This window comes from Mogibacterium timidum ATCC 33093, from assembly GCF_000525775.1.
GTDB classification, from domain to species: Bacteria; Bacillota; Clostridia; order Peptostreptococcales; family Anaerovoracaceae; genus Mogibacterium; species Mogibacterium timidum.
This window is the reverse complement of sequence record NZ_JALU01000004.1, coordinates 115,344-173,014: the sequence shown is the minus strand read 5'-3', so window position 1 is coordinate 173,014 and position 57,671 is coordinate 115,344. Positions and strand designations below refer to the sequence as shown.

54 protein-coding genes and 1 pseudogene (2 of these 55 cut by a window edge) are annotated in these 57,671 nt (G+C 46.3%); 4 read left to right on the top strand and 51 right to left on the bottom strand.

Features of this window, described 5'->3' with window-relative positions; translation table 11 throughout:
• From HMPREF0581_RS01740 to HMPREF0581_RS01685, 13 genes and pseudogenes are all read right to left on the bottom strand, one after another.
• Positions 1-289, bottom strand: the 5' portion of a protein-coding gene (locus HMPREF0581_RS01740; protein WP_242835182.1) for a dihydrofolate reductase. 203 nt of this gene lie to the left of the window's left edge; only the first 289 of its 492 coding nucleotides appear in the window; it begins with the start codon at positions 287-289; its stop codon lies off the left edge, out of view.
• Positions 290-457: 168 nt separating this feature from the next.
• On the bottom strand, positions 458-1,288 hold the full coding sequence (gene thyA / locus HMPREF0581_RS01735) for a thymidylate synthase (RefSeq protein WP_036379766.1): 831 nt from the start codon (positions 1,286-1,288) through the stop codon (positions 458-460).
• Between the two features lies 1 nt (position 1,289).
• Positions 1,290-1,679: a Mini-ribonuclease 3 gene (locus HMPREF0581_RS01730; protein WP_036379763.1), complete on the bottom strand. Its 390-nt coding sequence runs from the start codon at positions 1,677-1,679 to the stop codon at positions 1,290-1,292.
• Positions 1,672-3,075, bottom strand: coding sequence for a cysteine--tRNA ligase (gene cysS, locus HMPREF0581_RS01725; protein WP_036379761.1), 1,404 nt, complete (start codon positions 3,073-3,075; stop codon positions 1,672-1,674). The genes HMPREF0581_RS01730 and cysS overlap by 8 nt, the downstream gene beginning before the upstream one ends.
• A 67-nt stretch (positions 3,076-3,142) precedes the next feature.
• A complete protein-coding gene (locus HMPREF0581_RS01720; RefSeq protein ID WP_009643589.1) occupies positions 3,143-3,733 on the bottom strand; it encodes a chromate transporter in 591 nt (196 codons plus the stop codon).
• A complete protein-coding gene (locus HMPREF0581_RS01715; protein ID WP_051426886.1) occupies positions 3,733-4,299 on the bottom strand; it encodes a chromate transporter in 567 nt (188 codons plus the stop codon). Before HMPREF0581_RS01715 ends, HMPREF0581_RS01720 begins: the two co-directional genes overlap by 1 nt.
• Positions 4,300-4,358: 59 nt before the next feature.
• Positions 4,359-6,095 carry a proline--tRNA ligase gene (locus HMPREF0581_RS01710; RefSeq protein WP_036379757.1) on the bottom strand — a complete coding sequence of 579 codons (1,737 nt, stop codon included), beginning with the start codon at positions 6,093-6,095 and terminating at the stop codon, positions 4,359-4,361.
• 2 nt (positions 6,096-6,097) lie between these two features.
• Entirely contained in the window at positions 6,098-6,568 is a 471-nt protein-coding gene (ispF, locus tag HMPREF0581_RS09040) for a 2-C-methyl-D-erythritol 2,4-cyclodiphosphate synthase (RefSeq protein ID WP_334290775.1), read from the bottom strand.
• Positions 6,569-6,589: 21 nt separating this feature from the next.
• Positions 6,590-7,354 (bottom strand): annotated as a pseudogene (locus tag HMPREF0581_RS09035) (IspD/TarI family cytidylyltransferase); the annotation flags it as partial.
• A 74-nt stretch (positions 7,355-7,428) separates the two neighbouring features.
• Positions 7,429-8,529: a PIN/TRAM domain-containing protein gene (locus HMPREF0581_RS01700; protein ID WP_009643578.1), complete on the bottom strand. Its 1,101-nt coding sequence runs from the start codon at positions 8,527-8,529 to the stop codon at positions 7,429-7,431.
• A 94-nt stretch (positions 8,530-8,623) separates the two neighbouring features.
• A complete protein-coding gene (locus HMPREF0581_RS01695; RefSeq protein ID WP_009643581.1) occupies positions 8,624-9,097 on the bottom strand; it encodes a CarD family transcriptional regulator in 474 nt (157 codons plus the stop codon).
• A gap of 201 nt (positions 9,098-9,298) precedes the next feature.
• Positions 9,299-10,450 carry an AfsR/SARP family transcriptional regulator gene (locus HMPREF0581_RS01690; RefSeq protein WP_084645306.1) on the bottom strand — a complete coding sequence of 384 codons (1,152 nt, stop codon included), beginning with the start codon at positions 10,448-10,450 and terminating at the stop codon, positions 9,299-9,301.
• Positions 10,451-10,826: 376 nt separating this feature from the next.
• Positions 10,827-12,062 carry a prealbumin-like fold domain-containing protein gene (locus HMPREF0581_RS01685; protein ID WP_036379752.1) on the bottom strand — a complete coding sequence of 412 codons (1,236 nt, stop codon included), beginning with the start codon at positions 12,060-12,062 and terminating at the stop codon, positions 10,827-10,829.
• 327 nt (positions 12,063-12,389) lie between these two features.
• On the opposite strand from HMPREF0581_RS01685, the gene HMPREF0581_RS01680 reads away from it, so the two are divergent.
• Entirely contained in the window at positions 12,390-13,424 is a 1,035-nt protein-coding gene (locus HMPREF0581_RS01680) for an SPFH domain-containing protein (RefSeq protein ID WP_009643588.1), read from the top strand.
• A 302-nt stretch (positions 13,425-13,726) separates the two neighbouring features.
• On the opposite strand, the gene HMPREF0581_RS01675 is transcribed toward HMPREF0581_RS01680, so the two are convergent.
• The 20 genes from HMPREF0581_RS01675 to allE all read right to left on the bottom strand — a co-directional run bounded on the left by HMPREF0581_RS01675 (position 13,727) and on the right by allE (position 37,378).
• Positions 13,727-14,659: a hypothetical protein gene (locus HMPREF0581_RS01675; protein WP_036379749.1), complete on the bottom strand. Its 933-nt coding sequence runs from the start codon at positions 14,657-14,659 to the stop codon at positions 13,727-13,729.
• Positions 14,656-15,744, bottom strand: coding sequence for a hypothetical protein (locus tag HMPREF0581_RS01670; RefSeq protein WP_169731138.1), 1,089 nt, complete (start codon positions 15,742-15,744; stop codon positions 14,656-14,658). The genes HMPREF0581_RS01675 and HMPREF0581_RS01670 overlap by 4 nt, the downstream gene beginning before the upstream one ends.
• A gap of 682 nt (positions 15,745-16,426) precedes the next feature.
• Positions 16,427-19,294 (bottom strand): Cna B-type domain-containing protein, encoded by a 2,868-nt coding sequence (locus HMPREF0581_RS08225; RefSeq protein ID WP_051426884.1) that lies wholly within the window; start codon positions 19,292-19,294, stop codon positions 16,427-16,429.
• Between the two features lie 232 nt (positions 19,295-19,526).
• On the bottom strand, positions 19,527-19,778 hold the full coding sequence (locus HMPREF0581_RS08880; RefSeq protein WP_242835181.1) for a hypothetical protein: 252 nt from the start codon (positions 19,776-19,778) through the stop codon (positions 19,527-19,529).
• Between the two features lie 74 nt (positions 19,779-19,852).
• Positions 19,853-20,119: an EamA family transporter gene (locus HMPREF0581_RS09075; protein ID WP_242822279.1), complete on the bottom strand. Its 267-nt coding sequence runs from the start codon at positions 20,117-20,119 to the stop codon at positions 19,853-19,855.
• Positions 20,113-20,355, bottom strand: a complete 243-nt coding sequence (locus HMPREF0581_RS08210; RefSeq protein WP_009644052.1) for a hypothetical protein — start codon at positions 20,353-20,355, stop codon at positions 20,113-20,115. The genes HMPREF0581_RS09075 and HMPREF0581_RS08210 overlap by 7 nt, the downstream gene beginning before the upstream one ends.
• The gene (locus HMPREF0581_RS01655; protein ID WP_051426882.1) at positions 20,345-20,608 is read right to left on the bottom strand and encodes a DUF5348 domain-containing protein; all 264 of its coding nucleotides are present in this window, start codon (positions 20,606-20,608) and stop codon (positions 20,345-20,347) included. Before HMPREF0581_RS01655 ends, HMPREF0581_RS08210 begins: the two co-directional genes overlap by 11 nt.
• A gap of 12 nt (positions 20,609-20,620) precedes the next feature.
• Positions 20,621-21,472 carry a DUF6017 domain-containing protein gene (locus HMPREF0581_RS01650; RefSeq protein ID WP_036379743.1) on the bottom strand — a complete coding sequence of 284 codons (852 nt, stop codon included), beginning with the start codon at positions 21,470-21,472 and terminating at the stop codon, positions 20,621-20,623.
• 463 nt (positions 21,473-21,935) lie between these two features.
• Positions 21,936-22,739, bottom strand: a complete 804-nt coding sequence (gene proC / locus HMPREF0581_RS01645) for a pyrroline-5-carboxylate reductase (protein WP_036379741.1) — start codon at positions 22,737-22,739, stop codon at positions 21,936-21,938.
• Between the two features lie 188 nt (positions 22,740-22,927).
• The gene (locus HMPREF0581_RS01640; RefSeq protein ID WP_036379739.1) at positions 22,928-24,115 is read right to left on the bottom strand and encodes a coenzyme F420-0:L-glutamate ligase; all 1,188 of its coding nucleotides are present in this window, start codon (positions 24,113-24,115) and stop codon (positions 22,928-22,930) included.
• A gap of 355 nt (positions 24,116-24,470) precedes the next feature.
• Complete coding sequence (gene gltA / locus HMPREF0581_RS01635) at positions 24,471-25,871, bottom strand: NADPH-dependent glutamate synthase (protein ID WP_036379737.1); 1,401 nt, start codon at positions 25,869-25,871, stop codon at positions 24,471-24,473.
• Between the two features lie 2 nt (positions 25,872-25,873).
• Positions 25,874-26,710: a sulfide/dihydroorotate dehydrogenase-like FAD/NAD-binding protein gene (locus HMPREF0581_RS01630; protein WP_036379735.1), complete on the bottom strand. Its 837-nt coding sequence runs from the start codon at positions 26,708-26,710 to the stop codon at positions 25,874-25,876.
• 456 nt (positions 26,711-27,166) lie between these two features.
• Complete coding sequence (locus tag HMPREF0581_RS01625) at positions 27,167-28,192, bottom strand: FadR/GntR family transcriptional regulator (RefSeq protein ID WP_036379733.1); 1,026 nt, start codon at positions 28,190-28,192, stop codon at positions 27,167-27,169.
• Positions 28,193-28,229: 37 nt separating this feature from the next.
• On the bottom strand, positions 28,230-29,471 hold the full coding sequence (locus tag HMPREF0581_RS01620) for a M20 family metallo-hydrolase (RefSeq protein ID WP_036379731.1): 1,242 nt from the start codon (positions 29,469-29,471) through the stop codon (positions 28,230-28,232).
• Between the two features lie 11 nt (positions 29,472-29,482).
• The gene (locus HMPREF0581_RS01615; protein WP_036379729.1) at positions 29,483-29,683 is read right to left on the bottom strand and encodes a hypothetical protein; all 201 of its coding nucleotides are present in this window, start codon (positions 29,681-29,683) and stop codon (positions 29,483-29,485) included.
• Positions 29,684-29,715: 32 nt separating this feature from the next.
• Complete coding sequence (locus tag HMPREF0581_RS01610) at positions 29,716-31,329, bottom strand: L-lactate permease (protein ID WP_036379727.1); 1,614 nt, start codon at positions 31,327-31,329, stop codon at positions 29,716-29,718.
• 51 nt (positions 31,330-31,380) lie between these two features.
• Complete coding sequence (gene arcC / locus HMPREF0581_RS01605; protein WP_009644069.1) at positions 31,381-32,313, bottom strand: carbamate kinase; 933 nt, start codon at positions 32,311-32,313, stop codon at positions 31,381-31,383.
• Positions 32,314-32,402: 89 nt separating this feature from the next.
• Positions 32,403-35,414, bottom strand: a complete 3,012-nt coding sequence (fdrA, locus tag HMPREF0581_RS08450; protein WP_009644082.1) for a bifunctional FdrA/YlbE family protein — start codon at positions 35,412-35,414, stop codon at positions 32,403-32,405.
• Between the two features lie 21 nt (positions 35,415-35,435).
• On the bottom strand, positions 35,436-36,488 hold the full coding sequence (gene allD / locus HMPREF0581_RS01590) for an ureidoglycolate dehydrogenase (protein ID WP_036379725.1): 1,053 nt from the start codon (positions 36,486-36,488) through the stop codon (positions 35,436-35,438).
• A 104-nt stretch (positions 36,489-36,592) separates the two neighbouring features.
• A complete protein-coding gene (allE, locus tag HMPREF0581_RS01585; RefSeq protein WP_009644137.1) occupies positions 36,593-37,378 on the bottom strand; it encodes a (S)-ureidoglycine aminohydrolase in 786 nt (261 codons plus the stop codon).
• Positions 37,379-37,764: 386 nt separating this feature from the next.
• Here allE and HMPREF0581_RS01580 point away from each other — a divergent pair, with 386 nt between their 5' ends.
• A complete protein-coding gene (locus tag HMPREF0581_RS01580) occupies positions 37,765-38,628 on the top strand; it encodes an alpha/beta hydrolase (protein ID WP_009644083.1) in 864 nt (287 codons plus the stop codon).
• Positions 38,629-38,794: 166 nt separating this feature from the next.
• On the opposite strand, the gene HMPREF0581_RS01575 is transcribed toward HMPREF0581_RS01580, so the two are convergent.
• From HMPREF0581_RS01575 to allB (HMPREF0581_RS01555), 5 genes are all read right to left on the bottom strand, one after another.
• Positions 38,795-39,607: a protein-ADP-ribose hydrolase gene (locus HMPREF0581_RS01575; protein WP_207637005.1), complete on the bottom strand. Its 813-nt coding sequence runs from the start codon at positions 39,605-39,607 to the stop codon at positions 38,795-38,797.
• Positions 39,608-39,775: 168 nt separating this feature from the next.
• Entirely contained in the window at positions 39,776-41,149 is a 1,374-nt protein-coding gene (locus tag HMPREF0581_RS01570; RefSeq protein WP_036379724.1) for an NCS1 family transporter, read from the bottom strand.
• Positions 41,150-41,181: 32 nt separating this feature from the next.
• Positions 41,182-42,585: an allantoinase AllB gene (gene allB / locus HMPREF0581_RS01565; protein WP_036379721.1), complete on the bottom strand. Its 1,404-nt coding sequence runs from the start codon at positions 42,583-42,585 to the stop codon at positions 41,182-41,184.
• Between the two features lie 84 nt (positions 42,586-42,669).
• The gene (locus HMPREF0581_RS01560) at positions 42,670-44,031 is read right to left on the bottom strand and encodes an NCS1 family transporter (protein WP_084645303.1); all 1,362 of its coding nucleotides are present in this window, start codon (positions 44,029-44,031) and stop codon (positions 42,670-42,672) included.
• A gap of 30 nt (positions 44,032-44,061) precedes the next feature.
• Positions 44,062-45,435 (bottom strand): allantoinase AllB, encoded by a 1,374-nt coding sequence (gene allB, locus HMPREF0581_RS01555; RefSeq protein WP_036379718.1) that lies wholly within the window; start codon positions 45,433-45,435, stop codon positions 44,062-44,064.
• 290 nt (positions 45,436-45,725) lie between these two features.
• On the opposite strand from allB (HMPREF0581_RS01555), the gene HMPREF0581_RS01550 reads away from it, so the two are divergent.
• Positions 45,726-46,613, top strand: a complete 888-nt coding sequence (locus HMPREF0581_RS01550) for a DUF2877 domain-containing protein (protein ID WP_009644104.1) — start codon at positions 45,726-45,728, stop codon at positions 46,611-46,613.
• A 110-nt stretch (positions 46,614-46,723) separates the two neighbouring features.
• Complete coding sequence (locus HMPREF0581_RS01545) at positions 46,724-47,251, top strand: nitroreductase family protein (RefSeq protein ID WP_009644066.1); 528 nt, start codon at positions 46,724-46,726, stop codon at positions 47,249-47,251.
• Between the two features lie 195 nt (positions 47,252-47,446).
• On the opposite strand, the gene HMPREF0581_RS01540 is transcribed toward HMPREF0581_RS01545, so the two are convergent.
• The 13 genes from HMPREF0581_RS01540 to HMPREF0581_RS01480 all read right to left on the bottom strand — a co-directional run.
• A complete protein-coding gene (locus HMPREF0581_RS01540) occupies positions 47,447-48,238 on the bottom strand; it encodes a DUF4352 domain-containing protein (RefSeq protein WP_009644058.1) in 792 nt (263 codons plus the stop codon).
• Between the two features lie 54 nt (positions 48,239-48,292).
• Complete coding sequence (locus HMPREF0581_RS01535; RefSeq protein WP_009644053.1) at positions 48,293-49,246, bottom strand: 2-hydroxyacid dehydrogenase; 954 nt, start codon at positions 49,244-49,246, stop codon at positions 48,293-48,295.
• Positions 49,247-49,357: 111 nt separating this feature from the next.
• Entirely contained in the window at positions 49,358-49,789 is a 432-nt protein-coding gene (locus HMPREF0581_RS01530) for an aspartate carbamoyltransferase regulatory subunit (protein WP_009644073.1), read from the bottom strand.
• Positions 49,789-50,718, bottom strand: coding sequence for an aspartate carbamoyltransferase (gene pyrB, locus HMPREF0581_RS01525; RefSeq protein ID WP_036379712.1), 930 nt, complete (start codon positions 50,716-50,718; stop codon positions 49,789-49,791). The genes HMPREF0581_RS01530 and pyrB overlap by 1 nt, the downstream gene beginning before the upstream one ends.
• Positions 50,700-51,326 (bottom strand): orotate phosphoribosyltransferase, encoded by a 627-nt coding sequence (gene pyrE, locus HMPREF0581_RS01520; protein ID WP_009644107.1) that lies wholly within the window; start codon positions 51,324-51,326, stop codon positions 50,700-50,702. The genes pyrB and pyrE overlap by 19 nt, the downstream gene beginning before the upstream one ends.
• Positions 51,319-52,026, bottom strand: a complete 708-nt coding sequence (gene pyrF / locus HMPREF0581_RS01515; protein ID WP_009644118.1) for an orotidine-5'-phosphate decarboxylase — start codon at positions 52,024-52,026, stop codon at positions 51,319-51,321. The genes pyrE and pyrF overlap by 8 nt, the downstream gene beginning before the upstream one ends.
• Positions 52,027-52,941, bottom strand: coding sequence for a dihydroorotate dehydrogenase (locus HMPREF0581_RS01510; protein WP_036379710.1), 915 nt, complete (start codon positions 52,939-52,941; stop codon positions 52,027-52,029).
• Positions 52,926-53,657: a dihydroorotate dehydrogenase electron transfer subunit gene (locus HMPREF0581_RS01505; protein WP_009644081.1), complete on the bottom strand. Its 732-nt coding sequence runs from the start codon at positions 53,655-53,657 to the stop codon at positions 52,926-52,928. The genes HMPREF0581_RS01510 and HMPREF0581_RS01505 overlap by 16 nt, the downstream gene beginning before the upstream one ends.
• A 1-nt stretch (position 53,658) precedes the next feature.
• On the bottom strand, positions 53,659-54,897 hold the full coding sequence (locus tag HMPREF0581_RS01500) for a dihydroorotase (protein ID WP_009644116.1): 1,239 nt from the start codon (positions 54,895-54,897) through the stop codon (positions 53,659-53,661).
• Positions 54,898-55,054: 157 nt separating this feature from the next.
• On the bottom strand, positions 55,055-55,471 hold the full coding sequence (gene nifU / locus HMPREF0581_RS01495) for a Fe-S cluster assembly scaffold protein NifU (protein ID WP_009644096.1): 417 nt from the start codon (positions 55,469-55,471) through the stop codon (positions 55,055-55,057).
• On the bottom strand, positions 55,458-56,651 hold the full coding sequence (locus HMPREF0581_RS01490; RefSeq protein WP_009644135.1) for a cysteine desulfurase family protein: 1,194 nt from the start codon (positions 56,649-56,651) through the stop codon (positions 55,458-55,460). Before HMPREF0581_RS01490 ends, nifU begins: the two co-directional genes overlap by 14 nt.
• A 122-nt stretch (positions 56,652-56,773) precedes the next feature.
• Complete coding sequence (locus tag HMPREF0581_RS01485) at positions 56,774-57,196, bottom strand: RrF2 family transcriptional regulator (RefSeq protein ID WP_009644144.1); 423 nt, start codon at positions 57,194-57,196, stop codon at positions 56,774-56,776.
• 191 nt (positions 57,197-57,387) lie between these two features.
• Positions 57,388-57,671, bottom strand: partial view of an ABC transporter ATP-binding protein gene (locus HMPREF0581_RS01480; protein WP_036379826.1) — the 3' portion only. It continues 1,453 nt past the right edge of the window; only the last 284 of its 1,737 coding nucleotides appear in the window; its start codon lies beyond the right edge, outside the window; its stop codon occupies positions 57,388-57,390.

The window sequence follows — 57,671 nt, the reverse complement described above, 5'->3', positions numbered from 1 at the left end:
ATATATGCTCCCGGTCGTATCGCTCAAGCTCCTTAAACAGCTCCTCCTCGCTGTGCACCGCAATGCATCTCTCAGCCGAAAATTCTCTATTGGAAGTAAGCACATAGTTGACACGTTTCGCCAGCCCTCTCTGCTTAGGAAGACTCTCGAGCGTCCTACGACCCATCACCACGACTCCGTCAGTCGTCTTTTCCTTAAAATACTGCATGTCGCCCGGAATAGATGCGAGCAAGCCGTTGTTGCAACCGATACCCCATTTTTCATCAACAGCTACTATTAGATTCATCATTCATTTCAGTTTATTATCGTTTAGTTTGACCATCACTATTATCTCAAGTCGAACAAGTCGAAAAACGGCGCTCCTTATCACCGCTCAATTCGGGCATTGCCGATGCCTCAAGTTATGTGGTTAATTTGTTTATCGCCGTTTAATCGGCTTCCGAATAGATTTACACGCTTAAATTGCCACAGGAATATTCTTCACCTGTGGATTTTTCCGGTAATCCTCGATGATCAGGTCATCTACTGTGAAATCATAGAAGTTCTTCACATCAGGATTTAGCGTCACCTTAGGCGCCGGATACTGCGGACGAGTAATCAGATCTTTTATGATATCGACATGTCTATCATAGATGTGCGCATCTGAAATCACGTGCACCAGCTCTCCGGCCTTGAGTTCGCTGACATTAGCGAACATCATCAGAAGCAGAGAGTACTGGACTACATTCCAGTTATTTGCAGTCAAAATATCCTGCGAGCGCTGGTTCAGAATGGCGTTCAGCGTATCGCCCTTTACGTTAAAGGTCATGCTGTATGCGCAAGGCTCGAGGTTCATCTCCGAGAGATCCGCAAAATTATACATGTTGGCCATGATCCTTCTAGAATAGCGGTCGTTTTTCAGCAGCCAGAGTATATTGTCAACCTGATCCATCTCGCCTTGCTTGAATTTGTACTTTACCCCAAGCTGATAGCCGTATGCCTTGCCTATAGTTCCGTCCTCGCCTGCCCACTCATCCCAGATGCGGCTGCCGAGATCCGAAATCCTGTTCGACTTCTTCTGCCATATCCAGAGCAGCTCGTCAAAAGCGAGCTTAATTGCCGTAGGTCTCACGGTAAGCGCCGGAAATTCATCCTGCAAATTATACCTATTCACCACGCCAAAATTCTTGATTGTGTGCGCAGGTGTTCCGTCCGGCCAGTGAGGCCTAACCTTCTGACCTTCTGTGCTGAAACCATGTGCAATTATATCCTCGCACATCTTAACAAACAGCTTATCCGCCTTACTCACTCTAATCCTCCTCAATAATTCGGACAGCCTCATGTATAACCTTTTCGAGTCTATCCTTATCTCCAACCAGATACAGCGCCCCAATGAGTGCTTCGAATCCTGTGGCCAGCTTGTATCTTCTAGGATCCGCATTCCTGGGTCTCGAAGTCGCCCTCTTGTTTCTGGCTCTCTTAACCAGCTTGCGCTCTTCTTCAGTCAAAAAATCCTTCATCATCGACTTGAGGGCCTTCGACTGCCCGTCTGACGACACGTAGGCAATTGCCCGCTTGTGAACCTTGCCAACATCACCCTTATTGCGCCCGATTAACAGCTCTCTTATCTGTAGCTCATAAACTGCGTCACCCATATAGGCGAGCGTCGTCGTATTCATACTCTTTATATCGTTATGCATCTGCTTTTATTATCTGAACCCCCTGAGGTGTGTCCTTAAGAATATATCCCATAGAGGAAAGCTGATCCCTGATTTCATCAGCTCTTGCCCAATCTTTCTCCTTGCGAGCCTGCTGTCTCTCATCAACAAGTCTCCGGATGTCATCTCCGATGGTATCATCTTGGCTTCTCTGCAGCACGCCGAGCACATCTGCCAGTTCTTGAATCATGGACAAAGCCTTATCCGCAAACTCTTTGGATGCTCCACCATCAATCTCGACGTTGATAGCCGAAACCAGTTCAAAGATAGCTCCGATTGCGCCTGCCGTGTTGAGGTCATCGCTCATGCACTCAATGAATTTATCCTTGTAGTCTTCAAATGACTTTGCTGTCTGCTCCTCCTTCTTCGTCATGCCGTCGTAACCGTTGCTCACGAGAAACTCGAGGGTCTCCTCGGCATTGACCAGCCTGTCGTATCCCTGCTTGACCTGCTTCATCCCCTCATCGCTGAAGTTAATCGGGCCTCTGTACTGAACGCTGAGCAGGAAGAATCTGATAAAGTCTCCGTCGTACTCCTTGCGGATATCTCTAACAGTAAAGAAGTTGTTGAGTGACTTGGACATCTTCTCTCCGTCTACCATGATGTAGCCGTTGTGCATCCAGTATTTTGCGAATGGTGCGCAGTTGCAAGCCTCGGACTGAGCTATCTCATTCTCGTGATGCGGGAACTTGAGATCCTGACCGCCTCCGTGAATATCGATTGTCGTACCGAGGTGCTTTTTGGACATTGTAGAACACTCGATATGCCACCCCGGTCTTCCCTTGCCCCAAGGAGACTCCCAGGCAATCTCGCCGTCAGCCTTCTGCGCTTTCCAGAGGGCAAAATCCAATGGATCCTTCTTGACCTCGCCTATTGCAATTCTAGCTCCGGACTCGAGGTCATCGATATTCTGACCCGAGAGCTTGCCGTACTCAGGGAATTTGCGAGTACTGTAATACACGTCGCCATCCGCCTCATAAGCGTAGCCCTTGTCAATCAGCGTGCCGATGAACTCGATGATATCCTCGATATGCTCGGAAACCTTAGGGTGCACGTCAGCCTTTATTACATTGAGAGCCTGCGCATCGTTGAAATATTCTTTGATGTACTTTTCCGATACCTCAAGCGCCGGCAGCTGCTCCTCCTTCGCCTTGTTGATAATCTTGTCATCTACATCCGTAAAGTTCTGCACGAACTTCACCTCGTAACCGATGTATTTAAAAAACCTGCGCAGCGTATCGAACACTACGAACGGTCTGGCATTACCTATATGAAAATAGTTGTAAACCGTAGGACCGCAAACGTAGATATTAACCTTGCCCTCATGGACAGGCATGAACTCCTCCTTGCGCCTGGTCATAGAGTTATAAATCTTCATTTCTTTCCTCCAATGAATCATGTCTCGACTTAATTCATCATTTCCCATTTGGGTATAATCGTTTAAATTATACACCAATGACAGCGCCTATGCACCCGATAATAACCAGCACAAGCATCGGGTTTACCTTGAATTTCTGAATCAGCAGAATTGTCAGTCCGACAAGGATTACAGCTATCGTGTCAATACGGATTCCGCAAACTGTGATGCTTAGGTCACTCAATACCGCGAAATTACCGCCAAGCGAATGTGTTGGCATCACTGCCGCTTCGCCTATCGTAAAGACTGAGCCGGCTATCAGTCCTACAGTTGCCGGTCTGATACCCTCCAGTGCACCTTTGACTGCCAGGCTTTCCTTATAGCGATTGACAGCGCCGGCTACGATTGCGATTATGATAAATGCCGGAGTTGCCACTCCCAGAGTAGCGAGGACAGCACCAAAATATCCGCCGACCTCATATCCTACATATGTCGCTGAATTGACTGCAATTGGTCCCGGTGTAACCTGAGCGATGGCCACGATGTTCGCAAACTGTTCCTGCGACATATTTGCAAACTCTCTGATGCTATCGTATATGAGCCGTATGATTGCCAGCCCGCCACCAAATCCGAATAGCCCTATCTTGAAGAAGGCATAGTAAAGCTTAACAAGCAGCATTATCTATCACCTCCTCTGTGATCTGAATTATCCAAGCTTCCCGGATTAGATGTGTACACACGGATTACTCCGAGAACCAGGAACAATACGATAATGTAGACTACATTTATCTTAAACACGGCTATGAGCACAAAGCTGCTTACAGCACCGACTGCGCTGAACCAATCCTTAACAACACCTTTAGCCACCTGATAGACGGCTATCAGGATCAATCCGAGAGCTGCTGCTCTCAACCCTCCGAGTGCACCCTGCACATATGAATTGCCATCGATAAAATTCATCACCTTGGCGATAATAACGATTATTACAAACGAAGGCAAAATCACACCTAATGTAGCAACAAAGGATCCAAGCAGCTTGCGCTTCTTGAATCCCACATAAGTTGCCATATTGATGGCAATGACACCGGGTAAGCCCTGACATATGGCGATGATATCAATCATCTCATCTTCAGTAAACCACTTCTTGTCCTTGACCATAATATCAGAGAGGATGGGAATCATAGCGACCCCACCCCCTATCGTGAATAAACCCAGTTTGAAAAATGTAACGAACAGTTCCAGCATTTTTCTTCCCCAATACTTGTGTTTATTTCTCAAAATGCACTCGTGATCCCCTGACTTGATTACATTCCGAAGATTTCATCATCCACGAGCTTAGCAGCTGCTGCAATTGCATCAGCTGCAGACATAACCTCGTTGTCCTCTTCACGTCTCAGCTTATACTCAACTTTTCCGTCCTTGGCGAGCTTTCCGACTGTAATTCTGATTGGAATACCAAGCAAGTCAGCGTCGTTAAACTTAACGCCGACTCTCTCGTCCCTATCATCGACGATTACTTCAACGCGTTTAGTCTCGAGTTCAGCTTCAATCTTATTTGCAATCTCCATCTGAGTCTCATCCTTAGGATTGATTACAGTAACAATGACGTGGTATGGAGCTACGGATACAGGCCAGATGATACCCTTATCATCGTGACTCTGCTCTACGACAGCCTGCATGGTCCTCGTGACGCCGACTCCGTAGCATCCCATCCAGTAGATCTGATCCTCTCCGTTCTCGTCCTTGTATGTTGCGTTCATAGACTCGGAATACTTGGTTCCGAGCTTGAATATCTGACCAACCTCAATGCCTCTCGTGTGCTTGATTGGAGCTCCGCAGTGAGGGCATGGGTCCCCTTCCTTGAGAGTCTTGATATCTGTAACGATGTCACCGGTGAAATCTCTACCGTAACATACGCCCGTCATGTGGTGGTCTTCCTTGTTGGCTCCTGCAACCATATTCTTGGTACCGACCAGCTCGCTGTCAACGACAATCTTGCAGTTGTGAATTCCAACAGGTCCTGTAAATCCACCTACGATACCTGTAATCGGCCCCATATCATCCTCGTCTGCAAACTCGATATAGTGCTCGGGAATTCCGAGGGCATTGACCAGCTTAATCATATTGACGTCTCTATCGCCTCGGATAAACACGCAAACATAATCCGCCGGATTGAGATCCTTATCGAAGGTAGTGAACATCAGAGCCTTGATAGTCTTCTTTTCGTCTACCCCGAGATAATCGCATACATCTTTAATGGTCTTGGTTCCGGGTGTGTAAACATCCTTGAGCGGCTGCTCCGGTTCGTCAACCGGCTTGTCATCCACACACTCCGCCCTTTCTATTGTAGCTGCCATATCACATTTCTCGCAATATGCAATCTCACTCTCACCGACATTAGACAGAGCTGAAAATTCGTGGGAGTTGCTGCCGCCGATAGGGCCGTTATCAGCCTCAACTGTTCTGAAATCCAGACCGCATCTGGTAAAGGTCCTTACGTAAGCATCGTACTGAAGCCTGTATGCAGCTTCAAGGTCTTCGGGTGTCCTGTCAAACGAGTAAGCATCCTTCATGATGAACTCACGCGATCTCATCAACCCATATCTAGGACGGGCTTCATCACGATACTTGAATTGGATATGGTACAGCTGAAGGGGCAGCTCTCTATACGAGGAGATCTCCTGCCTAACTATATTTGTACACAATTCCTCACATGTAGGAACGAGACAGAAATCTCTACCATTCCTATCTTTGATTCTCCACAGCTCCGGTCCGTATGCGTACCACCTGCCGGACTCCTTCCAGAGCTCGGAAGGATTTACGTGAGGCATATGGAGTTCCTGACAGCCGATCCTGTCCTGCTCCTGCCTGACGATCTCCTCGATTTTTCTGATTGTTCTCCATCCAAATGGCATGAAGGTGTATATGCCGGCAGCTTCCTTCTTGATGAGATTAGCCCTGATCATCAGCTTGTGACTGACTAACTCTGCTTCGTTTGGTGCTTCGCGGAGTGTCTTGAGGTGTAGTCTCGATAATTTCATTGTTAAAATCTCCCTTCTATTGTGCAAACAGCCTGCGCTGCAATGCCTTCTTCTCTTCCTGTAAATCCAAGCTTCTCTGTAGTTGTAGCTTTTACGTTTACGGCGCTCGGCGGCATCTCGAGTGCCTCGGCTATAGTCTCCCGCATCTTGTCAATATATGGTGCCAGCTTAGGTCTCTCAGCAATAATCGTGATATCGACATTACCAATGCTGATATCCCCGACCTTGCTTTTAACCTCACGCAGCAATCCAATGCTGTCTGCCCCCTTATATCTGTCGTCTGTATCCGGAAAATGCTGTCCTATATCGCCTAGGCCTGCCGCTCCTAATATCGCGTCCATCAGTGCATGTGTTGCCACATCTGCATCAGAATGGCCGACGAGCCCCTTATTGCTCGGGAGAGGGACCCCGCATAGTATAAGTCTATGCCCTTCAGCGAGTCTATGCACATCATATCCAGTGCCCACTCGTATTCCCATAGGGATGTCCTTTCCGGTAGTAATCTTGGCATTGGCATAATCACCTTCAACAAGCGCTATGCTCATGCCAAAATACTCCGCAATAGAGGCATCATCAGTTCCGACGTAGCCGTCACCCCTTGCCTTATCATAAGCAGCAATCAAACTGCCTAAACGGAATGTCTGCGGCGTCTGAACCATGACCACTCTATCTCTTTCAATAGATTTACTGTTAATTATAGGATAATCGGTTATTGATGACAAGCCGTCAAAAAATTCACTTGCAGGCTTTTCCGTCATCCTGAGTGAGTCTATTGCAGGTACAACAGTGCATACAGCATCATTGCTCAGCATAGCCGCAATATTACGATCGATAACCTCTCCGGTGATATCCGCGCGCGCCGCATCGTGGATGAGCACTATGGCGTCCTGCCCGCTCTCGTGCACATATCTCGAGATGTTCTTCAAGCCGTTATACACCGACTCTCCTCTGGAATTTCCGCCATACGAGCAGCGAACAGGTGTGCCATACGCGTGCTCCAGCCTGTACGCTATCTTAAGGAATATCGTATCGTATTCTCTATCCTGTGGTATGAGGATAAAAACAGCGTCTATTCCCTCATGCTCTGCAAATACAGAGGCGGTGCGCTCCAGAACTGTTGTACCCCCGTAACTGAGCAACTGCTTGGGAAGCCTGCTGCTCATCCTGGTGCCCTTACCGGCAGCGGCAATAAGCGCTATATGCAGCTCTCTATCCCCTGTATCTGCGCTGCCGTTATAGGTGTTAATCCGTGAATGCATTTCTTTCATACGTATAGTTATTTATTATCGAAGCGACATAAGGCTCCTCTTTACCCGGTTGACTACATTTATCTCTAATTATCGCATTCCGAGTTGATGCGTGCAAATATCATTTTACCTGCCGCTGTCTGTATCACGCTTGTAACCGTCGCTGCCACGTTTTGCGCAATATGGTCGGCCCCGTCCTCTACGACAATCATAGTTCCGTCATCCAGATAGCCAATACCTTGCTCGCGATCCTTGCCTCGCTTAACTACGTCGACAAGCATCTTTTCACCGGGTATGACGATAGGCTTAATAGCATTTGCAAGCTCATTAATATTGAGCACCTTAATGTCGTTGATGGTTGCAACCTTGTTGAGGTTGAAGTCAGTCGTAATGAGATTCGCTCCCAGCTCCCCGGCCAGCTTGATCAGCTTAACATCCACCTCCGGAATGTCTTCAAGATATCTGAGCTTTGGCGAGTTGTTATATACCTCTACATTGAACTCGTCTCGAATCTGATTGAGAATGTCGAGTCCGCGTCTGCCACGCACTCGCTTAAGCGCATCGCCTGAATCGGCGATATGTCTGAGTTCATCCAGTACAAAGTTGGGAATTATAATTTTACCCTCGATAAATCCGGCTCTCATTATATCGAGAATCCTGCCATCGATGATGACGCTGGTATCGATGACCTTAGGGGTACCGACATGCGTCCTGTCATGCCCGCGCCAAGTGAGATTCTCAAAGAGCTTGTGGTTTCCCTTAACCTTGGCAGCAGCAACTGCATACCCTAAATATCCGAGTATAAAGTATAGTATAACTGTTACCACTGAATACCACAGCGGCGGCAATAGCGACCTGTAGCTCATGGATATTATCAGCGCTATGACGAGTCCGATTATCACGCCTAACGCTCCGACGAGAATACTCTCGATCGATACATCCTTGAGATCACGTTCAATATTGGATGATGTCTTCTTCAATCGTTTCATAAGTGCCGGTGTAAAAATTCTGAAAATAAGTCCAAATATAATTACAAAAAGTACGAAGATACTACAATCAGCAGTATTTGACACCCTGACCTCATTGAATGATATGTCTTCAAGCCGCATCTGCACCACGCAGTAGAACAATCCGCCTATAATTCCGCCTACTACGAATAGCAGAACTGCATAAATCTTTTTAAACAATCCAACCCTCCTTTCTGCCAAAAAATAAACAATGTGGAATAATAATAAAGGGTACTCGCGGTCACACGGCTAGACACACAAGCACCCTAATCGGCTAAATGTTAGCTTCTACCAGCTTATCGGCCTCATCCAGCGTCAGTCCTCCGGCAAGTACCAGTTCGCTTTCGAGAATCTGCTTTGCATTGCCGAGAAGCTTCTTCTCTCCCGTCGACAGTTTTTTGACCCTGTCGCTGCGAACGAGATTTCTAACAACTCCAGCTACTTCGTATATATCGCCGGTTCTGAGTCTCTCAGTGTTCTCTCTGAACCTTCTGTTCCAGTTGTTCGACATCTTATCCGACTCGCCGCCCAGAACATTGAGCACCTCATCGATGTCGTCCTCGCAAATAATAGCGCGCACCCCGACCTTATCCGAATTCTCGACGGGTACCATCACATGCATCTTGCTGTATGGAAGGCTTACATGATAATAGCTGCAGCACTCACCGAGAACTTCTTTTTCCTCAATCTCTGTAATAACACCTGCTCCGTGCATTGGATAAGCGATGCTGTCCCCGATATTGAACACGATTAGCCTCCTTCCTTCACTATTACATACTAAGATTATAATATAATTGCATTTTTTAAGCAACAGATAAATTATTAAGGTTAGCATGTTCAATTCCGGATGTCAATGATATTTATATAATTAGTTAATAATCAGCGGCCTAGGTTATCCTGCAGCTTGCTTGGCGTACTGAGGTACCTATTAATCAGCCTTTTGCCTCCCTCAACTTATATGAATTTCAATTACCTTTGAAGTGAATTCAATCATCTGCTTATGCTCCAAGGTCAATTCCCTGTCAAGTTCAAGCTTCAATATGCTAAGCAGACTCTCAGCTCCGTTTTCGTCACAATGCTTGAGCACTATGATATATTCGTAATTCGTATTTTTTATTACTACATCATTCATTCTGACGTTATTTAGCAGAAGCTTTTCAAAGGTTTCCGCACAACGGTTCATTCCGCAGGCAGGCATGGAAGCCAAACAAGTTTTGTTACACAAATTTATACTGATAACCGCCGCCAATTTTTCTTTTTTCTTCTCAAGGATATACGCGTCCTTAGATAAATTCAGTATTTCATACACAAGATTGTCGTACTCTGTTTCCACAGTTCTACCGCTTGATTCAATCAGGCTTTTCAAATACCTCATTTGACCGGAAATTTCTGTCTCTTCATCATTGTACAGATAACGAAGTGCTTCTTCGTACATCTGAGAAGCATGTGTGAATTTTTTCTGTTTTATCAGAGCGTATATTAGCCAATAGTGGAACTCTTCCTCCATCGTATCGATTTTGAGAAAATTCCGAGTGATATCTACAATTTCTGTATAATCATTCCGCTGTTTAAGAATGTTGCAATACGAAGTCACAAAGCGGACAAATTTGTTATGATAGTACACCCTCATGTACATAACCCAATAGAAGTCGTCACACTCTGTCATGAATTTACCTTTATACGCATCCAGCAGACACTCAAGCCTACCTGAATCGAGCTGTATATCCGTTCCGGCGTTACCCTTTTCCAGTATGTCGGTATCCAGTAATACATCTATATCAGGATTCCAGTGATAGCCTTCAAAATCGGTGATAAGGAATTCATCATGAGGCCAGTACTTTCGCAGCAACACACGCAAACGATATACGAGGCTCTTTAAGCTCCCCTTGTGATTCTCAAGTTCTTCCATCCCCCAGATATTCTGGATTATTTCCCATGATGTTGTTTTCCGATTATGGTGGTACAGAACATATGACATCAGCTTAAGCAGCATGGGTGATGAAATATCGCTTGATGTAATCGTTATTCCCTTATAATCAATTTGAAAGGAACCCAGCATTAGCACCTTCATTATTCCGTCTTCTATTCGATCTGTCATCATACATCGCCTTGTTTGCTTATTCTATCTTTGTAATATCAGCATTCTACAAACGTTGCGTACGTGCCTACGCTTGCAAATGATTAAACATTGTTCAAATGTTCAATGCAGCTCTTGGATCTCAAATATCGAATGTCGTGTTGCTCAGGCAACAGCTGTATCCTAAATATCAACTGTCATGTCGTGCAGATAACAACTTTATCCGACATACTCAAAAAAGGGGATCAGAGCTTCAACCTCTACCCCCTTTGACAGTATACCATATACGAGCGGTGAAAAGTCATCAACACAGACATTGCACACGCTATGTAATATTCTTACTTATGCACCTGTTGTTACCGCGTGTATAGTCTACCGAAACACACGTTATGTAATATTCTTATTTCTGCACTCGTCTGCGCATATATACTGCAGCAAGCACCGAAGCAACTGATGCGGTCAGAACCGTGATAGGTACGGACAATGAATTATCATCCCCGGTCTTTGGCGACTTAGGCTTTTTCTCGGGAGTGTTGAACATCACCACGTGATCCTTCTGTCCTGCAACAAACTCTATTTGTTCACGACTGATTCGGAAGCCCTTAGGCGCTACAAGCTCGCTGAGGATATACTTTCTTCCGTTTACCAGATTGCTGATAATATGAGGAGTATCTGTAGATGTCCATTCATCCACAAGGATTCCGCTCTCAGCATCAATAACTCTCATCTTCGCTCCCGGAAGCTCCTTTTTATTAGTTATATCCTGCTTGCTTATCCTCACCCCGTTAAATCTGAGCCAGGTCGCCTGAAACTGCGTTACAGCTGTCTTGTCCTCTACTATCTTCAGGGTTCCTATATCCTGCTTATTTCTGACTGTCTTTACTACAATTGGTTGATATTTAAAGTTTTTGCCAATTTCTCCGGTGTTATATATTCCGGTTACACCAGGTTCTGCCTCAAGATGGAAGATCTCACCTGCAGACAGCGTCACCTTGCCTGTAAGAACGTTTCCATCTTTCTTAACAGCTTTGACACCCTTCGGCAAATTAAAGGAAAGCTTTTGACCTTCAGATCCCTTGATTTCATTATCCTCGGTTACCTGCACCTTTCTCTTTGCATCCCATGTTGTTTTAAGGGATTTCTTTGTAAACCGGGTAATCTCGCTTGGCGGCATCGGCTTGCTTTCAAGGAATGCCTTGAACTCCTTGACTCCGGGAACCGTATCATAATTCTTGGCATTGCCATAAAGGTCACTCAGTGTAAGAGAGGTAATAACTACACCCTTAGCTTCATCACCGCCAAAGCCATCCCACGGCTCTGCGCCATATTGTCCATAATAAAGAGCTTTTGCAATATTTGAGTTGTTGTAGATTTCCTCACCTAACGGATCGGTACCGGACGGATCACCGTTATGGGCTTCTAAGCAGAAGCACTTATATTGACCTTTATAGATGAATATACTTGCACGGTATCCACTATAGCTTCCGATGTTCTTGGAAACAATATCATTAGCATCCGCATTGACATGCCCCGGCATCATAGCCGCAGAAACTGTCAGAAGCAATGCCATAATCGCAAGAACGACAAGAAAATGCTTCCCGTTCTTTGTGTCTGCACCAAACTTGGATCGAGTCATATAAACCTCCTATTTGTGTTAATAAAGTGTGTTTATGTCTATTGTCGGATAAACTTAACACATCGAGGTCACATGACGGTCACATGAAGCCGAACAGCAGAGATTTATTTATAGAAGTTTCATTATCCTGACCACAGGGAATTCATCGGATAGCTTTGGTAATTTATAGCAGCTGTTCTGCTGCAAATGATACCTCTTCGAAAAAGTTAAATCCGATCGACCGTATCAATCATTCATAACTCTCTGACTTATTGACATTTAAAAGCTATATTACTATGATACAAGAGAATTATCTTTTACACTTTCATCGAACAAAGGAGAATGAATATGGCTTTACTAATTATTCTTGCACTGCTAATCCTTATTCTGATCTCATGCATCAGAATAGTTCCTCAGGAACACGCATATGTCGTCGAACGACTAGGTAAATATCTATGCACATGGCATGCCGGTCTCCACCTCAAAATGCCTGTTATCGATCATATTATCAACAGGATCTCTCTAAAGGAGCAGGTGCTTGATTTCCCTCCACAGCCTGTAATAACGAAGGACAATGTGTCTGTTCGAGTTGATTCGGTAGTATTTGCAAAAGTATTTGATCCCAAGCTGTATACTTACGGAGTAGAAGATCCTATCGCAGGTTTGCAGAACTTATCTGCGACTTCGTTAAGAAGCATCATCGGAGGTATGGAGCTTGATACCACTCTCTCATCCAGGGAACAGATCAATGAAGATATGGAAGTAATCCTCGATAAAGCAACAGATGCGTGGGGACTTAAAGTCAATAGAGTCGAGCTGAAGAATATTATCCCTCCGGAGGAAATTGAAGAGGTTATGACTAAGCAGATGAGAGCTGAACGAGAACGACGTCAAACAGTGCTTGAAGCTCAGGCGCACAAGGAATCTGTAGTATCACGTGCTGAAGGCGATAAAGAGGCTAAGGTTCTTGCCGCAGAGGCTGAAAAAGAAGCTCGTATTGCGCTGGCACTGGGAGAATCCGAATCCATAAGACTGGTATATGAAGCTCAGGCGCAAGGTCTCGAGAAACTCAAGGAAGCAAATGTCAATGAAAGTGTATTGAAGCTGAAAGGACTTGAAGCGCTGAGGGATATAGCAGACGGACGTTCAACTAAGATATTTATGCCTACCGATTTAGCCGGAATCGTATCGTCACTTGGTGTAGCGGCCGAATCACTGGGTATAGGTGATCATATTGAGATCGACAAATCCGAGAAACCCGGAAAAGGCAGCTACGAAGATCATTCCATACGACCAACCTCTTCGAAGGTTACCAAGGAAGTATCCGGTACTAATGCCAATATTGAGGTAGATCTTGAAAACAGAAGAAAGGATATAATATAATATTCAATTCCATTCATTGTTGTCATGTCGTGCCATATCACTTGTTGGCACTCAATATCCTTAAATGAAACAATGAATCAATCATCCAATATCCCTTAATACGCAAACTATATGAGGGCAAGTCAAGACCATTGGATAAGAATGTTTGATTAATCGTTCCTATCATCCCGTCTGTTTTTATTGCTAATTCTGCATGTCATAAATTAGTAAATACGGCACTAGCAAACACTGCTCTCCATTTTCCGAAGGGCTGTGTATGATGGATTCCCGTTATTTCGTTTCCGTGTCTGCTTCTTTTTTGATCAAAAAGAGATTGCCACGCGCCGCTGATCCGAATCGTCGTTGTCCCTCTGTATTACGGTAATGGCATCGCTTAAGCTTCTGAGTGAATCGTCCGTTTCATTCTCAGGCAGAGAGGCCAGCAGCGTTCTGCGTATTGCCGTTAAGCCCTCACCCATCGTGTCATGCCATTTTGTTTTGAAGAAGAGGAGCTCTTCCTCTTTGGCAAGCTGACCGACATTCTCTCTGAGACGCCTGTTTTGGACAGACATTATCCTCAGCTCTTCATTTTGAGCATCCAGTTCCTTCTTTCGGCGAACAAGTTTGGTGACATCGTAGAAGTACGCAACCCGAAACCGCTCGCCTGCTGCTGTAACGAGTTCATCCTCGACATAGCGGCAGGCAGATCCGTCCGGCAAGCGGTAAACATCCTCCGTTTCCTTCCAATCCGATCTCCCCTCGAGCATGTCCGAAAGCTCTTCAAAGGTCATCAGCACCTTGCCGCACACGATCTCGGAGATCTCCGCCATCCGGCGATTGATCAGCATAGATACGCCATTTTGCCGGAAGTAGCCCAACCCCATCGGAATCTCATCAATCGCTTCCTTGATACTGCTTTCCGTCACCTTCCTTTTATCCCTCGTGTGGCAAAGCAGAATAGCGTATGCACCCCCGAGAAAGATGACGGCGGTGATGAGCCAGAGCCCAGCGATCGGCAGCGGAGCCTTGTGGCCCTGCCAGTTTATGGCATCCTGCGGAACGATATGGTCGTCCAAAAGCACCGAATATACGCCAAGCGTAAGCATCAAACCGGCAGCGCAGGCGATGACGCCACTTTTGCTGTGTTTTCCGAGAATAAGCTTCCACATCAGAACTACCAACATCAGTATCGTAACCATTAGAAATAGCATATAAGAAAAGCGCATCGGATAATCGCATTCGTAAAACAGCGTCATAGCCTTCCGCCTCCCTTCGGGACAGACAGGGAAACGATCCATGTATCGTCGTCCCTTGCAACGTTTACCTCTTTCGGGAAAACGGCGGCTGACAGGTCCCGCGATGAAACGATGCTGTAAATCGCGCGGATATTTTCGCCGTCCTCTCTGATGCGCAAAAATACAAAGCTAATATCCGGCAGGGCGGCTTCTATGGCGGATTCATAGCTGTCATAAAGGCACATAGCGGATTGGGTGGGCAGCGCCGTTTCGTCCGAAAGCGCATAATCCATGCAGCAGTCGGCTTTTAAAAGCTCCGCGTTTCCGAGAGATTCATTAAAACAAAGCTTAAGCTCCTGCGCCGTCACTCTGTCGCCGTCTCCTACGAAGATAAGATTTCCTTTTCTCTTGATATACGCGCACAGCACGGCAGCTGTGGCAAGCAGCTCCTTCTTTCTGCTCTTCTCCGACTCACTAAAATATGCGTCAAGCGTTTCATGCAGTAGCTTATTCTGCTTTGCCGTAGCCTGCCAAGACGCATCGTAAAGGCGGTTTTTCTCCTGCGCCTTGGACATGGCAAGCTCCGTTTTGCGGGTTTCCATCTCCGGTTCGTTTTTGTAGGACAGCTCATCTCTGTTTTGTTCAAGCTCAGCAAGAACCGATGCAAGGGCAGAAATATCCTCCATCCAGACCACATGACCGGGATGGAGACGGCATCCCTTCAAGAGCGTATGCCCGTCTGTTTGGAGAACGCCATCTTCCGTCTTTTTGAGAAGCTCGGTGCCCGGCGGCATCGCGCCGCCCGAAGAATAGCGGATGTTCCAGTCGTCATCCATAATGAATATTTCCTTGTCGGTAGCTTCAAATATTTTTGCGTACCCCGTGTTGGTGGGTATCATCCCCGATGCGATACACGCCTGCATCAACCCTACAGAAGCCATGCAGAAAAAGCTTGTGTAGTCGCTGGAGACAAGCTTCCACGTTTTCGGAAAGAAAAAGATTAAGACAATGTATATGGCAATGACAAGCAGCATAAGAAGCGGCAGAAGCGAAACCTGCGGCTTTTTCGGGACCTTTGCACGAGACGAGACGGTGAACATTGCCATAAGCGTCAGCAGCGCAATCCACGCCATCACGACAAAGTATCCGGGACCATGGGAATACGGCTCGCCGATGCTTGTCCAAAACAGCCTGTGCAGCGGACTGATTGATGCGGCGCTCTGATATACCCTATTTGTAGGAAGTTTCCAGTATGGAGAGATAACCTTTCATGCGCTCTCCATCACACCATCGGACTAATCTACACAACAATATAGAATATGTTATATGCTAATATCCGCGGTTTTTCAAGAATCCGGCGTGAATTGTTCTTGAACATTTTCTTATAGGCTTGGAGAATGCAGGGTGTTCACAGTAAGGTAGTACCAAACAAGATGCCTCTATACTCTTAATAAAGGTTCTTAAATGAAATTTAAATGGTTAAAAAAATAATTAAGTTAAACTAATGAAATAATTCTTGATTCCATGTAAAATTGGAGGTTAATGTCTTCTCAGCTACGAGAAATCATTACTCTCCGGTTTCATTTAGACTCCAATCTATGGAACAGCTTTTAAGACCACACCTCAAAAAACGTTATGGACCCGAAGAAAATTATGCACCCGAAAAGGCGATCAAATCTACTTCGATCGCCTTTTCGTCTGCTGTTCTTGTGCCGTTCTTGTTTGGTCGGTTCAGGATGTCAGATTCCGCTCTGATATTTCAGGTCTTTAATCTGTCACCGCCTGCGGCTAATTCCTTATGCGTCTCCTTGAAACTAGCAGTCCTATAACCGCCGCTGCAGAGATAAGCATCACTGCCAGATAAGCGATGAATCTGTTCGCATCTCCTGTCTTAGGTCTCGTAATCTCCTTAGGTGTATGGCTGTTGGTGATGATGATGTTACCATGATCCTTATCATCCACGCTCACCGTATAACCCGAAGGACTTCCTTCCTCCTTAACGGTATACTTTATATCCTTTCCCTTAGCCTTCTTAGGAAGCCTGTTCCATGTATAGCTCCAATTGCTTCCTGCCTTAAGCTCAACAGCTTCTCCCTTCTTCTCTCCGTTCGCATAGAGCTGTACTTTGATACGTTCAGGTCTTATTCTATCCTTATCGTTGCTGTCGTTCCATCTCTTGGTTACTGTTACAGAGGTTTCCTCAGGAGTATAGCTATTTTTGATATCATAGCCTTCTATCTCGGTATTGTAGTCATCTACGGTATTTTCCGTTACAGTGTACTTAATCACCCTTCCGTTTTCATACTTCGGAAGATCGGTAAAGCTGTATTTCCAGTCGGTAGCTGCTGTAGCCTTAACCTCCTTCACCTTCCTGCCGTCAGCCAGAAGATTTACCGTAATTGACTCCGGACGTTTTCCATCTTGATTATCATTATCACTCCATGTCTTCTGTCCTTCCACTTTGGTCTTCTCAGGTACATGCTTGTTAGTGATGATTATATTGCCCTGGCTGTCTTCACCATACGATGTGGTGTAATTATCTACTTCCCCTACTTCTTTTACCGTATACTTTATAGGTATTCCTGCTGCGTTCTTTGGAAGCTTTGCCCATGTATGAGTCCAACTATTTCCTTCGTTGAGCGTTACTTCTTCTCCTACTTTTTTATCATTTCCATACAGCTGCACCTTGATGCTGCTTGGACGCTTTCCGTCCTGGTTATCTGCATCTTCCCAGCTCTTAGTTACGGTTACACTTGTTTTTCCGGGCGTGTAGCTATTGGTGATCTTATAACCTTCGATTTTAGTGGTATAGTCTTTTACCTCATTCTCTGTTACGGTGTACGTTATCTCCTGACCGTCCTTGTACTTGTCAAGGTCGGTAAAGCTGTATTTCCAGTTAGTATCTTTAGTAACCTTAGCTTCCTTTACTTTCTTTCCGTTTGCAAGAAGATTTACCGTTATTTCATTTGGTCTCTTTCCGTCCTGATCATTTGCGTCATCCCAGGTTTTCTCACCTTCTACTTTAGTCTTTTCAGGTTCTCTTGTATTTGTTACCTTGAATCCGTTTTCTGCCGAACCTGTGGTAACGCTGGTGTAACCGTTTTCAACTTTAACTTCCTTTATCGTGTAATTTATCTTCTTGTCACCTTTATATTCGTCAAGGTTCTTGAAGCTATCTGTCCAGTTATTATCTTTTGTCAAAGTTAGCGTCTTCCCTGCTACTTCCTGTCCGTCTGCCAGAAGCTGAATTTTTATACTATCCGGGCGTTTTCCGTCCTGGTTATCTCCATCTTTCCATATCTTGGTTACAGGAATATTTACCTTGCTTCTCTTATTTTTTCCTGTCCAGAACAGTGCTTCTCCCGCCACTACAGTCACTTCATGCTCTGTAGGGTCGAGGACATATCCAACAGGGGCCTTTGTTTCTTTGATTTTATACTTTCCGGGTTTTAATTTATTTGAGACAGCCTCTCCCTGAGCATTTGTTGTCAGAGTAAAGTGTGAACCATCTGCAACATTAGTAATCTTGAATTCAGCGTTAGGCAGTCTTATTTCATTATTTTCTTCGTCAATCTTAATGATTTTGATCTTCTGAATTAGGTCGCCCTGTCCACTACCGCCTGCTTGGGAGTTCACCCAATAACTGTCCGATTCGTAGTTATTCCCCTTACTTTGAAAATAAGATTTGTTTTTTAACATAAGCTGAGGAATATATGTGGATTTATATCCCATTCTAAACTGCTTGCCTTTTGTATTGCCAAGCAGTTTGCTGAATTCAAATTCAAATTTTGTCTTACCGTTAGAAAACGTTAAATATTTCTTTAAATCGTTATAGGTATATGTCTTAACAACCTTTGTTACACAACCATAGGCATCCATCTCCACTTCCTTCAACTCAAAACTTTCAGGAAGATAATGGATTCCCGGTGGAAGATTTCCGGAACTGACAAAGAGTTCGTCTCTTATTACCACATTGGAGAAATCTCCTTTTTTGTGGTTGATACGAAGTACCCACTGTGCCTGATTTTCGTTACCGTTTACTTTTTCTCCCCACTTAGTGAATACTTCATCGTTAAGCGTCGGTTTTGGTCCTATGTTAATATCAACTTGTGTAGAAACTCCTCCGATGCTTACAACTATGGTGTTTTGTCCGCCGGCATTAATATTATGATGTGCAAAGGTCGCTTCTAAAAATAAGTTCCCTCTTATATTATCCTTCCCCTCTACATACTTCGTAAAGGTGACCTTTACCGTACCGCCGCCTGCTTCGCCTTTAGAGTCCACATGCGCATTGGCTATTACGGTATTTGTACCCGGTACATAGAGTGGAAAATTCACATATGGACCATCTTTCGGAAATATAAATTGCTTAGGCAACGTAATAGTAAAATAGTCGTTTTCCTTTAATTCAGCTCCGTACATGCTGGCATCCCAATCCATGTCCAAACGGAACTTATTCCAGTATCCAAGTGGCTGTCCCGGAGGTATAGTGCCACCATTATGGTCTTTGATTTCAAACCTGGTAATCTTTGTTTTTACACGGTCAACTCCGGTTCCCCCAAACACTTCGTTTCCGGTAAAAAATCCTGAAAAACCGCTAATTAGAAGCATTAGCGACAGAAACAGGGTACTTACCTTCTTTGCTCTTATTCTCATTTCCTTCTTTTCCTTTCCTAAAATTTCATGTCAACTAAACTGAAACTTTGCCGACACATATTAAGTAATATAAGATTATCTTACTCCTCTATTCACATCAATATACCACACTAAAAGAACATAAGTCCACATTTATTTATTTTTTTATAATTCAGACTTCCGTCTTGTTTGCAATAATTTATTTTGCAATTCACCATTTCATAATTCACATTGCTAAATTACTTCAAAAAAGCTAATTACTGACCCTCTTATTGTTATATATAAACATGATGCCGGATGCACCTATAATTATTCCATATCCGATGAAGCTCAAATGATCAGGAATCTGTCCCCGTACGAAGAACGACAGCACCGTTGCAAAAATTATCTGTGAATAATCGTATATTGAAATCTCCTTTGCCGGGGCATGGGAGTAAGCCATGGTAATGAAAAACTGTCCCCCTTCAGCTGCCACACCTGCCATAATCAAAATAACCGTCTGCATGATTGTCATCGGTGCAAAGTTCATCACAATAAAGGGCAGAGATATCAAGCATGAAAAACCTGAAAAGAAAAGAACTATAAACGATCCGCTGATGCCCTACAGTCCCAGTTTTCTAACGCATGTATATGCAATCCCCGCACACAGTCCGCGAAAAGTCCCACAAGAGAAGGAATCAGAGGCATGCCGGAGGCACCGGGTTTTATTACGAAAAGGGTTCCCACAAAAGCCATGAACACGCAAAAGACCTGAAAAGGCTTCATCTTCTCCTTGAGCAGAATATAGGAAAACAGTATCACAAAAAATGGCGAAAGTTTATTTAATATTGACGCATCACTTACCACAAGGTTGTCAACGGCATAAAAGTTTGCAAATATACCTGCCGTCCAAAAAAAGGCCTTGCCATAAGGTCAATCCAACCTCTGCCCTTTGGAAAAACAATTTTTTCACGATTTTTCATTAAAATCCCACAGGCAACGAAAAAAGCAATTAAGTTTCTAAAAAACGCCTTTTGTATAACAGGAAGGTCTCCGCCCTTGATATACAAGGCGATTACTTTTTCGTTTGTTTCATCCTGCAAATCTCGTCCTCCTTTCTTCGCTTCTTGCGGCTATATCAATATAAATCCGTACCAAAAGCCCGTTTAAGTCATCGGTACGGATGCCTGTAAGGTGCCAGTTATCGCTGTATTCCATTCGTGTGGGCTTCCATTTGCCACGGGTAAATACCGCCAGACAGTCCCCGCAGGGGAACCCACCGTAATAATCGGCGATGTCAAAACGGATGTCATAGCGGTCGCGATATTCATCAAAGATAAGGGTTCCCTGTTTCATAAGTTTTCTCCTTTAGAAGTCATTTCTTCCGTACATATCGTGATTAACAAGAGCGGTGTAATAGTTTCCGATTGTGTACGGAGCGTTAAAAAGCACCGCCTTTAGATACTGCTTGATGTTTCTTACCTTTGTGGTGTTTTCCTGCATACAGTCAAGGACAAATTCAATATGGCTGCTGTCAAGCTTCATGAATTTTGCCTTTACATGCTCCGCAGAGTATTCATCACCTGCAATCAGGATTTTCTTTCTTTTGCTGCATACAGTTTCAAGAATAAGGTCAAGGATTGCATCGATGCGATCACGGTCAAGGCGTTTTGTGCTTATGAGGTGTTCATACTCGATATTGTCCTTGATAATTTCCTCATAGATTTTGTATGCGTCTTTCTGTTCCGTTCCGTTCTTTTCGGGTAATGGATCCCACTCACTCAAAGGAGAGGGGTCAGGTGAAAGGATGGGAATGGAATCGGTATTTAATATATCTTTATTTATTTCTTCTTTTTTTGATAGATCAGTTTTTTGTATATCTTTATTTAATTGCGTTGGATTTTCCAATGTAGGTAGATCCGATGCAGGTGGCTGCTCATAGATCACGTAGTCTGCGCCTCGCAGCCGGCCTTTTTCGTCCCTTGTCTGGGAACGGACAATATATCCTACCTGTTCCAGCTCTTTTACCACTTCGCGTATCGCGTCGATCTTCTCCCGTTTGATATGAGACAGTCCCGCAAGGGTATAGTCCCAGTTTTCCGGAAGCGACAGCATTTGAGAAAGTAAGCCTTTCGCCTTTAGGGTCAGTTCCTTATTTCGCAGGTGGTGATTGCTCATGACGGTGTATCCCTTGTTTTTCTCTACTCTGAAAACTGCCATGATCTTAACTCCTTTCATTTTTTATTTGTTACGCAGTTAAAAGGCGATTTTGAGGAAAAAGGTATATTCCCTTTACTTTGTCAAAATCGTTCTCTGAAAGCCTTGTATTTCACCCTGATTTGCTTCTACTTCGTAACATGGGCATGAAAAAAGCGGTGTTCTTATGCTTCCTTTATAGAAGCGAAAGATCACCGCTTTTACGATTTCCTATTTAATTTTGATCCTTGCAACATGCCTTATGGCATCTGTGGTAAAACACCTTTGTTCGCAAGAGTTTTTACAGTACATCAAGGCTTTTTCCTCAAAAGTAGTAAATTGGTAGTAAATTCAATCCGTTCTCTTGCAAATATCCTTGTATTTCAAGGGGTTTGAGGGCTAATTATTACAGTTTATAAAAAATTCTTTAAGATAATTTTTTTCATTTATATGCCTCAATACATGACACAATATTAAGTTTAATAATTTATCCCCTCATCTCCGCAGATCTCTCCGTTGCCGCATTTGCTCCCTCCAGCACTGCGCTTCTGAAGTTATTAGCCTCTAGAGCACGTACTGCTGCGATAGTAGTTCCTGAAGGCGAGCACACCATATCCTTGAGCTCTCCCGGGTGCTTGCCGGTTTCCATGACCATCTTGGCTGATCCATATACTGTCTGAGCTGCAAATTCATACGCCTGTCTTCTAGGCATTCCACCAACAACTGCTGCGTCAGCTAGCGCCTCTATGAACAGGAACACATATGCCGGACCGCTGCCGCTGATACCCGTCACTACATCAAACAGACTCTCCTGCACTACCTCAGTCTTGCCGAACGCAGAAAGTATGCTAACTGCCAGCTTCGCTTCATCTTCAGTTACGTATTCATTAGGGCACGCAGCGGACATACCCGCACCTACCTGAGACGGAGTATTCGGCATAACGCGCACAATCTTGACAGCCTTGTCATCAAAAGCCTTCTTGAGATAATCCAAGGTTATGCCTGCGCCTATCGAGATGAATAGCTGATCAGCCTTGACATGCTCCTTGATCTCAGCAATTACAGGGGCGTAGTGCTGTGGCTTGACCGAAAGGAAGACCACGTCGCACTTGTCTATTACCTCCAGGTTATCGGCTGTAACCTCTATACCATTCTGCTCTTTAGTTCTGTTTCTTCCGCATTCAGTAGGAGCTGCACCGATAATATCATCCGCCTGACATAAACCGGACTTGATGATACCACCTATCATTGCATTAGCCATAACTCCTGATCCGATAAACCCTATTTTCATCTTTCCTCCTCGCTTATACCGACATACAGATTGACGCGATCTCATTTATAGCCTTACAGTCGCGTCAATCTGTACAAGATCTTAATTGTATGCAGCTTCTGATCCCTTGATTGTCTATATGATATCAACGATGATCTATAGCTCCGATTTATAACCTTGATTATTGCACTCGTTCTTTAATCGCCGTTTTAATTTGTGTAGTTATCAAAGTACCCCTGAATATACACGACCGGCGTACCCTTATCTCCCGAGCCGCTCGTCAGATCGCAGAGCGAGCCTATCAGATCAGTGAGCCTGCGCGGCGTGGTTCCTTCTGTCTCCATCCGACCCACCAGGTTATCGTCCTTCTCCTTGATTCTTGCCGAGATAGCATCTCGCAATGCTTCGCCGCTGAGCTCCTTGAAATCATTATCAGCCAGATACTTGAGCTTAAGCTCATTAGGCGTGCCTTCAAGCCCCGGCGTATATGCCGGCGATACCACCGGATCGGCGAGCTCCCAGATCTGTCCGACAGGATCCTTAAAAGCCCCATCTCCATAGATCATCACTTCCACGCACTTGCCGGTCTTGTCCAGAATAGCCTTCTGGATATCCAGTACAATTGGCTCGCACTCATCAGGGAATAGCTTGACACTATCCTCTGTGCTCTTATTGGAACCGAGCAGTCCATACTTGCGGTTACATCCGCTGCCATCGACCGGTTCTGTGAGAATCTCATCCAATCCAATCACAGTTGCCCCTGCATCCCTGAGTATACGGCGAGTGCGCTTCCTGGTATGAATATCGCAGTTTATCACCTTATCGGTGTACTGCAGAATTTCCGCAGCATGATTCGCAAGCACTACCTGCACCTCCGCTCCGGCGTCTTCTATAACCTCACTGTAGTACGCCAGATAATCAACTCCTGTAAAAGGGTGCTTGTTCGCCCCGAACAGCCCACGATATTCCGCCAGAGTCATCACCTTAGTGTATGGATCTATTCCGGCCTCGTCGAGCTGATCCTCGGTTAGCAGCTGATTGCCGACCTCATCGCACGGAAACGACAGCATAAGGACTACCTTCTTGGCACCCATAGCTATGCCGCGCAGGCACGTCGCAAATCTGTTTCTCGACAGTATCGGGAAGATGACGCCGATGGTATCTCCTCCCAGCTTATCCTGCACATCCCTGGCGATAGCCTCCACACTTGCGTAATTGCCTTGGCTTCTAGCCACTACAGACTCGGTGACAGCTATTATGTCTCTGTCTCTCACCTCGTAGCCTTCAGCCTCTGCCGCTTCGAGCACTGATCTTACAACAATCTCAGCTATATCATCGCCTTCACGGATAATGGGGCATCTGATGCCTCTCGATATAGTACCAACTTTTCTTTCCATTGTTTCGTCTCCATCAATATTGGAAAATAACTTATCTGCACACCCCTAGCGCCCTTCTTGATTATAGCTTATCTGTTAAAATCTGAAATTTCAATACACATAATACAATTAGAGATTATTTATTTGTTAATTGGTGATTTATGTCCTTTTTATTGTATCTATAATTTTACGTCAGCTATATCAGCTATATGAGTAGAGCCTTGTAGGTTAAGAAGCATATAAAAATACCCGTCGGCAGGTAAGGCAGCTAACGGGTATAGTTATGAACAATCTTCTGTAGTTATCTGCATCAAATCATCCATAGGTATGAGGTAATGTATCTATATGAAGGCTCGGTTGAGCCTGGACATAGCAATTAACGCTGTGCTTTAAGTTTCTCATCAATTGCCGCTGCAGCAGTCTTGCCGGCTCCCATAGCCAGTATCACTGTTGCTGCACCTGTCACTGCATCTCCGCCTGCATAGACATATTCTTTACTTGACTCCATTGTTGCTTCATCAACAATGATTCCACCCCAGCTCTGCGTGTCAAGCCCCGGAGTCGTAGTTCTGAGCAGCGGGTTTGGACTTGTTCCGACGGCTACGATAACCGAATCAACATCAATCACATAGTTGGACCCTTCTATTGGTACGGGTCTGCGTCTGCCGGATGCATCCGGCTCCCCAAGCTCCTGCTCAATAATTTCCATTCCTGTCACATAACCGTTTTCGTCACCGAGGATCGCTGCCGGATTGTTAAGGAATTTGAAAATAATGCCCTCTTCCTTAGCATGGTGAACCTCCTCAAGTCTGGCAGGACACTCAGCTTCACTTCTTCTGTATACGATGTAGACTTCATCCGCACCGAGACGCTTTGCAGTTCTAGCTGCGTCCATGGCAACATTTCCGGCCCCCACTACGGCAACCCTCTTACCGACCTTAACCGGTGTCGGTACCTCGGGGAATTTAAACGCTTTCATGAGATTAACTCTCGTTAAAAATTCATTAGCCGAATATACGCCAAGCAAGCTTTCACCGGGAATATTGAGGAACTTGGGCAGTCCCGCACCGCTACCGATAAATACAGCCCTATATCCATCCGACATCAGCTCATCAACTGTGATTGACTTACCGACGATAACGTTAATCTCAATCTTAACTCCCAGCCGCTCTACATTCTCAATTTCCTTTGCAACGAGCGCCTTGGGAAGTCTGAATTCAGGGATTCCGTAGCTCAGCACACCACCCGGTTTATGAAGAGCTTCAAATACTGTTACATCGTAGCCTCTCCTTGCCAGCTCTCCTGCACAGGTAATTCCCGAAGGTCCACATCCGATAACTGCTACCTTAATTCCATTCTTCTCTATTTCCGGGGTAGTTATACACCCCTTCGACATGTGATAATCTGCAACAAACCGCTCCATACGTCCGATTCCTACAGGCTCACCCTTAAGACCTCGAACGCACCTTCCCTCACACTGATCCTCCTGAGGACATACACGCCCGCAAATGGCAGGCAGTGCATTTTCACGAGTAATTACTTCATATGCTGCGTCGAAATCGCCTTCGGCAACCTTCTCTATGAACTCGGGAATCGGAACATTTACAGGACATCCTCCCACACAAGGCCTGTGCTTGCAGTGCAGACATCTCCGAGCCTCTTCCATTGCCATCTCCGGAGTATATCCGAGCGCAACCTCATCGAAATTCTTGTTTCTTACGTTAGGATCCTGTTCAGGCATCTTGACCTTCTCAAGGCTCATGTTTCTATTAGCCATTATTAACCCCTTCCTATCTTACATGCGTGGTCGTTCATTTCCTGCTCCTTATCCTTGAAGAAGCTCTGACGCTCCATACATTCCTTAAAATCAACCTTAAATCCGTCAAAATCCGGTCCGTCGACGCACGCAAACTTCATCTCACCGTCTATTGTTACACGACATCCTCCGCACATACCCGTTCCGTCAATCATCAGAGGGTTAAGCGATACCATAGTGTGAAGCCCGACCGGCTTAGTAACATCTACTACACCCTTCATCATGCCGAGGGATCCGATGGCAATGCATTCTTCATATTCCTCACCCCGGTCCAGCAGCTTCTGTAAAACCACCGTTACGAATCCCTTAGCTCCATAAGAACCGTCATCTGTACAGATATATACATTGTCACAGAATTCTCTGAACTGTTCTTCGAGGATGATAAAGTCCTTGGATCTTCCACCGATAATCACATCAACCTTTACTCCCATCTCATGAAGCTTCTTGAGCTGTGGGTAAATAGGCGCTGCCCCCAGTCCTCCGGCAACTCCGATAACCTTCTTGTCGGTATACTTGAGGGGCGAAGGGACACCGAGAGGACCGACGAAATCCTCTACGTAATCTCCCTCCTGCTTCTCCGATAGCAGATTTGAAGAATAACCAACCTTCTGATAGATGATTGTAACTGTCTCATTTTCTCTGTCGAAGTCTGCAATTGTAAGCGGAATTCTCTCTCCATCCTCATCCACTCTGATGATGATAAACTGTCCCGCTTCACATTTTCTAGCGACGAACGGTGCATGAATCTCCATCAGCTCGAGGGCAGAATTCAAAATTTTTTTGCTAACTATCTTATACATGTGGCCTCCATATTAAAATCATTAATGCAATTTAAATCACACAAAGCACTTTTTATACAACGTGTATTATTCGCAAGACTTAACATTGTTAATTCACAAACAGCTTGTATCTCAAGCCTCATAATATTTATACTACTCATTAACGCTTATGTCAATACGAAATTAAAAATTGGTTGACCTAATTTCACCAAAGCGGTTTCATTACTCTTCAACCAATTTTTAACAACATTTATTGCACTCTATAATACAACAGCCAATATTTACTTATGCATACAGGCCGTAATTCAGCCGTTGTTCTTCCATATAGCTATAGCATCTTGAACTTGATGTAATCCGAAAAGCTCATTAAAAATGCAGCAGCACTCCCCTTTTTAACAGGCTCGAAGTGCGCTGCTTATTCTCAAAGCACTGCCTGCGTCCTGCATCCTGTATAATCTAAATCAGCCAAAGTCACTATCACAGATCATAACGCAAGCTCGATTCATTTAGGTGATTCTGCATTGCCTTAGCTGCCGCCTCTGAATCCTTCGACATTATTGCATCAAACAGCTTCTTATGCTCAACCAGAACTGCAGAAATCTGATTGGGCTCTACCATGCCTGTGCCGCTGACTCTCTGCAAGAAGTTCCTGATAGTTCTTAGCATGGATAGGATTATCTGATTACCTGAACATTCCGCGATACATGTGTGGAAATCAATATCTTCATCCAGCGTTTCCTTGAGCGCCGCCTGCGCGTTTTTATTGATATCGCAGTTAGCGAAGGTGTGTTCCATGCGACTATAGATTTCAGCCAGTCTGTCAAGCTTAACCTGATCCTCGCACTGTGCTGCCAGCTCTGCTGATTTAACCTCAAGAATCGATCTGACAGTCAGGATGCTGTCGACCTGATCACCATCCAGGAAAAGCGACCACGATAAGGGGATAGAGAAGAAATTAGTCTCACGGCTCGAGATATACGTACCCTGACCAAGTCGAATATCGATCATGCCCAGTACGTCCAGTACCTTGAGCGATTCTCTGACTGCAGATCTGCCTACGCCCAGCTTTCGAGCCAGCTCACGGTCGGATTCTATCTGATCGCCACGCTTCAATCTACCTTCGAGCATCTCGTCTGCAAAATACATCGTAAGACGATTTACAAGCTTGCTGATACTGCCCTTCTTCTCAATGCCTCGTAATAGTTCTTCGTTCTCTTTGTGTTCTGCCAGATATTTCTCGATCTCCTTCATAAACTCATCCGGATTGAGGGAGAATAGCATCGTGTCTATCTGGAGCTTAGCACAAACTGAACTGACAACCTCGTTGACACGCTCTCCGCCCTTTGATTCAAGGTTGGAGAGTGTGGCAATGCTCATCAACGGCTTATCGTCTCGCTTGCACAGGAAGTAGTCTATGAACTCCTTTTGTGTCATCTTGAGAGCGCGCCTCAATGTCCTGATGTTGTTTCTCTTGAAGGCAGAATTATATCTACCATCTACCATATTTTTTCACCATCCATATCCATCTTATGCAAAGTTTCTATTTGTTGAGCAGCTCCGCAATTAGATCTGTCATCAGTACCGACGCCTTAGCCAGGTCGCTGTACTTGCTGAACTCAACCGGCGTATGACTTCTTCCATCCTTGCTCGGTACAAACACCATCACTGTAGGAAGCTGCTGCCCTATCTCAAGAGAGTCGTGGCCTGCACCGCTTGGCAGTCTCATGTAAGAATACCCTCTCTTCTTGCAGGAATCCTCCAGTATATCAAGCATTGAGCTGTTGAGCTCTACCGGTGTGATGACAAGCTTAGTATCGATCTCGTAGGTTCCGCCCATAATCTTGCACTCACGAGTAAGAGCCGCCTTAATTCTATTTGCGATATCATTAATATTGTCATTGTTCATCGAACGAATGTCAACTGTGAATTCAACCTGCTCAGCAACAATGTTCATCCCGCCGTTTGGAACCTTAATCAGACCAACCGTAGCAACTGTACCGTCAGCCTTCTCTCTAGCCCAATCAGCGATCTTGGAGATAACCTTAGCTGCTGCATCTGCTGCATCGAGTCTCATATCCATTGGGGTTGTACCTGCGTGGTCGGCTCTTCCGTGGATTGTCACCATATATCTCTGGATACCTACGATACCTGTAACAAGACCGAGCTCAATCTGCTTCTGGTCTAATACCGGACCCTGTTCGATGTGAGCCTCTACGAAGCTGCCGATCGATCCATCCGGCCACTTAGCGTCCTCAAGCTTATCCGGATCCAGACCGTACTCCTTCATGGCCTCTGCGATCGTTACACCGTTAATATCAGCAAATTGCCTTGTATATGACGCATCTCTGTGACCGAGTATAGCACCGGAGCCGAAGTAACCTGTTCCAAATCTCATTCCCTCTTCATCCATGAATCCGACTACAACTAGATCTCTCTTGTGCTCGAGTCCCATGTCTACAATCTGTCTGGCAACCTCCATGGAGCAAATTACTCCGCCGATCCCATCGTAGTTACCGCCGTGGAGCACCGAATCGAAGTGCGAACCGGTCATAACGCAAGGAAGTGAAGCATCAGTTCCTTTCAGTATACCAAATACGTTTCCGGCTGCATCTTCCTTAACCTCCAAACCGATAGACTCCATCTCCTGCTTGAGATAATCTACAGCCTTACGAGCCTCCTTCGTGAAAGGAAGTCTTGTGCATCCGGCATCAGGTGTTGCAGTAAATCTCTTAAGATGCTCAAGATTCTGAGCGATTCTTCCTGTTACCATTTCAATTTCCATCTTTAGTCCTCCTATTTACCCTTTCTATCGAGTATAAATACCTTTATAGGTGAAATTAAGACTGCAACTATTACGAGAACCAGCCCACAGTTCTCCAGCATTTCCGATTTCATCTTAATTCCCATCAATATTACCATAAAACTGACCATGGCTACCACAAAACCTATTGTCAGCGCGCCGGCCTTTGTCCTCCAGAAGCTCGTCTTTTCCATCTCACACCTCTCCTTAACTGCTTACAAGCTTGCTATAGTCCAAATACTATGAACAGGAAAGCTCCTATCAAAATCGTTGCCGGAATGGTTATAGTCAGCAATAGCCTAAGCACTTCGCCCTCTTTCCCGAGAATATTTGCCGTAGTAGTTCCGAGGATGATTTTGCTTGGGCTCACTGCAGCTCCTATGGCTCCGCCGGCAGTCTGTGCACCCAATACACCTGCTGCTGAAACGTGGAGCAACTGCGCCGTTGTAACCTGGAATCCGCCGAACAGAATGTTTGAGCTCATGTTGCTTGCAGTCATAAATGTTCCGAGCAGTCCGACGAACGGTGCCAACAGTAGATACTTGCTGCCGAGCACATTTGCAATTCCCTGCGACAGAACGATCGTCTGTCCCGTTCCACCCATAATTTTGGACATGATTACCAGTCCGATTACGGCCATACCTGATGGCATCGTCATTGAAATCGAGTTCGCAAATGCGTTCCTGATTCCACCTGTCTTGATCCAGCCCTTACTCTTGTAGTACGCAAGCGCAATAATCGCAGCAAGAAACAGAAACATGCCGGCCTGCGTAAATATAGCAACAGGCGAATAGCTGTCGCTTGCCGCATTTACAATACCATAGCCGGTACGCGTCTCAGGTACGACAATTCCTATCTTAAACCGACCCAGCATCTCGTTGATTGGCTTAACGGCCAGAACAACGAACGTCATAACGGATAACAGCAGGTATGGCATGAAGGCCTGGATCAGCGACATATCCTTAGGAATATAGCTGTCGGCTGCAGCTGCAGGCTCTACCCGTTCCATAATTGGAGACTCTTCAAGCTTCCAATCTGTGTTGTACAGCTTCATTCTGCCGAGCAGCATAACCAGCACCAGTGCGATTACTGCAGGGATAAAGTTGCTTAAAGTGGTATTAATCTGGCTGAGAACGAGCTCGCCAGCTCCACCTGCTGCAGTCAGAGCCAGCACTGCAGGTAAGCCCTTGCGCACCGCCTTGCCCTTGCCGTAGAACCAGCAGATAATCAGGCCTGTAATAAAATCCCATGCCAGCAGGAATACCGCAGCCCAGAACGCAGCCTTGAAATATTCCGCACTCCCGGCCTTTAATCCGGACGCATCTGCGAGTGCATCCCACGCGGCACCGAGTGTACCGAAGGTATTTCCCCAAGCCTGTCCCAGCAGAGGAATTGCAACTGCATAGATTGGCCTGACACCGATGCCTATAAGCAGCGGAGCGACCACCGCTACCGGAACTCCAAAGCCGGTAATTCCCTGTAGAAAGCTGACAAATACCCATCCAAGTGCAAGTATCAGCAGCAGCTCATTAGGAATAAGCTTACTGAGTTCATTCTTGATGACAAGAAAGGCGTTTGCCTCTTGTCCGGCCTGATACAGGAGGATCGCTGTCCAGATAATCAACAGGATCACCAGAGAGCTCCATACACCTTTGGCACTCTCCACAGCGACCAGATGAGCCGGAGCCTTATAAAAGGTTAGTGCAGAAAGAATTGTTACAAGCAAACCGACCGGGGCGGCTTCAGTAGCACCCCAGTGGAATTTAATCATTAAAACTATTAATATAATAATCGGGAGCATCGCCATGCCCCACATCGCGAAATTAACAGGTATGTTCATTTCTTAATAACTCCTATGAATTATACAGATGATTAACTTACATGACAGAAATTACTTGTGAATAACTGTTCCTGTCTCTCCGTTAATTCCTTCCTTAGCCTTTTCAAGGAGTGTGATGAGAGCATTTCTGCCTTCGCCCGACTCAGCGAAACGAATAGCTGCCTCAACCTTGGGAAGCATTGAACCCTTGGCGAACTGCTCTTCAGCGATATACCTGTTAGCCTGCTCGATTGACAGATCAGACAGCCATTCCTGGTTTGTCTTACCGAAGTTGATAGCAACCTTTTCCACAGCAGTCAGAATTACTAAGTAATCAGCTCCAAGTTCTCTGGCAAGAAGACTTGATGCATTATCCTTATCGATCACAGCCTCAGCGCCTACGAGTTTTCCGCCCTCATCAAATACCGGGATTCCGCCACCGCCGCAAGTGATCACAACATGACCCGCATCAGCAAGCGTCTTAATCGTTCCCAGCTCACAGATCTTGAGCGGCATTGGGGAAGCAACAACCTTGCGGTAGCCCCTGCCGGCATCCTCGGCTATTGAAATTCCTTCAGCAGCCAGCTTATCAGCCTCTTCCTTAGTGAGGAATCTGCCGATTGGCTTGGTAGGGTTCTTGAATGCTTCATCGGCCGGGTCAACGAGTGTCTGTGAGATAATGGAAGATACCTTCTTATCCATTCCTCTCTTCTTGAGCTCGTATTTGATAGCGTTCTGAAGGTCGATTGCAATGTATCCCTGTGACATAGCAACGCTTGTAGGCAGTGGTACTGCTCCATATCCGCCATTAGCTGCTGCAAGAGCATCCATAGCATTCTGAATCATTCCGACCTGTGGACCGTTTCCGTGTGTAACGATTAAATCGTGCCCCTCTGCGATGAGGTCTACGATAACCTCCGCAGTATGAGCAACTGCTTCACGCTGCTCATCAACTGTGTTGCCAAGTGCATTTCCACCCAGCGCGATGACAATCTTCTTTGCCATGTGTATATCCCCCTTGATATTCTCTGATAATAGTAACGACCTGATTGCTCAGGCCGTCACATTACTTGTTATTGTGCTCTCCACTTGGATTAACCTTCGTAACCAAGCTTTTTGGCGTAAGCAAGTACAGCTCTTTCAAATGCTTCAATTGGCGGATGTACTGTTCCGGCACCAATCTGTCCGAATCCGGCAATCTTGTGCGCAATCCCTGTATTGATTACAGGCGTGATTCCTTTCTCAACCACGAGTCTTGCATCGATTCCAAGGCATGTACCTGTGAAGTTCCAATTAGGAATAATGTAGTTAGGATTTCTATCTATTGTGATCTCTGTCATCTCGTTTGATGTGCTGAGAGCATCCTCGTATCCGCCGGCTCCGACAAATCTTGTTACGGCCGGAGCAGCAATCATGGCCATCCCACCTACACCTACTGTCTCAGTGATAGCGCTGTCACCGATATCCGGGCAAGCATCCTCACCGTCATATCCGGTAAAGTATAGACCCTGCGGGGTGTTAACCGGTCCGGTGAACCACTCGTCTCCCATACCTGCGATGCGGATGCCGAAGTTCACTCCGTTTCTGCACATTGCAGTAACAACAGTTCCCTCTGTAAGTGTTCCGGCTCCATCCATGATGGACTTGCCTGTAGCCATCATTACATTGAGGAAGAACTGATCTGTATCAGCGAGGAACTTGATGACCTGTGACTTCTCTTCCTCCGGCATATCCATGTCTGTTACGATTGGAGCCATCTCCTTGAGGAAGCAGAGAGAAGCAGCGATGTTTCTCTGGTGGAACTCGTCTCCCATTGCAATTGCCTTAGCAATCAGCGGGTTCACTCTGAGTCCGCCTTCAAGACTTCTGAGTGCTCTTCCCAGTGTAGGACCGAGTACATCTCTCATCCACCTCAGTCTGTTAACAACCTCTTCCGAATAAGCTCCGAATCTCAGTACCTTTCCGATACCCTCGTTCATCTGGCAGTAAGCATAATTACCGTCAGTCTCGTTCTGTACTACGAATACAGGCATGTGCTGAGTTGTGATTCCTCCCATAGGCCCTACTGCATTGCAGTGATGGCATGGGATGAACTTAATCTCGCCGGACTCGAGAAGCTTACGGGCGTCAGCTTCGTTATCTGCCCACTCCTCAAAGAGCACAGCACCTACACAAGAGCCTTGAACTGTTGCGGGCATATCCTTGTACTCGATTGGCGGACCGGCGTGAAGAATAACCTTTCCGTTATTCTCATTAAGCTGAGGAATTACTGCCATAGCCGGAACATTATCCTTGAGCACCGGCTGCGCAGCAACGACCTTAGCTATAACCTCGCGGTTAGCCTCGTCAATGTCAATATCTTCATAATTTCTGAGGAAGTTGAGAGCCTTGATTAACTCGAGGTTTCCGCCTGCCGGTGGCATCCAGTCATATTGAACAACATCGCATCCGAATTTGGCAGTTACTTCTGCGAAGCTCCTAAGGCCAATGTTGATAACCTTTGGCTTATTAGCGAGCATAAAGAGCAGCTTCTCTGATGGTTCAGCCGGAGTGAAGTCCTTAACTTCCTTAGGCCGAGTCTCCTTGTGCTCCTCCGTAAACCTGTATCCGATTGCTTCGATTGCAGTCTCAACAGCAAGCTTATTGGTCTCTGCCACGATTACCCCTGCAGCCTGAAGCTTCTTAACGGACTCATCGTATCCCTGATAGTCATTTCTGGTTCCACAAACCTCTGCAACAAAGAATATCTCTCTGTTCTGCTCTGCAGCCTTCTTCTTGAGAGTCTCAACAGCCGGAATCAGAGCCCCGGCCATATCGTCATGTGAACCGTATCCGAGAACTACGTCGAACAGGATAACGCCTGTGCTCGGATCATCCATAGCCTCTGCCATGCACTCAACTCTCTTGGTTGGGTCGATCATTGGATGTGGCTTGCCTTGAGTGTACATGTCATCACCGAGGTCGATAACGACGTGCCCCTTGTGGTTGAGTTTAAATCCATCCTTGTGAGTATTATCAGTGAACGCCAGAGCATCCTTGATCATCATTGCAGCTTCGCCTGCAAGAGTACCGCCGGAGTAGTAAGCCTTGATGGTCTTCTTGTCCTCAGCCTTAAAGAACTTGGACTTATCGCACTCTACAGCTCCTTCAGCAACCTTCCGCCCTCTCACCAGGCTAACAGCGAGACGCGCGCACTCATCGAGCGTATAGGTCTGATATAGGCCTTCCTCGTAGTACTCCGGCTTCTCGCCGAGAAACAGGCATACAACAGGCTTGCTGTAAACGCTGAGTCTGGCGGCGATTCTGTCTCTGACAGCCTTAGCCGGCGGCTTAGAGATAACCACAAGCACTTTAACTGTCTGATCCTTCTCCATAGCATCGATGACGTCCATCATAGTAGTTCCGCCGACTTCCTCGGAGAGGTCACGACCGCCGGTACCGATAGCATTTGTAACACCCTCACCAAGCCTATCTATGATAGTCGTCAGCTCCTGGATACCGGTACCTGATGCACCGATGATACCGATTGAACCGGGATTTACAGTGTTAGTGAATGCGATCGGCACACTCCGGATGATCCCGGTGCCACAGTCAGGGCCCATTACAACGAGCCCCTTCTCGTGTGCCTTATCCTTAATCTTCTTCTCATCCTCAATTGTTACGTTATCGGAGAACATGAATACGTTCATCCCCTCATCCAGCGCTCTCTCGGCTTCGAGTGCAGCATAAGCTCCCGGGATGGAGATTACGGCCAGGTTAGCATCCGGCATCCGGCTGAGAGCCTGCTCCCAGCTCTTAGCTGACTTGTTTTCTTCGCCCTTCTTATTGGCGTTAGCTTCCTTGGCAAAGTACTCGTCAACCTTATCCATAAGGGGATCCAGCACGCTCTCGTCGTCTACGTCGGCAACTACAACCATGTCGTTAGCCGTTGCATTCATCAACTCCTCAGTCTCAAGTCCACTCTGCTTAAAAATATCCTTGTTAGCCGGAGTTGCCATCATGATGGAAACCTTATTGACGCCATCAACTGTTGAAACAGCATTGGTGAGAAGCATCAGTGTAACAGAATCATGGTAGCTTCCTGCTTTCACAATTGTCTTCAGCATTTATAAATTCTCCCTTTTTAATTAGTCAGCAAATCTATTCTTGTGATCGTATCTATTGAAGTGAACGGGCTCCCCCTTCAAGTACTCTACCAGCTCGTCAGCGACGTCCAGACCGCCTGTTGCATAAGCCTTATCCATTCTGGCCTTAGCTCTCTCCCCGGGGTAATTAACCTTGTCGAATCCCGGAGCAGGCTTAATAGCATCAAGCTCGTCCAGGCACTGTGCCATAGCCTTCTTAAAGGCGTCTGCGCCTACAAATCTCTCCGGATCCATTACAATATGCATCTGCCCCAGTCTTCTGCCCTCAGAAAGGTCGTGATACATAGAGCTTACATGTCCGCCGAAAGGAACTCCCAGAAGGATCCCGGAGAATACGTCAACCAGCATCATCAGTCCATAGCCCTTAGCTCCGGCGATTGGATTAAGAGCGTTGACCTTGTGCGGATCAGTTACAGGAGCGCCGTCCTCATCTACCGCCCAGTCCGCCGGAATTTCCTGATGCTTGGATCGCTTGTCGAGGATCTTTCCCCAAGCCTGAACTGTAGTAGCCATATCGAATACTACCTTCCTGTCGTCAGCTGTCGGAGCTGCAAATGACATTGGGTTTGTGCCGTAATAAGGCTCAGCGCCACCATAAGGAACTGCCATTGGATCCGACTGGCAGAATGAAATTGCCAATAGATCCTCATCAGCTGCCATCTCTGTATAGTAGCCGATAGAACCGGAGTGTGAAAGGTTGGACATTCCGACAACTGCGATTCCGTTCTTCTTAGCCATTTCGATAGCCTTCTCCATGCCCTTCTTAGCAACAGTGAACCCAATTCCATTGTCACCGTCGAGGATTCCGGAGCAAGGGCCTGTTTCCTTCCAAGTCATATTAGGCTCTGCAGTAATACCGCCCTTTGCGATTCTCTCACTGTAGTACTCTACTCTTACAGCACCATGGGAATAGTAACCTCTCTCGTGTGCCCATGTAAGAACCTCCGACGTTGTCTCTGCATCATCCTCATGCAGACCTGCCTGCATGAGCTTGTCCTTCATCAAGCCCTTAAGCTCTTCTCTTGATAGTTTCACTTATTTACCTCCACGAATTAGTCAGTAACGAATTCTATTTCACAAAAGCAGGTTCGTATCTGTGACACGAACCCGTTATCAACAATGTTCATTATTGTTTAAACTTACAGCTCAACGTCTCTGTTGCAGTCCTTTGAGTAAATGTAGATGAAGTCCTCGGTACCTACACCGTAGCAAGCTTGAGGTACGTAAGAATCCATGAATACGTAGTCACCCTTCTGTAGCGGAATCCACTCATTGTCCAGTCTGTACATTCCCTTACCCTGTAGGAAGTACATTCCGTGCTCCTGGATGTGAGTTTCAATATATCCGTGGCATGCTCCCGGAGCAAATTTTAGGATATGCATATTCATATCAAAGCCAAAGTCTTTAGCTGCAGGGAGAAAGTCCTTGCTCTGGCAGTTTGTCATGCCCTCGTAGTCCATCCAGTCAACGTCGTTAATATTTGCAACAACTGTATGAGCCGACATACCTTCAACAGCAACGTATCTTCTCCTGTAAATGTAAACAAAAGCGTCCTCGCCGCTCTTGTTCTCGAAGCGGAACGGCTTATCAGCCGGTGAGAAGATATATCCACCCTTTGTAAGAGTTGCTTCTTCATCAGCGTTCTTAACTGTGAGCTCTCCGCTGATAACATACATGAAAGCCTCGATTCCTTCTCCACCGATCCTCTCGTTCTTGCCACCCGGGTGAACTGTCGAGATATAATCTGCAAAAGATGCTCCCATTGCAGGCGAACCGAGAATAGTTGTATCGCAGTTCTCATATCCGGGAATTGCATTCTTAACAAGACCGTCCGGTTCTAGAATTACATAATTCTCTTTCTTAAAAACGGATCTGGTGTCTAAAAGCGACTCTCTGTAACCGGTATTATTGTTTAAATAACTCATGAAGTTTACCTCTCTTCCTCATGCTTTAATAATAATAAACTTTTCAAGTTGGTCTTCAGTTGTCAACCAATTTCTTAAGATATTTAATCATCTTTCAACCTTTTTTTCAAGGATATATGCAAATTTATATTGTACTAATATTAAGCCATAGTCATCTTTGAAATTCATTTAACAGTATTATATAATTTCGTAGAAAACTCGGGAACTAATAGGTTTTTTCAAGGATTTTTAACATATTGCCCGTGCTTGTCCATATTTTACTCAATTCTGCATTTGCGATGTATATCGGAATATGAACAGATATATATTGGCAAGCTCTTCAGATAATTTTTATTCTGAAGTAAAATTCGCATTAAAATTTTAACACATGAGATTGTGAGGCAGCAATGGTAACTATCAGGAAGATTTCAACAGCTAAGAACAGGTTAAAAACCGGCAAAGGTTCTGATGGCAGAAATTTTATTTTGTATTATTCAGATGAAATTGATCCGAAGGCTCTGCTCGTATACATACACGGGGGAGGTCTACTCTACGGAACACCGGAGGATCTGCCGAAGATGCATGTAGAGAAATTTACAAGTACGGGATATGCCATATTAGCGATCGACTACCCGCTCGCACCACAGGCGAAAATTGATGCGATACTGGAAGATATAGTTGATTCTATCAACAAGAGCTTCAAAGCTGCAGATCTGGCTGACAGCCTGCCTCTCTTCGTATGGGGCCGCTCGGCAGGCGCTTATCTCGCCCTGCTCTCTTCTGTAAATGACAAGCTTACGGTTAAACTGAACGGAATAATTTCGTACTATGGATACGGATTTTTGAACGATGGATGGTACGATGCACCAAGTGCATTTTATAGTCAGCTCCCGGCTGTTCCCGCAGAGATGGCTAAGACTGATAGGCAGGAAGCTATATATAGCGGCGCACTCGACGAGTACTACAGCACTTACGTATATGCCAGGCAGACCGGAAGATGGAAGGACTTGATCTACGAGGGGCGCGATAAATTTTTCTTCCTGTATTACACGCTCAGAACGGTCGATTCTCTGCCTGCACCTGTATTTGCAGCACACAGCACAGGCGACACCGATGTACCGTATAGCGAGTTCATCTCATTGTGCAATAAGTACAAGCCCGAGAAGTTCATCGTTTCGATCCATGCACACGATTTTGACAGAAATACCGACGACCCTGCGACAAAGGATCTGTTAAGTAAGACATCTGATTTCATAGAAAACAACCTATAACCTATAACCTATAACCTATAACCTATAACCTATAACGGATTATATATTCATCAGAACTGGATAATACTCATTTAAATCCATAAAACCATCCACGCATCAAACGCGTGGATGGTTAATGAACGGGCAAGGCACTACACCCCCCGCGAGACGCGGCGAACGTGCCATATCAAATGCATTGTTCATAATACTCTCTGTCCTCGTCCTTAAATACGTTAAAAATCACCCGTTCCATCGCCCCCGGGTGCTCCGACAACCACTCTTTAACAGTGGCAACCGCAATTTCTGCCGCCCTCCTGTTCGGAAAATGAAATACTCCTGTTGAGATGCAGCAGAAGGCAACGCTTTTTATGTCATTTTCCAGACACATATTTAATACGTTAGCGTAGCAGTCGGCAAGCGCTTGCTCCAGCTCTGATGTCAGTCCGAATTGCACAATGGGTCCGACCACATGAATAACCTTCTTCGCCGGCAAATTGTAACCGCCGGTCAGCATCGGAACCGCTGTCGGCTGTTCATAATCGCTCCCATACATCACCCTCAGTCGATTCATCTGTCTGTTGCACTCTTCTCTAAGCTGCACCCCTGCAAAGGTATGTATGCAGTTGTCAATACACGTGTGCATAGGAATAAAACAGCCGAGCATCTGTGAATTTGCAGCGTTTACAATCGCATCTGCCGCAAGTCGCGTTATATCCCCTTGCCATATTGAAATCACACCTTCTCTAATAGGAATATCGTGCAGCTCCACCACGCCGTGCTTCTTCGCTCTCGACTGCAGATATTCATTTTGTATCTGCAGAGCCATATCGTCCAGGTGACGCGGCATGCGCACGTTCATGAGCGAACGCAGCAGGCGCCTTTTGCCGATTACATCATCAGGTGTTTCAAGCCCACTGTATTGTGCAGATTCCGACTTGAATACATCTACCAAGTAATCAAGCTGTTCTATCTCAGTCAGATTTGCTAGTCTCCTCTTCATATGTTCCACCCTGCTTCCTTTAACCAAATTTACATGCCATAGTGACATCTTATGAATACTATATATCTTAATGCCCTGCATGACTATATGATATATGAAAACGCACGTATAACAAAATCACCTATCCGCAGAATACGGGTAGGTGATTGATTGTGCTATTGCTATGAGCTACTTCTTCTCAAGGGTTGTTCCCTTTCTGAAGTTATCGCAAGACTTCATGTTTCTCATTAACAGATAGTATACGATTCCTGTTGGAATAGTAGCCGTAAAGAATGAGAGGTTTACGTCGAGCAGCCCGATTACACAGCCAACGATTGTGGCAATGATAGCTGCCATGTTGATACCTTTTTTTGAACCCTCAGGATCATACAGATCATCGAGCTGTTCCTTGGTGAAGTTCCTCTTGTGCAGTATGAAATAGTCTACGATAAGGATAGCGAAGATAGGCGCAAAGAACGCCGAGTATACCTTAACAAAGAGTGCAAGTCCTGCTGCGGAGCTGTCGTTAGTCAGAATCCACGGGCAAGTTGCAACTGCGATGATTCCGATGAGGATCACTGCAGTCCTATGCTTCATCTTAAAAGTATCCATGAATACATATGCCGGTGGAATTACGTTGCTTGCAAGGTTCGTCGATAGCTGAGCAAAGATGATAAACGCAAGTGTGACAATAAGAACGACCTTGTTGTCAACCATAGCAGCAAACGCATTGATTGGGTTAGCAATTCCTGTTGCTGTGGATGCCATTGCCCCGATAACGCCGAGCATTACCGTTGCCGGAACCATAGCCACAAAGTATGAGATGCCGCGCACCGGAGCACTGTAGCCCTGCTTCATTTCACGCGAATAGTCAGAAGCGTTGAGCATTACCGTTGTTGAGTTACCGAAGAATGCGATGATAGCAGCAACAAACGGCATGCCCCATGTGCCGCTCTTGTGCATCAGGTTAGTAGAAATTACATCCCACTGAGTTGTTACGCAGATGTGAAGGAGGTAGAACATGGCGATGACAATCACTGTACCACCGATGTTTCCAACCCACTTTGCACCCTTGAAGCCCTTAATAGATAGAAGGATCTGAACGACCTGGAAAAGGATGAAGAACAGCCAGATGTTGTCATAGTGAAAGAGCAGCTTCGCGATGTTGTTGATAGCTGCACCACCGAGCCATGTCTGATATCCGTACCATACGATGGCAGGCAGTCCTCTGATCATCGATGGCAGGATGTTACCCTTTGTACCATATGCACTCTTGAGGTGAATCGAATACGGAGCACCGGTCTTGTATCCGAACTGGTCATTCATGGCGATGCCAACTACCAGAATAGTAGATCCAAGCAGCACTGCCAGGAAGAGCTGCAGAAGGTTAAGTCCTGTCTCAATCTGCGCAGATCCCTGAGCGAGAGTTCCGATTGAAATACAACCGCCGAGCCACAGCATCGTGTTAGACCCCCAGCTCATGGTACGTTTTTCCCAAGGAATCGGCTTAATGCTTTCACCCTCGGTCTCCGGGGCATTTACGTTTTTATTTTCTGTACTCATTACTTTGTTCTCCCTTTAATATTCAGCAACTATTACTTAACAGGCGTTACATACTCTCCATAGCCCTTAGCCTCTTCGAGGTACATACCGTCCTTAGCTACAACGTGCCCGCGGATAACAGTGCATGTTGGAGAGCCCTTTCCTTCCAGACCGTCGAAGCACGTTACGTGTCCCTTGGTGAACAGCTTAGTCTGATCAACCTTCCACGCCTTCTCCGGATCGACGATTACAGCATCGGCATCAAAGCCGATTTCAAATGCACCCTTCTGTCCGTAGAATCCAAATACCTTGGCAGGATTGTAATCCATAACCCGAGCAATCAGGCTTGGGCTCAGCTTCTTCTGATGTACAACCATGTCGAACATCATTGGCAGGAAGAACTGGATGGCGTTAAGTCCGCCCCAGGCCTGCCAAATGTCTCTTGTTTCGTTGTCCTTCTCCTCGTCTGCAGCAGGTGAGTGGTCACTACCAACGCATGATAGAGTTCCGTCAAGGACGTAATCCCACAGCTTCTCTACGTCTTCCTTGGTTCTTAGAGGAGGTGTACACTTAGCCGGACCACCTTTCTCAAATACGAAGTCCTCAGAGAATCCGAGGTAGTGTGGGCAAGTCTCGGCTGTGATAGGAAGTCCCTCGTGCTGAGCTTCCTTTACAACCTGTGCAACCATTGGATGGCTTACGTGGCAGATGTGAACTCTTCCGCCCGTAGCTCTAGCCATGTCGATTACATTCTTAGTTGCTACGTACTCTGTCCATACATCGTGGGAATCCAGGAACGCTCTGATCTTTTCCCGTCCTGACCGACCGGACATAGCCTTAGCCTTCTTCTCTCTCTCCAGAACCTGACCATACTCCTCGCAGTGAAATCCGCAGAGCGCGTTGTACGGCCTCAGGATTTCGAGAGCCTCACGAACGTTACCCATGTTAACTGTAGGGAACAGCGGTCCGTTAGGGCAAGTGAAGCCTTTAAATGCAGCAACACCTGCCTGCTCGAGGTCCTCGAGATCAGCGAGGTTGTTATGTACCGAATCAGGATTGTCATCGAAATCTCCTACAATTCCACCCCATAGACCGAAGTCGATGTACGAGTGTTTGCTGATCCTGCTCATCTTGAGGTCAAAGATTTCCTTGTTCATGAGCGAAGGATCATTGTTAAGAGGCATATCGATCAGTGTTGTGCAGCCTGCAACTGCAGCAGCTCTTGACCCTGTCTCAAAATCCTCCCGGTAGTCGAATCCCGGCTCATTGAGGTGAGCGTGGCAGTCGATAATTCCCGGGTATACCAGATTACCCTTTGCATCGATGACTTTCTCTGCTTCCGCATCTGATCCGGGAGCCAGGAATGCAGCATATTTGCCATCCTGTACAGCTATGTCCGCTTCATAAATACGATCAGGGGTAACCAGCTTACCGTTCTTGATAATTAGATCATACATGTCTAATTCCTCCTTATTATTTACACAGAGCAGGGAGTGCAAGTCGCAGCTCTCTGCCTGATAATGTATAGATTAATTTTTTGATTAGTCTTCAAATATAGTTCCAATTCTGAAGTTCCCGGACGCCGGCAGGTACTTCATGAGCAGGTAGTATACAACACCCGTTGGAATGAGGCTGACGTACCATGACAGATCTACTACAAATACCGATACCAGGGCTCCTGCTGCGATTGAGATGATTGCCGCCCAGTTGACACCCCTGAAAGGTCCCAGCTTGTCATATAGCGCGTTTACATCCAGTGTACTCTTGCGCAGCAGATAGTAGTCAACAACCATTACTGCGAAGATAGGCCCCAGGAATGCCGAGTACACCTTTGTGAACAGCGAAAGTCCTGCAGCGGAATCCGCTGTTACAAGCTTCCACGGCATTACGCATACCGAGAGGATGCCTACGAGCACTGTCGCATGCGACCACTTCATTTTGAAGGACTCCATCAACACGTAAGCCGGTGGAACGATATTGTTGAGTACGTTGGTTGTAACCTGAGCAAATGCGATGAATACTAGAGTTACGACTGTAAGGAACTTGCTGCCCATTGTAGTCGAGAACACAACTACAGGATCCGAATTTCCTGTTGCTGCTGTAACGAGAAGTCCGATAAGTCCCATGAACAGCGTTACGGGCAGGATAGCAATCGTGTAAATCGAACCGGTCTTAACCGGCTTGATGTTCTCCTTGAGATTTCTCGAGTAGTCGGAAGCGTTGATAATCATCGTGGAATAGATTCCGAGGAAGGATGTTGTAGCAGCCCAGAAAGGCATTCCCCATGTTCCCTTTACCCCGGCAAATGAAGCGCTGATATCTACTGCGAACTTAGTCTTAACTACGTATAGCATATAAGCAAGAATTACCACGATGAATACGCAAGAGAAGTTCTCGAGCCACTTGATTCCGTGGAAGCCCTTGATCGCAAGGGCAACCTGGAGAAGTGTGAAAAGACCGAAAACCACCGGCAGGTTGTTAATTCCCCACAGAATCTTGAAGCAGCTGTTGATAGCGCCCGCTCCGACCCATGACTGGAATCCGAACCATACGATAGCCGGCAGACCTCTCAGTACACCGGGGATCTTGACACCGGCAGTACCGAAGCTGGATCTCAGCTGAACTACGTACGGCATACCATACTTGTGGCCTGCGTTACCGATCAGGACTAATGCGATAGCGATTACGAGGCATCCGATAGCCATAGCCAGGATAGCCTGAGTGATTGTCAGCACTCCAATCAGTGCAGAACCCATCGAGAATGTTCCGATGGATACACAGCCGCCAAGGAACGATGCTGTGTAAGATAGCGATCCCATGATACGTGTCTTGGTAGGCTGTAGGTCTTCATTGACATCAGCCGCAAGCTTAGGATCGAGCACCTTGTTATCTACAATGCTCATTAAAATTTTTCTCCTTTAAAATAATTTCGTTTAGAATAGTCTCTTAATCAGCTCGCCTTTGCCCTTCAGGCCTACAAGCTTGCCGTCTTCCGCCATCAGCTCACCTCGAACGAGGGTAACTACAGGGAAGCCTTTGCCCTTCATTCCGACAAATGCGGAAATCTTGTTTACATAGTATAGAGAATCCGCGGTGATCTCCCATTCTCTCTCCGGATCAATTATGACGATATCAGCGTCAAAGCCTACCTTGATGTCGCCCTTCCTACCGTAGATATGGAATGTCTCAGCCGGCAGCTTAGCCCAGGCGTTGGCAAGAACACGAGGATCTACACCGCGCTTTACCACTCCCTCCGAGTAGATTGCCTGAACGCAGCTCTGGATACCGCTGATTCCGCCCCATACGTCAAACACATTCTCAATCTTCTGTCCGAGAATTTCATTGTTCTTCTCATCGTATGTGCAGGGCGAGTGGTCTGATGCTAGTCCGGAAAATACTCCTTCTTCGACATACTCCCACATTGCCTCTACATCATCCTTAGTTCTGAGAGGTGGCGCGCACTTAAACAGCGCCCCATGCTCCAGCACATCGTCCTCCGTAAAAGCGAGGTAATGTCCGCAAGTCTCAGCTGACACCTCATATCCTTCGCACTGTGCCTCATATACCTTTTCAGCCGCACCCGGGTGGCTGACGTGGCAGACGTGTGCACGGCACTCCAGCTCTTTAGCAATCTCCACAACAGTCTCTGTTGCTACGATTTCAGAAGCAGGTGTTCTGGAATCGAGGAAGCCTCTCCAGCTGAGGTTGCCGGCTTCCTTCTGAGCCTTCTCACCTTCCTTAATCATCGCAAAATCCTCACAATGGAATCCGGCCATTCCGCCAAATTCCCTGATAATCTTCATTGCCTGATATGCCTGTCCATATGTCAGCGGTGAGTAGTCAGGCGATACAGGTCCGAGGAATGACTTGAAAGCTATAACGCCTCTCTCGTCGAGCCCCCGGAGCTGATCGAGGTTGCCCGGAACAAGTCCTCCCCAGAATGCGAAATCGGAATATGCATTTGGCTGAACCTTAGCCAGCTTGGCGTCGAAAATCTCCGGTGTTGTCAGAGCCGGCTCGTTCTGAAGAGGCATGTCGATAACAGTTGTATATCCGCCAACTACAGCAGCTGCAGTTCCGTGCTCGTAGTCCTCTCTCCACTCATATCCCGGATCGTTAAGATGTGCGTGGGTATCAATTGCTCCGGGGAAGACCTGCTTATCGGCTGCATCGATAACCTTCGCAGCCTTCGGCTCGTCATCCTTGGATAGAATTGCTGCAATCTTGCCATCCTTGACAGCAATGTTTGCCTCCTGAATGAGCTCGGGTGTAACAACCTGTCCATTCTTAATCAGTAAATCATACATATAATCTCCCTTCCTATGACCCTTTACGATCAAATGTGTAGAAGCTTAAGAATCTTTATGAAACAGTTTCATGGTTAATAAATTTCTTAATAAAATCGGTCAACCAATTTCAACTCCTTTCATAAATCTTATAGTACATTACTGAATGGTATTCTTCAATATTTCTAAGCCCTGTAAAAAATAGATTGAAACCTTTTTATTGATTAAAAAATTTTATTGTTGTCGAATTATCTAAAAACGCATTTTGATTTTTGTTATACATGATGATAACATAGCCACGAAGAGGATGAATGATGATAAAAGTAAAACAAACTTCGCTATATGTATTGAATAAGCTGGAGTCGCTGGCATCTCGGGGTGATCCGAGTGAACTCGATCTATACGTGCACTCAGTCTATGAGAGAACAATTAATCTAATGCTCGATAATCAGCTATTGGCTTTGCAAATACAGGATTCTCCTGTATCGCCGATAAGCGTCATACTTCCGATTAACGAAGCCGAAATACACGCCATCGGAGTTCACGACGGAGATGCTGTCACGCTCCGATCCAACAATCTGACTGTCGGAAAAGCTACTATCTCTTTTGATGCTCCGACCTGCATTTATGACGGGTATTTAATTAAGCACAATCACAAAGAGGATCTAAAATCCACTGTTAAACACATGATCGAGAACACAAATCGCGGCGGGTTCTCTTTCTTGACTGATCCGGCTGGTGCTCCGGACGATTTTGTTCTGTCATATGCAAAGGACAAGCTCACGGATGCGGTTTCATCTCTAAAATCCGGTGACACCGCTTCTTCGGGAAATGCACTGACATCGCTGATAGGTCTCGGTTCCGGCCTGACACCCGGCGGAGATGATTTCCTCACCGGAATGCTGTCAACATTTGCCGCGCTCCCAGCTCGCTTCAATCATAAGCTGATGGAGTCGGTGAGGGCTGCAATAACCGATAATCTCGATAACACAAACGAAATAAGCAGAGCCTTTATAAAATGTGCACTCGCTAGCCAGTTCAGTGTACCGGTAATTACGCTGTATGATGAATTGTGCACAGGTGCAGAAGCTGTCGATAAGCTGACGAAGGATTTCTTGGCTATCGGCCATTCATCGGGTATCGATACGTTGACCGGGATATGGTGGAGTCTGGAATACTTGACTCGAAAAGCAGATTAAATTACAAATCATAAAATTTATGCTGTTTTTGAATTTATTTTGCAATTATTCAATCATTTTTTAACATTCATGTTACAATGTAGTCAATTAATGTGAAAGGAAGTATTGAGATGGGTTTATTAAACACTATGCAGAATCGCCGCAGCGTTCGTAAGTACAACACACAGCCTGTTACAGACGAGGAGCTGAACGAAGTTCTGTCAGCCGCGCTCCTTGCCCCTAACGGCAAGGGATTACGACCATGGGAGTTTGTAGTCATTAAGAACAAGGACACACTCAAGGAGCTCGTTAACAGCCGAAAGGGTGGAGCTAAGATGCTTGAGACTGCGAATGTCGCTGTTGCGGTTTATTCGGATTCTGACAAGACAGATACATATATTGAGGATAGTTCCATCGCAATGAGCTATATGCTGCTCGCTGCCGCTGAACAGGGTCTAGGCAGCGTTTGGCTGCAGCTACGACTTCGTCCATCCAACCAGGACGGTGTAAGCTCTGAAGAATTTGTCAACGCCAGACTTAAGGCTCCTGCAAATATGAAGCTCGAAGCGCTGCTGGTCCTCGGACACATCGACGAGCAGCCGGAGGCGCAGAAGCTGCCAAGCTTCCCTTGTGACAAGGTTCACAGCGAACAGTGGTAGATACCAATATGACACAACGCCACAGCTAATAACACAAAAGTATCCGCATTCAGCTGTTCACTGAGTGCGGATGCTTTTGCTATAGTTGCTAATTTGTTGTTTGTTGATAGTTCGCATGAGGGGGCTTCTCAAACGGCTATGTACTCTGAGTTAAGCATACTGCCTCTACCCTGCTGATATCGCCGTGACGACAGCTTACTGTTTTGCAAAGTTAAATGATATCTCAAACTCGCTATGTTTGTGATCGGCACCTTCAAACGCAAAGGTAAATGGCAGGTTAGGATCAATTCTCTCAAATACCACCACTCCGGTGATCGTCTCTCCGGCTTTTACGGTGTTGCTAAGCTGGACATCCTCATAGAAGTAGTTGCCCATATCTGCCTCGTAGTCTTTGCTATCCTGTTCTATCAGACTCTGATCGGGATATACCTCAACCCGCTTGTCAGTTCTGTTCTTGATTGACAGATATACCCTCGTGGACTCCTTTGTAAAATCTATTTTCTTTATGGTTGCAGTTACACCATTCTTCTTGATCATCGAATCGACTCTCACGGTGTCTTCAGCCGGGAAAGCATCGGTTGACTTGATCTTGGAAATCTTTTCAGCTTGAATTTGCACGGCAGTCACGTTACTGCCGCTTTCGTCCTTTACCTTCACCTTGCCCGCAACCTTACCCTTGACCTTGATAAATTCATACTCTTGATAATCCACATCTGCATCTTTAACAATTACAAGCGTCGGATGCTCAGTCTTGCGAATATTCTCAAAGGCCCGAAGCTGCACCTCCCCGTCCTTCTTGTCCACTCCGACAACCTGCATCGTGAGATTCGCAATCCTTCTACCCTTGTAATCCTCCGGGTGGGCATACAAATCATTTATATCAGATTCGCGCAGATCGGATGAGCAACCTGCCAGGGCAAATCCAAATACCACTATCAGCAATGCCACAAACGGCACCTTGATTGAGCGTCTACTTATGACCGACATGAGCACCTCCTGCGGAACGCCAGGTTCCGACGAATTTAAGCGACTACGCCTCGCTTAGAGCATCTTTCTAATCTGATTACCACCCATCCAGGCTGTTACATTCTCAAACACCATCTCAGCACGCCTATCAATTGACTCTATGGTATCGAATCCTACGTGTGGAGTGCATACGAGATTAGGTGCGTCGATTAGCGGGTGATTTGCCGGCAGTGGCGGATCATTTTCAAATACGTCAAGTCCGGCTTTTATTTTGCCCTCTCTGAGAGCCCTTGCAAGCACCTCGGTCTCTATAACCGGCCCTCTGGCTGTATTGATGATGATAGCACCATGCTTCATTGCGGCAATTTCCTTCTCTCCGATCAGCCCTTTAGTCTCGGCGGTGAGCGGAGTATGAACAGAGATGATATCCGCATTTGCCATAACGTCGAGAAGTGACATGTATTCGAGTCCCAGAGCCTTGGCTGCTGTCTTCTCACTTCTGTTATATCCGATGAGCTTGCATCCAAATGCCTTGAAAATTGAAGCCGCCCGCAGGCCGATTGCACCTGTGCCCACGATTCCGACTGTCTTACCGGCTAATTCGTGACCTGCGAGGCTTCCCTTGCCATGGCCTGCCTGTACTGCGGCATCGCACTCTGTGATATTTCTGAGGCAGTCCAGAGTCAGACCTATTGCAAGCTCTGCAACCGCATCGTCGCAATACCCACCTGTGTTAGAGATGAGCACGCCTTTCTCCTTACAAGCCTCTACATCAACATGGTCTATGCCGACAAACGCAACTGATACGAGTTTAAGGCTTTGATCGGCTCTGATAACATCACCGGGCAGCGGATGATTAGCAATAATCAGGACATCTGCGTTCTCTGCTCTCTGTATCAGCTCATCTGTATCAGTTGCTACACTGTCGTATGCCTTAAAAATATGTCCCTGCTCGGTGAGAGTGCTCGAAAGCCTCTGCAGGGTATCCTCGGAAATGCCAAGTGGCTCCAAAAGAATGATCTTCATCATTAGTCCCCCTAGAAAATTATCTGTATATTAAGTGCTATTATAGCACATCGTGATGCAGTTTAGCTCATGCCTACACTGATATTCCGAACGTTACCGGCGCCGGAACAAGCTTTAGAATTTAATACCGCCCTGATGAACTGTATCACAATATTCACATCTGTAAATTCTCTTTTTAGGATCATCAAGTCTAAATCTCTGCTCTATGCCACGCTCTGTGGACGTGATACAGCGTGGATTCCTGCACTCTATTACGTTCATAAGCTGTTCAGGCAGTTTCATATGCTTTTTGGAATGGAGACTGCTGTTCTTGATAATATTGACCGTAATATGGGGATCTACAAAGCCAATTAAGTCGAAATCCAGATCGATAATCTGATCGATCTTGATTATATCCTTTTTACCATATTTACCGCTCTTCGCATTCTGGATAATCGCAACGCTGCAGTCCAGCTTGTCGAGTCGAAGCAGATTATATATAAGCATGGATTTACCGGCAGCGATATGATCCAGTACAATACCGGTTGTTACACCATCAATATTCATTATCTCAGACCTCCTTCAATACCCAGCAGCATGAGAATAAGCGCCATTCTCACGTATCTGCCGTTTTTAACCTGATCGAAGTACTTTGCTCTTGGATCATTATCCACTTCGACGGAAATCTCGTTTACTCTAGGCAGCGGATGCATGATAACCAAGTCGTCCTTGGCGGATTCCAGCTTCTGCTCATCGAGGATATATGTGTCCTTCAGTCTTACATAATCCTCTTCATTGAAGAACCTCTCCTTCTGCACTCTTGTCATGTACAGAACATCGAGATCCGGAAGCGCATACTCCAAAGAAGCAGTCTCAATCCATTTTGCGCCTGCTTCATCCATAGCGTTTTTGTTGTATGATGGAAGCTTCAGTTCCTCGGGCGAGATCAGCACAAACTCGATCCCCTCATATCTGAGTAGAGCAAGTATGAGTGAATGCACAGTTCTGCCGAACTTTAGATCCCCGCAAAATCCAATCCTGAAATTCTTGAGGCGCCCCTTGTTACGTAAAATCGTCAGCAGATCGGTGAGAGTCTGCGATGGATGCATATGGCCTCCGTCACCCGCATTTATAATCGGTATGTTGCAGGAATTTGCAGCGACAAGGGCCGCACCTTCCTTAGGATGTCTCATTGCAATTATATCTGCCAGACACTCCATTACCCTCGTAGTATCACTCACGGTTTCTCCCTTAGAAGCTGATGAGGAATTGGCATCAGAAAAGCCGATTACATTGCCGCCCAGCCCATACATCGCAGACTCAAAGCTGAGTCTGGTACGAGTGCTCGGCTCATAGAATAGAGTTGCCAGCGTCTTATGTGTGCACTTGTCCCGGTATTTCTCAGGCGACTCTATGATGTCGTTGGCCAGCGCCAGCAGCTTATCGAGTTCATCAATGTTGAGATCAGTAATGTTAATTAAATCTCTCTTAGCCATTCGATTATTCCCTTTCCTTCTTCGCTTGTTACGTACTCTTCCGCTACAGCTGTCTCCATCAGCTCACTGATTGTGCACAGGCTGAGCTTCTCAACACCGGCTGCTTCGAAGTTCTTGTCTGCCTTGGCAGTCTCATAGGTAAATATGCTGATTACGCCAAGCACCTCGGCACCGGCCTCGCGTAGAGCTTCTACAACCTCAATTGAGGATCCGCCTGTTGAAATCAAATCCTCAACAACCACAACCTTCTCGCCCACCTCGAGCTTTCCCTCGATTCTGTTGTTACGTCCATGAGTCTTGGAACTGCTTCTGACATATCCCATTGGCTTGCCTAGGATGTGCGCAGAGATTGCAGCATGAGCAATTCCGGCCGTGCTTGTACCCATGACAACATCGCACTCAGGATACTTTTCCTCAATCACTCTTGCCATCTCGTGCTCAATGACATCCCTCACCTCCGGTGCAGTGAGTGTAAGTCTGTTATCACAGTAGATTGGGCTCTTGATTCCACTCGCCCATGTAAACGGATCGTTCGGTCTCAGGAATACCGCCTTGATCCCGAGCAGTCCCTCTGCAATCTGCTTAGACTTGCTGTCCGAATTAGTCATTATTAATCTCCTCCATACATATTCTATATGCTTTAACAGGGTCATCCGCCTTGGTAATGCTCCTGCCAATCACCAGATAATCTGATCCCATTTCCTTTGCTCTCGCAGGTGTTGCAACTCTGCTCTGATCGCCCTTGGCATCTCCCAAAAGTCTGATGCCGGGTGTGACGGTTATGAAGCTGTCTGAAGTCCCTGCGTGAATCTCTTCAGACTCCCACGCCGAGCATACCACACCGTCTAAGCCTGCTTCTTGAGCATTTCTAGCGTATGCGAGCACGACATCCCTGAGTTCTCCGTTGATCTTGAGCTCGCTGTTCATAGTTTCCTGATCAGTTGAAGTCAACTGAGTTACGGCGATAATCTCAGGTCTCGCTGCACCGGTTGAGCCATCCTCCAGTCCCTCTACAGCAGCCTTCATCATCCTGATTCCACCTGCAGCATGCACGTTAACCATATCAGCACCAACCGAAGCGAGCACCTTCATAGAACTCTTAACTGTATTCGGAATATCGTGAAGCTTGAGGTCGAGGAAAACCTTGTGGCCTCCAGCCTTTATTGCTCTGACAATCGAAGGTCCCTCGCTGTAGAAAAGCTCCATGCCCACCTTGACATAGAGCTGCTCTCCTTCAAACAGATCAAGGAACGAAAGTGCCTTTTTGCCAGTCGGAAAATCGAGTGCAATTATTATCTCCGGCTTCATCTATACCACCCCTCTTATCTCTTCCAAACTCTTGATCCCAAGCTCGTCCATCCTCGGCTGCAGCTCGCTGATTATGCGAGGCATCGTCCATGGATCGATCAGATTGGCCGAACCAATCTCGATAGCCGTAGCCCCCGACATAATCATTTCAAGCACGTCATCAGCCGTCCGGATACCGCCAATACCGATAATCGGAAGCTTTACTGCGTGAAACACTTCATTTACCATGCGCTGTGCGATAGGCCTGATTGCAGGTCCGGACAGACCTGCGTATTTCATGGCAGTCACCGTTGTCCCGGTGCTGAGATCGATTCGCATAGCCTTGAAGTTGTTGATCATGCTGATTCCATCTGCACCACCGGCTGCGCAAGCCCTTGCTATCTCGGTTACATCTGTAACATTAGGTGTAAGCTTCATAAAAACAGGCAGCTTAGTAACAGCTCTCACGGCTCTCGTGATTCGCTCCGAAGCTTTCGGATCAGCTCCAAATGCAGATCCGCCATGCTCTACATTAGGGCAGCTGATATTTACCTCGAGGATATCGGCATATCCCGACGCGTCGATCTTGGACGCAACCTCAGCAAACTCTTCGGTGCTGAACCCACTGATATTTACAATGAGCGGACCCTGATAAATTTCCTTGAGGGCAGGCAAATCCACCTCGACAACGTGGTCAATGCCAGGATTCTGGAGTCCTATCGAGTTGAGCATACCGCTCGTGCACTCTGCAATACGCGGCAAATTGTTGCCATATCTGAGCTCCCTCGTAACGCTCTTGGTTACAACTCCACCCAGCACGTTGAGATCAAACAGATCCTTGTACTCCTGACCGTATCCAAAGGTGCCGCTTGCCGGCATTACCGGATTTTTGAGTTCGATTCCGGCCAGACTAACCCTGGTTACAGTTTTTCCCATTTTAGAACCTCCTTATCAAATACCGGTCCCTCCTTACACACTCTGCGGCTTCCATCCGTTGTTCTAATCGAACATCCCATGCAGGCACCAAAACCGCAACCCATGCGCGCCTCAAGGCTGAACTGGCCATGCTCAACCTTGTGATCCAATGCCCGCAGCATCGGAAGCGGTCCGCAGGCACAAGCATACTCACAACTGCTAAAAGCATCGGTTACGAAGCCCTTTTGCCCATATGATCCATCCGCCGTCATTACCGTTATATCATCGGCAAGCTGTTGAAAATCATCAAACATAAACATCTCATCAGCGGAATTATAGCCCAGTATAACCTTACAGGACTTGCCTGACATAACCATTGTCTTTAGCAGTCCGAGCATGGGCGGGATACCTATCCCGCCACCGATTATATATGCTCCATCAGTGATATCATCGATATTGTATCCATTCCCCAGCCCCGTGATACTCCTGACGTGTTCACCCTGCTCCATCTTGCTCAGAATCTCGGTCCCTCCGCCTACAACCTTGTATATAAGCGTGTACCTGTCGCTATCGTAGCTGCTGACAGAGATCGGTCTCCTGAGGAACTTTTCAGGAACCTCAACCATGGCAAACTGCCCGGGTTTAGCGAACTCGGACTTTGGAGTTTCGAGAGTCATCTTGTATATTCCATCGGCGAGCTGTTTGTTCTCAAGGATTTCGCTTCGTAAATCGCGCATTTTATCTCTCCAAATTCTCGTATACTGTGTTGCCTTCCATTATCACCATCTGCACCTTGCCATTCAGTATATGTCCATAGAAAGGCGTACACTTTCCCATAGAGCGGAAGTCCTCGCTGTCTACCCTGTAGGTATGTTCTAAATCCACCATGGTCCAGCCGTTTTGTTTGAGGCCAAACCTCTCTCTTGGTGCAACGGACATCATGTGCAACAGATGCTCCAGGCTCATTACACCAGTCTTAACCAAGTATGTGTAAAGTGCAGGAAATGCACATTCCAAACCCGTGATTCCGTTGGAACTATTGGCAAATCCACGGCGTTTCTCCTCGGCACTGTGCGGTGCATGATCAGTTGCTATCATATCCACTGTTCCGTCCAGCACGCCTGCAATCAGTGATTCTCTGTCTGCCTTGTCCTTGATTGGCGGATTCATCTTGAATCTGCCGCCGTATTCCGGACATCTGGCTATGTAATCCTCAACGTCGCTTGTATCAAATATCAGATAGTGTGGCGCAGTCTCGCAGGTCACATCAACCCCACTTTTCTTGGCATCTCTGATGACCTCGACACTTTCTTTGCAGGAAATATGGCATACATGATAACCTGCCCCGGTCTCATCAGCGAGCTTGAGATCCCTCTCAATCTGCTTCCACTCGCTCTCTCTGACCTTGCCTTCATTAAGCAGTGACTCATCCTCGCAGTGGGCAACTATCAGTTTGCCGAGCTCCTTGGCTTGATACATTGCCTCACGCATTAGTCCATCTGCCTGAACACCTCTGCCGTCATCAGAGAAAGCACACACATGAGGTGCCAGTGCCTTCATGTCGGAAAGCTTGCCCCTGCCGCTTTGCTCCATGGTTATAGTTCCGTATGGAACAACCTCGATAACAGCGTCCTTTTCGATTAGTTCAAGCTGGACTCTAAGAGTGTCCATCGTCGATGGAGCCGGCTTCAGGTTAGGCATTGTACACACTGTCGTATAGCCGCCGTGCGCTGCCGCCATGCTGCCTGTGCTGATAGTCTCCTTGTACGACTGACCCGGTTCGCGAAAATGAACATGCACATCACAGAATGATGGCAAAATAAAAGAGTTATCAGCATTGATAACTCTTTTGAAATCAAAATCACTACCGGTTTCGGATCTCAGACCGGCCTTCTCAGGAGCATCAACTACAAGCAATTCGTTAGGTACGAATTCACCAGCTTTATAAATCTTTCCGCCTTTAATTGCAGTAGTCATAGTCCCTCCAATTATGTTATTTCCTCCTCAGATAAACTCTGCATTAATCGGTAGTAGTATAACATTTTTGGTTCACACTATGTGAAGGTGTGTTAAAATCCCCTGCAAATTTTTGCTGTTAATATTATATTGTCACTTTCCTTGCGGCAATATATCACTATTCCTCAGTCGGCTCAAAGTCCTTAATCTCCGGTGGAAGTTCAAGACCGTTCTTCTCGTAATAGTCTACCAGTGCGGACTTGATTGCCTCCTCAGCCAGTACTGAACAGTGAATCTTTCTTGCCGGAAGTCCGTCAAGAGCCTCGACTACAGCTTTGTTGGACAAATCAAGAGCTTCCTTGATGTTCTTGCCCTTGATCATCTCTGTAGCCATCGAGCTTGATGCAATTGCAGATCCGCATCCGAATGTTTTGAACTTAACATCTGTGATAATATCGTTATCAATCTTGAGGTACATTCTCATGATATCACCACATGTTGGGTTGCCAACCTCACCGATGCCGTCTGCGTTCTCTATTTCACCAACGTTTCTTGGATTCTGAAAATGATCCATCACCTTTTCACTGTATAACATGTTCTCTCTCTCCCTTCTCCAGTTCGTCCCAGAATGGCGATAGCTTTCTGTAGTGCTCAACCACTTCGTGAACCTTCTCTATGATGTAATCAACCTGCTCCTCTGTGTTCTCCTCATTGAGGCTGAATCTGAGCGATCCGTGAGCTGCCTCTACAGGAACTCCCATTCCTACCAGAACGTGGCTCGGGTCGAGCGATTCGCTTGTACAAGCGGAACCGGACGAACACTCGATGCCATACATGTCCAGAGCGAGCAGCAACGACTCTCCCTCAACTCCTTCAAACGAGTAATTTACATTTCCGGGGAGTCTCTTTACAGGGTCGCCGTTTAGCTGCGAATAAGGAATATCTGACAAGCCCTTAATAAGTCGGTCTCTCAGCGCAGCCGTCTTGCGAGCATTCTCCTCCATATGGAGAACTCCATCCTCCAGTGCAGCAGCGAGGGCGGCGTTGCCCGGAACGTTAACTGTACCGGCTCTCTTGCCTCTCTCCTGAGCTCCGCCTTCGATTACGTTGATAAGTCTGATGCCGTTCCTGGCATAGAGAGCCCCAACACCCTTAGGTCCGTGGAACTTGTGTGCTGACATAGATAACATATCAATGTTCATTGCCTGTACATCTATCGGCAGGTGTGCTACTGCCTGAACTGCATCTGTGTGGAACAAAACCCTCTTATCATGGCACAGCTTTCCGATCTCTGCAATTGGCTGAATCGCTCCCATCTCATTGTTAGCAAACATAATGGATACGAGTGCTGTATCCTCTCTGATTGCATTCTCCACATCTTTGACATCTACGATGCCGTTAGGCTGTGGCTTAAGCAGTGTAACCTCAAAGCCTTCCTTCTCCAGTTTTGCCAAAGTGTGAAGGATAGCATGATGCTCGATGTTGAGCGAAATCAAGTGCTTCTTGCCCTTCTTAACAAGACCGCGAGCTGCCGAAATCAGTGCCTGGTTGTCTGCTTCGCTTCCGCCGGAAGTGAAGTAAATCTCATTAGGCTTGGCAGCGTTGATAGCCTCAGCCACCTTAGCTCTGGATTCATCCAGCTTCTCCTGAGCGACCTGCCCATCTGTATGAAGACTGTTAGGATTGCCGTTGTAATTCTTGAGACAATCCAGCAGTGTATTGAGTGCGACATCGTTTAGATAAGTTGTTGCCGCATTGTCTGCGTAAACTTTCATAGCTCCCTCCCCAGTGTTAAATTTAGTCATCTGTACATTCGCTATTATAGACCTCTAATCCCTACTAAGTCAATAGGAATTAGCAGCGACTGCGAACAGCATTGATTCTACGCGTCTTGATCTTACATCAGCTTGTCAACGTTACCGCTTATCAGATCCTGCAGCGAGATGTTGTCCAGATACTCATCGATAACCTTATCAAGCCCGATCCATAGCGGAAGCGTGACGCACGAATCAGCTCTGCCGCAATTAACCTCACCGGACTTGATGCAGTCAACCGGAGCAAGACTGCCCTCGGTGATGCGGAGAATCTCCCCTATGTTGTAATCCTCAGGAGATCTTATCAGCCTGTAACCACCCTTCTTGCCTCGAAAGCTGCGTAGGAGACCTCCTTTATTGAGCATAGACACTACGTTCTCCAAATACTTCATCGACAGCTTCTGGCGCTCCGATATGTCCGCAAGCGAGATATATCCTCCGTTATCGTGGTTTGCAAGATCAATCATGACCATAAGAGCGTATCGACCTTTTGTTGAAACAATCATGTGCCATTCCTCTCCTTGCATCTTGAGTATTTTACCTTACAACAGAAGAATAACATATTGCACACAACCAATCAAGCCTTTTCCTATTATTCATATAGGAATTTAGTGTTTAAAAAACCGAGCAAAACCGGCCCCGTCACATCCTACCGGGATATGACTAATTCGCTGTTCTGCTCGAAATTCACACTTACCTACAGCTGGTACATCCTGTACATGTTTGCGTAGATTCCGTCCTTTTCTATCAATTCATCGTGTGTTCCCTCTTCAGCAATTCCGTCCTGATTGAGCACGAGGATGCGATCTGCATTCTTGATCGTCGTCAGTCTGTGAGCAATTGTAATAGTAGTTCTGCCCTTGGACAGCTCGGCAAGCGATTGCTGCACCAGCATCTCGCTCTCGTTGTCCAGCGCTGAAGTAGCCTCATCGAGGATAAGTATAGGTGGATTTTTGAGAAACACCCTGGCAATACTAATCC

Bases quoted from the DNA above. Each gene is read 5' to 3' on its own strand.
- HMPREF0581_RS01730 (WP_036379763.1), bottom strand. From the start codon at position 1,679: ATGCATAACGATATAAAGAGTATGAATACGACGACGCTCGCCTATATG.
- cysS (WP_036379761.1), bottom strand. From the start codon at position 3,075: ATGAAGATTTATAACTCTATGACCAGGCGCAAGGAGGAGTTCATGCCT.
- HMPREF0581_RS01720 (WP_009643589.1), bottom strand. From the start codon at position 3,733: ATGCTGCTTGTTAAGCTTTACTATGCCTTCTTCAAGATAGGGCTATTC.
- HMPREF0581_RS01715 (WP_051426886.1), bottom strand. From the start codon at position 4,299: ATGCTGGAACTGTTCGTTACATTTTTCAAACTGGGTTTATTCACGATA.
- HMPREF0581_RS01710 (WP_036379757.1), bottom strand. From the start codon at position 6,095: ATGAAATTATCGAGACTACACCTCAAGACACTCCGCGAAGCACCAAAC.
- HMPREF0581_RS01690 (WP_084645306.1), bottom strand. From the start codon at position 10,450: ATGATGACAGATCGAATAGAAGACGGAATAATGAAGGTGCTAATGCTG.
- HMPREF0581_RS01685 (WP_036379752.1), bottom strand. From the start codon at position 12,062: ATGACTCGATCCAAGTTTGGTGCAGACACAAAGAACGGGAAGCATTTT.
- HMPREF0581_RS01680 (WP_009643588.1), top strand. From the start codon at position 12,390: ATGGCTTTACTAATTATTCTTGCACTGCTAATCCTTATTCTGATCTCA.
- HMPREF0581_RS01675 (WP_036379749.1), bottom strand. From the start codon at position 14,659: ATGACGCTGTTTTACGAATGCGATTATCCGATGCGCTTTTCTTATATG.
- HMPREF0581_RS01670 (WP_169731138.1), bottom strand. From the start codon at position 15,744: ATGGCAATGTTCACCGTCTCGTCTCGTGCAAAGGTCCCGAAAAAGCCG.
- HMPREF0581_RS08225 (WP_051426884.1), bottom strand. From the start codon at position 19,294: ATGAGAATAAGAGCAAAGAAGGTAAGTACCCTGTTTCTGTCGCTAATG.
- HMPREF0581_RS08880 (WP_242835181.1), bottom strand. From the start codon at position 19,778: ATGCAGACGGTTATTTTGATTATGGCAGGTGTGGCAGCTGAAGGGGGA.
- HMPREF0581_RS01655 (WP_051426882.1), bottom strand. From the start codon at position 20,608: ATGAAACAGGGAACCCTTATCTTTGATGAATATCGCGACCGCTATGAC.
- HMPREF0581_RS01650 (WP_036379743.1), bottom strand. From the start codon at position 21,472: ATGGCAGTTTTCAGAGTAGAGAAAAACAAGGGATACACCGTCATGAGC.
- proC (WP_036379741.1), bottom strand. From the start codon at position 22,739: ATGAAAATAGGGTTTATCGGATCAGGAGTTATGGCTAATGCAATGATA.
- HMPREF0581_RS01640 (WP_036379739.1), bottom strand. From the start codon at position 24,115: ATGGAAAGAAAAGTTGGTACTATATCGAGAGGCATCAGATGCCCCATT.
- gltA (WP_036379737.1), bottom strand. From the start codon at position 25,871: ATGGCTAATAGAAACATGAGCCTTGAGAAGGTCAAGATGCCTGAACAG.
- HMPREF0581_RS01630 (WP_036379735.1), bottom strand. From the start codon at position 26,710: ATGTATAAGATAGTTAGCAAAAAAATTTTGAATTCTGCCCTCGAGCTG.
- HMPREF0581_RS01625 (WP_036379733.1), bottom strand. From the start codon at position 28,192: ATGGTAGATGGTAGATATAATTCTGCCTTCAAGAGAAACAACATCAGG.
- HMPREF0581_RS01620 (WP_036379731.1), bottom strand. From the start codon at position 29,471: ATGGAAATTGAAATGGTAACAGGAAGAATCGCTCAGAATCTTGAGCAT.
- HMPREF0581_RS01615 (WP_036379729.1), bottom strand. From the start codon at position 29,683: ATGGAAAAGACGAGCTTCTGGAGGACAAAGGCCGGCGCGCTGACAATA.
- HMPREF0581_RS01610 (WP_036379727.1), bottom strand. From the start codon at position 31,329: ATGAACATACCTGTTAATTTCGCGATGTGGGGCATGGCGATGCTCCCG.
- arcC (WP_009644069.1), bottom strand. From the start codon at position 32,313: ATGGCAAAGAAGATTGTCATCGCGCTGGGTGGAAATGCACTTGGCAAC.
- fdrA (WP_009644082.1), bottom strand. From the start codon at position 35,414: ATGCTGAAGACAATTGTGAAAGCAGGAAGCTACCATGATTCTGTTACA.
- allE (WP_009644137.1), bottom strand. From the start codon at position 37,378: ATGAGTTATTTAAACAATAATACCGGTTACAGAGAGTCGCTTTTAGAC.
- HMPREF0581_RS01580 (WP_009644083.1), top strand. From the start codon at position 37,765: ATGGTAACTATCAGGAAGATTTCAACAGCTAAGAACAGGTTAAAAACC.
- HMPREF0581_RS01575 (WP_207637005.1), bottom strand. From the start codon at position 39,607: ATGAAGAGGAGACTAGCAAATCTGACTGAGATAGAACAGCTTGATTAC.
- HMPREF0581_RS01570 (WP_036379724.1), bottom strand. From the start codon at position 41,149: ATGAGTACAGAAAATAAAAACGTAAATGCCCCGGAGACCGAGGGTGAA.
- allB (WP_036379721.1), bottom strand. From the start codon at position 42,585: ATGTATGATCTAATTATCAAGAACGGTAAGCTGGTTACCCCTGATCGT.
- HMPREF0581_RS01560 (WP_084645303.1), bottom strand. From the start codon at position 44,031: ATGAGCATTGTAGATAACAAGGTGCTCGATCCTAAGCTTGCGGCTGAT.
- allB (WP_036379718.1), bottom strand. From the start codon at position 45,435: ATGTATGATTTACTGATTAAGAATGGACAGGTTGTTACACCCGAGCTC.
- HMPREF0581_RS01550 (WP_009644104.1), top strand. From the start codon at position 45,726: ATGATGATAAAAGTAAAACAAACTTCGCTATATGTATTGAATAAGCTG.
- HMPREF0581_RS01545 (WP_009644066.1), top strand. From the start codon at position 46,724: ATGGGTTTATTAAACACTATGCAGAATCGCCGCAGCGTTCGTAAGTAC.
- HMPREF0581_RS01540 (WP_009644058.1), bottom strand. From the start codon at position 48,238: ATGTCGGTCATAAGTAGACGCTCAATCAAGGTGCCGTTTGTGGCATTG.
- HMPREF0581_RS01535 (WP_009644053.1), bottom strand. From the start codon at position 49,246: ATGATGAAGATCATTCTTTTGGAGCCACTTGGCATTTCCGAGGATACC.
- HMPREF0581_RS01530 (WP_009644073.1), bottom strand. From the start codon at position 49,789: ATGAATATTGATGGTGTAACAACCGGTATTGTACTGGATCATATCGCT.
- pyrB (WP_036379712.1), bottom strand. From the start codon at position 50,718: ATGGCTAAGAGAGATTTAATTAACATTACTGATCTCAACATTGATGAA.
- pyrE (WP_009644107.1), bottom strand. From the start codon at position 51,326: ATGACTAATTCGGACAGCAAGTCTAAGCAGATTGCAGAGGGACTGCTC.
- pyrF (WP_009644118.1), bottom strand. From the start codon at position 52,026: ATGAAGCCGGAGATAATAATTGCACTCGATTTTCCGACTGGCAAAAAG.
- HMPREF0581_RS01510 (WP_036379710.1), bottom strand. From the start codon at position 52,941: ATGGGAAAAACTGTAACCAGGGTTAGTCTGGCCGGAATCGAACTCAAA.
- HMPREF0581_RS01505 (WP_009644081.1), bottom strand. From the start codon at position 53,657: ATGCGCGATTTACGAAGCGAAATCCTTGAGAACAAACAGCTCGCCGAT.
- HMPREF0581_RS01500 (WP_009644116.1), bottom strand. From the start codon at position 54,897: ATGACTACTGCAATTAAAGGCGGAAAGATTTATAAAGCTGGTGAATTC.
- nifU (WP_009644096.1), bottom strand. From the start codon at position 55,471: ATGTTATACAGTGAAAAGGTGATGGATCATTTTCAGAATCCAAGAAAC.
- HMPREF0581_RS01490 (WP_009644135.1), bottom strand. From the start codon at position 56,651: ATGAAAGTTTACGCAGACAATGCGGCAACAACTTATCTAAACGATGTC.
- HMPREF0581_RS01485 (WP_009644144.1), bottom strand. From the start codon at position 57,196: ATGATTGTTTCAACAAAAGGTCGATACGCTCTTATGGTCATGATTGAT.